Here is a 55265-nt window from a genome sequence, read left to right as displayed (position 1 = left end):
GCTCAAGCGTCAGCGCCGTGCTGATGCAGGTCGCACCGCTCATTGGAAAAAAGCTTACATCAAGCTTGCCAACGGTGAAACCCTTGACCTCGTTTAAAGCCCCCTACTAGGAAGGAAAGCTATCATGTCCCTCAAGTCATTCAAGCCAGTTACTCCCTCTAACCGCTACAAGGTGTGGCCGTCCTTTGACGAAATCACTACCTCTACCCCGGAAAAGAGTCTCTGCAGACCCCTCAAGAAATCCGGTGGCCGCAATAACAACGGCCGCATCACCACCCGCCACATCGGCGGTGGCCACAAGCGCAAGTATCGCCTGGTGGACTTCAAGCGCAACAAGTTTGACGTGCCCGCCACCGTGCTTACCATCGAATACGATCCCAACCGCACCTGCCGCATCGCCTTGATCGAATACAAGGACGGTGAAAAGTCCTACATCCTGGCTCCTACGGGCCTCCAGGTGGGCATGAAGGTGGAAAGCGGCCAGAAGGTTGCTCCCAAGGTCGGCAATGCGATGCCCCTGAAGAACGTTCCCCTGGGTACCTCCGTTCACAACATTGAAATCCGTCCGGGTTCCGGCGGCAAGGTTGCCCGTGCAGCCGGCCAGCAGGCCATTGTTTCCAACCGTGAAGCAGGCTATGCGCTGATCAAGATGCCCTCCGGCGAAATCCGCCGTTTCAATGAGGATTGCTACTGCACCATCGGTCAGGTTGGCAATACCCAGCACATGAACGAAATGTCCGGCAAGGCCGGCCGCACCCGCTGGATGGGCGTTCGTCCCACCGTGCGCGGTATGACGATGAACCCCGTCGACCACCCGAACGGTGGTGGTGAAGGCAAGTCCAAGTCCGGCGGTGGTCGTCAGCACCTCAAGTCTCCGTGGGGCCACGTCAAGGGCCAGAAGACCCGCCGTCTCCGCAAGCCCAGCGACTCCGTCATCGTACAGCGCCGCAACGCCAAGTAACCAATACACAATAACTTTAACTAGGATCATATAACATGGGACGTTCTCTCAAAAAAGGCCCTTTTGTCAGTCAAAAGCTTCTCGCCAAGATCGACGCTCAGCTTGAAACCGGTGACCGCAAGCCGATCAAGACCTGGAGCCGCGCATCCATGATTACGCCTGACTTCGTCGGTCTGACCTTCCTGGTGCACGCCGGCAAGAACTTTGCCACGGTGTACGTCACGGAAAACATGGTAGGCCACAAGCTTGGTGAATTTGCCCCGACTCGTGTCTTCAAACAGCACGGCGGTATCGGTAAGAAGTAATCAGTAAGTTAACAATCAACATGTCGAACTCTTCTTCCATCCTTGCCTATTCCCTTACCACCCTTGTAGGGCTGGGCGGGATACTGCAGGGAGCGGAAGAGGATACGGCGGCACTGACGCGCAGAATCGAGCGTCTCGAAAAGCAGAATGCGGCCCTCAAGGCATCCTATGTCCAGGCCCGCAGCGACGCCGACAAGGCGGCCGCCCAGCTGGTGGACATCCGTACCCGGCTGGAAGCTTTGGGAGGCGCAGCGCTAGGTAATAGTGAGGAACGCCTGATTCAGGCGGTGGCAGACATCGAAGCCTCCAATGACCGCATTCAGCGGCTGGAGCAGGCGTCCGTCAAGCTCTCCGGAGCCATCCTCGCCTACATGAAACAAGCCATATCCGAGGACGCAAATGCAAGGACGGCAGTGGAAAGCTCCCTGCGCCTGCTGGAGTCCGTTCTGGGATACAGGCAACAGCCCGTGCGAGATGGCGCGGGAACCCTGGCGGAAGCCAAGGTGCTCAGCATTGACTCCGAATCCGGAGTAGTGGTGCTGAACGCCGGCAGAACGGCAGGGATGCAAGTCGGGATGCCCGTACAGGTGACCCGGGGAGCGCAAACCATCGGAGAAGCCGTAGTCACGGACGTCCGCAAGGAAGTATGTGGCGCGCTTGTTCAGAAACTTGCGGCGCCCGCCGAGCCGGTGCGCGTCGGAGATTCTGCCTCAGTAAAAACCAACGACTAAATCATCTTCATCAATAACCTGCACTACGAGGAAAAACCCATGGAAGTGAAAGCTGTTTACAAATACGCCCGCATCTCTGCCAAGAAGATGCGCGATATTGCTCAAGAAATTCAAGGCTTGTCCGTCTCCCAGGCGACCGACATCCTGTCCTACACCCCCAAGAAGGGTGCCTACCTGCTGAATAAGACGCTCAAGTCCGCCTTGGCCAACGCCGAGAATAATGCGGAACTGTCCGTTGACACGCTGGTGGTCAAGTCCGTCATGGTCGATGAAGGCCCCACGATGCGCCCCACGATGCGCCGCACGATGCCCCGCGCCCGTGGATCCGCCAACATGATCCGCAAGCGCACATCCCATATCACCGTCGTACTGGCCGATCAAGAAGGCTAAGTCATTCCAATCTAACACACATATAGCTGAACTAATATCATGGGTCAGAAAGTAAATCCAATCGGGTTCCGCCTCGCCGTCAACAAGGACTGGCGTTCCAAGTGGTACGCCACGGGCCAGGATTACGCCACCAAGCTGCATGAAGACTTGGTGATGCGCAAGTACATCAAGGAACAGTTGATGTCCGCCGCCGTCTCCAGCATCGTGATTGAACGTGCCTGGAACAGCGTCCGCATTACCGTCCACACCGCCCGTCCGGGTCTTGTCATCGGCCGCAAGGGTGAAGAAATTGAAAAGATCCGCCAGTACCTCCAGGGCCTGTGCGGCGCTTCCACCCAGGTCAACATTGACATCGTGGAAATCCGTTCTCCTGAAACGGACGCCCAGCTCATCGCTGAAAACGTGGCCGTCCAGCTGGAACGCCGCGTTTCCTTCCGCCGCGCCATGAAGCGCGCCGTGCAGGTAGCCATGGAACGTGGCGCCGACGGCATCCGCATCCGCTGCGCCGGCCGTCTCGGCGGCGCCGATATCGCCCGTGCCGAATGGTACCGCGAAGGCAAAGTGCCGTTGCAGACGCTCCGCACCCCGATTGACTACGGTTTCGCCGAAGCCCGCACCCTGTACGGCATCATCGGCGTGAAGTGCTGGGTCAACAAGCGCGATGAAGTCGTCTCCCAGCAGACCTCACGCCCGTCCGGCCCCCGCGGTCCCCGTCGTCCGCGTGCCTAAGAAAGCCGCCATCACATTGTTCATCACACTTAACACAAGGAGGAATAAGATATGCCTTTAATGCCCAAAAGAGTGAAGCACCGCAAGATGCACCGCGGCAGCCGTTCCGGCAATGCCACCAGCGGTACCTATGTTGCCTTTGGTGACTTCGGCCTTCAGGTGCTCGACCGCGGTTGGATCACCAACAACCAGATTGAAGCCTGCCGTATTGCGATCAACCGTTACCTGAAACGTAAAGGTAAGGTGTTCATCCGCATTTTCCCGCAGAAGTCCTTTACGTCCCGTCCCCCGGATACTCGTATGGGTAAGGGCAAGGGCGCCGTGGAAGGCTGGGTGGCCGTTGTCCGTCCCGGCAACATTCTGTTTGAAGTAGGCGGCGTGACCGAATCCCAGGCCCGCGAAGCTCTTCGTCTGGCTTCCAACAAGCTGGGCGTGCCGACCCGCTTCGTCTATCGTCAAGGCGTTCAACACTAAAGCTACTCATCACCATGTCTGATAAGAATTCCCCCAAAGAACTTCGTGCTATGTCCGCCAAAGAGCTTTCCGCTCTGGTGCGCAGCCTTCGTGAAGAACTCTTCAATCTCCGTCTCCAGCAGGCCACCGGCCAGCTGGAAAACAACCAGAGAATCCGCACCGTCCGCAAGGACCTTGCCCGCGCCCTTACCATCAAGGGTGAAACCGGGGAAGCGTAAACTGAGGATTTCCGGTAACAACAGAATATTCTAACACTTTTAGAATCCAATGTCCGAACAAACCGAAACAACCAAGAAGCCCGGCCTTCGCAAGACGCGCGTCGGCGTGGTGACCTCCACCAAGATGGACAAGACCATCGTCGTGGAATACGTTGCCCGCGTTCCGCACCCCAAGTTCAAGAAGATCGTCAAGAAGAGCAAGAAGTTCTATGCCCATGACGAAAATTCCACGGCCAAGGTAGGCGATAAGGTACGTATCGTTGAAACCCGCCCGCTTTCCAAGCTCAAGTGCTGGGAACTGGTGGAAGTGCTTACCCACTAATCAGGAATCAACCATTAAATAAAGGAGATTTGATACCATGATCCAGATGGAATCCCTAGTCCAGGTGGCCGACAACACCGGCGCCCGCTCCGCCAAGATGATTGGCGTCATCGGCAAGCGCACCCGTCAGGCCCACATTGGCGACATTATTACCTGCCACATCCGCGAGTCCATTCCCACCGCTTCCGTGAAGAAAGGTACTGTGGTGAAGGCCGTAGTGGTGCGCACCGCCGCCCCGATCCGCCGTGATGACGGCTCCGTGCTCCGTTTTGACGGCAACGCCGTCGTCATTATCGACAAGGACAACAACCCGCGCGGCACCCGTATTTTCGGGCCGGTCGCCCGTGAACTCCGTGAAAAGAAGTTCATGAAGATTGTTTCCCTTGCTCCGGAAGTGCTCTAACCGAGACACCTCAGGATTTTGAACGCCGTTCTCTGAAGAGAGGACGGCGTTTTTTTGTTGCCCGTATTTTTCCGGTGAATGTGTGTTTGAGGCGTTTTTCATGAGAAACAATAAAGTCACCGGAACTACGAGTTTGCCGGGCGTCTGGGAAGAGAGTCCGGAATAGTTTATGGGGCAGGTTTTTTCCTGTTTTTGAAACGTCCCGATGGATTCCCGTGTTTCCGAGTTGGGAACGTGTTTTTACATCGCACGGCATGAAGATGTCGATACGGGTTTTTCAGGCGGAAGGGAGGCAAGGGCCTCAGGCGGTCTGTCTGAGAGAATGTCTTGGGGCGTGCCGGGAGCCAAGAGACTTGAGATGCGCCCGTTCCGCTTCCGGGCAGGGGATGACGGCGGAAGATGCGGGAACCGCTGATAGAAGGCCATTTCAGAGAATTCGGAGAGGGAAGGCTGTTTGTCCCGTCTGAATCCGGATTTGGGGCCCAGGGATAGGGCAAAGAGCGGGAAACGCGTTGTTCGGGATTGCTGTTCTTGCTGCCGCCGGACAGGAAAGGAGCCTTTTTCCGGGCGTTACGCGCAGGAGAAAGGCCGGGAGATCCCGGGGAGGCCAAGGCGGAGGGGGCCACGCGCACGCTAGTGTTTGTGCTGTTCCGCGCGGGTTTTTTCCAACTGCTGGGAGGAACCGCAGGCCGGGCACCGGAACCAGTGGAAGAGGAATATATGCAGAGCCGTGGCAAATACGTAGCCGAAGAGGGGGATGCGATGGGCCGCCTTGTTGCGGGTGTATTTTTTAAAGGAGAAGACGTGGGCGCGGCATACGCTACATTTCCGGGGCAACGCCAGGGAAAGATACAGGATCAGCGCCAGAAACCAGGGGCCGAAGCATAGGCTGATGATTAACCAGCCTCGTTCCCCGTTGAGAAGCACGAGGGTGATGATTGCGATGGAAAAGAGGGTGCAGACGAAGAGGAGGAGGACGGAGGCGGCTCCCAGCCATGTCCGGAAAGGAGTCATGTGCTTGACGCCCTTTTTGCGCAGGTAGGTTTTTGGCTCTTGCCGGACATGGACGCGCTTGGCGGGCTGGTAGCTTTGTTCTTCCTGGCGCCTTGCCTTGGTGGAGAGATGTTTCGCAGGGCCGTCGGCACGGGGGCGTGGCCGTTTTTCCCTGCCGGGTCCGGATGTCCGCGGAGTTGTCTGCACCGCCGGAGCCAGTTCCACCACGGGAGTGGCAAGCGGGAGGCTTCCGTCCGTGGAAGCGTGCAGTGCAGCCGGTTCCGGCGCTATGGGCATTGCAAGCGCCTGGTTCACCCATTCCCTGAAAACGGGAGCCGGAGGTATTTCCGTGCGCAGTTTCAGCATCCGTTTTGCCTGATGGAGTTCAGGCAAAACGGTGAAAGGGTCCGCGGAAGCGAATTGTTCAAGAGTACGTATGCCCACCGCTTCCAGCAATTCAATGAATTGCTCACGACCGGCAAAGTACTGTTGAAGGTCATTCATTCCCGGAAGAATAGATGATTAGGAAAGGGAATCAAGCATCCCTTTCAGTTGGGCCTGTTTTGCCTCCCAATCCGCCAGACGGGCTTTTTCCTGGTCCACGACTTCCGCCGGGGCTCTTTCTACAAAGCCCGCATTGCCCAGCTTGGAGGAGGATTTGGCGATTTCCCTGGCAATTTTGTCCAGCTCCTTGCCCAGTCGTTCCTTTTCCGCTTCCACGTCAATGAGTCCTTCCAGGGGAAGGAAGAGCTCTCCCAGCGGCGTGAGGGCCGCAGGCGTTCCCTTGGGGGCGGAGTAGGCAGCGTCCCGGGTGACGGATTTGGCGTTTGCCAGAATGGACAGCCGGGAGAGGATGTCCAGCGGGACGTCATGGGTGGTTTTCAGGATGAAGCTGACGTTTTTGTTGTTGGAGAGGTCGTATTCCGCCTTCAGGTTCCGGGCCTTGTTGGCCGTTTCATAGAGAGCCGCAGCCTGGGTGTTCGCCAGCGTGATGCGGGTTTCGTCCAGCCCTGCCAGAAGACCGTCCGCGGAGGGGAGCGGGGTGCGCATGAGCGGAAGGCCGCCGTTGGCGTCCGCAAAGCCCAGGGAAACCCAGAGTTCCTCCGTGATGTGCGGCATGACCGGATGCAGCAGGGCCAGGTAGTGCCTGAGCACCGTGTCCATGGTGGTTAGCGTGGCCGCCCGTGCCGCAGGGTCCGCTCCGTCCCTCAAATCTCCCTTGACGGCTTCCAGGAAGCGGTCGCAGTATTCGTTCCAGAAGAATTGGTACAGGTTCTGGATGAGGGCGTTGAATTCGTAGTCCGCCAGCGCTTTTTCCACATCTGCATGGAGCTGCTTGAGCTTGGAGATGATGGAGATGTGCACGGGGGAGTAGTGCGGCGCAGCGTCTTCCTCCGCCGCGCCCTGCATCAGGCGGAAGCGGGTGGCGTTGTAAAGTTTGTTGGCAAAGTTCCTGCCCTCGCCGATCTGGTTTTCGTCAAAGCGCACGTCCGTGCCCGTGGGGGCGATGCGCATGAGGCCGAAGCGGAGGCCGTCCGCGCCGTAGTTGGCGATCAGGTCCAGCGGGTCCGGGGAGTTGCCCAGGGATTTGCTCATTTTACGTCCTATTTTGTCGCGGATGATGGACGTGAAGAAGACGTTGCTGAACGGCTTGTCATGCTGGAAGCGGTAGCCGGCCATGATCATGCGGGCCACCCAGAAGAAGATGATGTCCGGTCCCGTGACGAGGTCCGTGGTGGGGTAGAATTTGGCGCGGGTTTCGTCATCCATGGTGGAGAAGGGCCACAGCCAGGAGGAGAACCATGTGTCCATCACGTCGCTGTCCTGAGTCCAGTTTTCCGGATCCGCGGGCGGCTCGGTTCCCACGTAGAGGAAGCCTTGCTCCAGGGCGGAGGCGTCCAGAGCAGGGGCGTTCCTGAGTTCTTCCGCCTTGTCCTTCCGGTACCAGACGGGGATGCGGTGCCCCCACCAGAGCTGGCGGGAGATGCACCAGTCCTGGATGTTTTCCAGCCAGTGGGCATAGGTTTTCGCCCAGCGCGCGGGGCGGAAGGTGATGTCCCCGCCGGCCACGGCGTCCGCCGCCTCCTTCACGCACGGGTATTTGAGGAACCATTGCATGGAGAGGCGCGGTTCGATCGGGACGTTGGCGCGTTCGGAGAAGCCCACCTTGTTGTCATAGTCTTCAATTTTGACCATGAGGCCCGCGGCTTCCAGCATTTCCACGGATTTCCGGCGCGCGTCAAAGCGGTCCATGCCGTGCAGTTCCGGCACTTCCGTGCAGTTGATATGGCCGTCGGGGGTGAGGATGTCTATGATTTCCAGATTGAATTTCCGGCCTATTTCAAAGTCGGCCTTGTCATGGGCCGGGGTGATTTTCAGAGCGCCCGTGCCGAATTCTATTTCCACGTATTCATCCCCGATGATGGGAATGGGGGCGGCGTTGAGCGGGCGCATGACGTTTTTGCCGATGAGGTGGGCGTACCGCGGGTCCTTCGGGTTGACGGCCACGGCCACGTCCGCCATGATGGTTTCCGGACGGGTGGTGGCTACGTGAAGGGCTCCGGAGCCGTCTTCCAGCTTGTAGAGGACGGTGTAAAGCTTGCTTTTTTGCTCCGTCATGATGACTTCCTCATCGGAGAGGGCGGTGAGGGAAACGGGGCACCAGTTGACCATGCGGCGGCCGCGGTAGATGAGGCCTTCCCGGAAGAGGTCAATGAATACCTGCCCGACGGCTTTGGTGTATTCCTCATCCATCGTGAAGCGTTCGCGGTCCCAGTCACAGGAGCAGCCCAGCTTGTGGAGCTGGTTGATGATGATGCCGCCGTGTTTTTCCTTCCATTCCCAGACTTTTTCCAGGAAGGCTTCACGGCCCAGGTCATGGCGGCTCTTTCCCGTCGTCTGCTTGAGGTCCTTTTCCACCCGTACCTGAGTGGCGATTCCGGCGTGGTCCGTGCCCGGCAGCCACAGGGCTTCATATCCTTTCTGGCGCGCGCGGCGCACCAGGATGTCCTGGATGGTGTTGTTCAGCACATGGCCCAGGTGGAGCACTCCCGTGACGTTGGGGGGAGGAATGACGACGGAGTAGGCAGGCTTTTCAGAAGCCGGGTCAGCCTTGAAACAACCTTCTTCAATCCAGCGGGATTGCCATTTTTCTTCCACTAGGGACGGATCATATGCTTTGGGCAGATCAGACATGGGCAAAAGGGTACCATAAAGTTTTTTTCTTTCAATCCCTACCTGCCCTGGGATGGGTGGAAAAACCGGCCCTTTCCGCCCCAGGGGCAGCAGTATGAAAAAGCCGCCGGCTCCCTGGCGGGAACCGGCGGCCTGAGCGGAGTTTTTTCAGGATTTATTTGACCGTCACGGTCGTCTGGGCCGGCTTGAGGCCGTTGGAGATGACCTGGAGCGTCACTTTTCCGGATTCACCCTTGCGGGAACGCAGAATGACCTGGGCAAGACCGTTGAAGGCCTTGATTTTCATGATGTTTTTGTTTTCCGGGTTCGCCATGGTGGTGAAGTCTGTGGGATCGCCGTTGCAGATGCCGGCAATGTCCGCGGGGCCGCTTACCTTGAAGGTGAGCTGGTTTTTGCTGCGGGGCACCATGCGGCCCTGCGCGTCGCGGACGGCCACGGTGACGTAGGAGAGGTCATAGCCGTCTCCCTTGATTTCACTGCGGTCCGGCTTGAGGGTGAGCGCCGCCGGTTTTCCGGTGGTGGTTACCGTGTCCGTAGCCCAGGGCTTGCCGTCTTTTTTGACGACGACTTTGAGGGTGCCGGGCGTGTATTTCACGTCTTCCCACACGAGGCGGTAGCGGTCTTTTTCACCGGTGCCCTTTTTGCGGACGCCCTGGGATTTCCCGTTGAGGAAGAGTTCCGCTTCATCCCCGCTGGTGTAGACATGCACGGGCGTTACCTGGCCCTTGCGTTCCGGCCAGTTCCAGTGCGGCAGGATGTGGGCCATTTTGACATCCGGCCTCCAGTGGGCCTGGTAGATGTAGAAGCGGTCTTTCTTGAAGCCGCACAGGTCCACGATGCCGAAGTAGGAACTGCGGGAGGGAGCGCGGTTGCCCAGCTTCTTGAGCTCGGCCATCAGTTTTTCACGTTCCGGACCTTCCGGCACGTTCAGGGCGTTGGTGGCGTCCAGGTTGTACGGGGTGGGTTCTCCCAGGTAGTCGAAGCCCGTCCACACGTATTCGCCCGCGCTGTTGGGGTTGTCGTCCTGGGCGGCGAATTCCACGTCCGGGCGGTAGGCCCAGCCGGGGGCGTAGAGGTCATAGGAGCTGACCTGGTAGAGGAAGAAGCCCTTGCTCTTGTTCCAGTCCACGGGGAAGAAGTATTCTCCGCGCGTGCTGACGCAGGAGGAGGTTTCACTGGCGTAGAAGGGCTGGTCCGGGCGGTCCTTGGAGAAGGCCTTGTACGCCCAGGGCTTGTAGTTGTAGCCATAGACGTCCATCGTGTCCGCGAAGCCGTTCCGGGCGGCCCCTGCGTCATTGCAGCCGGCCGTCACCTTGCGGGTGGGGTCTTCCCGGTGGAAGAGGTCCGTGAGGTTCTGGGAGACGCTATGCAGGTTTTTGTTGCCCTGTTCCGGCACTTCGTTGCCCGTGCTCCAGGCGATGACGCTGGGATGGTTGCGGTCCCGGTGGCAGAAGTTGACCAGGTCGCGTTCATGCCATTCGTCAAAGTAGTTGTGGTAGTCCTGCCCTTTTTTGGCGCTGTGCCACATGTCGAAGAGTTCGTCAATGACCAGGATGCCCATCTTGTCGCACAGGTCCAGCACTTCCGGCGCGGGAGGGTTGTGGGACGTACGGATGGAGTTGACGCCGAATTCCTTCAGGATTTCAATCTGGCGTTCATAGCCGCGCGTATGGGCGGCTCCGCCCAGGGGCCCCAGGTCATGGTGCTGGCAGACGCCCTTGAGCTGCACGCGCTCCCCGTTGAGGTAGAAGCCCGTGGGCTTCCATTCAATGGTGCGCACGCCAAAGTTCGTGAGTTTCTGGTCAATGACCTTGTCACCCAGCTTGACCGTGGTTTTCATCTTGTACAGATGGGGGGCCTCAAGCGTCCACAGGGTGGGGTTTTTAAGCGTCAGCGTGCTGGTGACCTTGCCTTTTTCCCCGGCGGGGATCGCTTCCCCCCTGGTGGTGGTTGTGGCCACTACCTTGTCACCGTCCAGAATTTCTTCCGTAACGGAGGGGGTGACGGCCTTGTCCGTGGTGTTTTTCACCGTGGTGTCCACTTCCACCTTGGCGGAGGATTTAGTGATTTCCGGGGTTTTGACGAAGACGCCCCAGTGTTCGATGTGCACGGGGTTGGATTCCGTGAGCCACACATGGCGGTGGATGCCGCCGCCCGGATACCAGCGGGAGGAGTTGGGGGGATTGTCCACCCTGACGGCGATGGTGTTTTTCTGGCCGAATTTCAGGAAGGGCGTGATGTCCACGCGGAAGGAGCCGTACCCGTATTTCCATTCGCCGGCCAGGTCTCCGTTTACATAGATTTTCGGGCGGGACATGATGCCGTCAAAGTCCAGATAGAATTGGTTGCCCTTGGCGTCCGCCGGTACTTCCAGCGTTTTGCGGTACCAGCCGATGCCGTCCCACGGGAGCTTGCCTGTTTCATTGGGAAGGTCCATGCGGTATGGCCCTTCCACACCCCAGTCATGCGGCAGGTTCAGAGAACGCCAGTTTTTGTCGTTGAAACCGGGGCTGGAGGGATGGTCCGTCTTGCTGGCTCCGGCGGCGGCCTGCGGGCGGATGATTTCCCCCTTGTCGTTTTTAAAGGTGATTTCACGGATGCTGGCCCAGTTGCTCTGGTTGTTGCCCGTGACGGTGACGCGGAAGTAGCGTGGCTTGCCGGTTTTGTTTTCCACCGTGTCTTCCTTGGAGTCGTTTTGTCCGGAAGTTTTGTCTTCAATGGTCGTCCAGCGTTTTCCGTCACCGGAGCCTTCCAGCTTGAAGAGATGGTTGTTTTGTTTTTCCCACAGGATGTTGACGGTTTTCACGTCCACGGGGCGTCCCATGTCCACAGTGATTTTCTCCCCGCTTTTGCCGCCGTCGGCACACCAGCGGGTGGACTTGTCCCCGTCCACGGCATTGTCCGCCGGATTGCCGGATTCCTCACTGGTGGCAGTGGCGAATCCCATGGCTTTTCCCGGTTCCGGCTGTGTGCTGCCATCCGGCATTTTTCCGAAACGGGCAAATTTCCAGTTCCAATCCAGGCTCTCCGTTTTGGTGGCGTCCAGGGGCGCCGCCATGAGGCTGGCGATGCTGAACGCAGTAATGCAGAGGGTCGTGCGTGTAATGTTGGTGAACATATCTGTGGTATTACGACTGGAAATCTGCAATCTTGCAAGATTTTTATTCAGCAGAATGCGGTTTCTGCACGGATTCCGTCAGCAGGGCTTCACGTATTCGGCGGGATGACTTGCAGCCGCCGTCCGGTTATGTATGGAGGCGTCTTCCGGAAATATGGTTGAGAGGAAGCTGCCCCCGGTCAAAGAAAGAGGACGAATGAATCGGTTGGATGGACTGGAACCGGGGGAATGAAAAAGAGAATGCCGGACCGGCCTTGTTGAATGGGCCGGTCCGGCAACGGGGGAAAGGGGAGAGGCGGGAGGAACTCAGATGTACACCTTGACGATGGCTTTTTTCCGGAGGCGTTCCACCCATTTTTTATAGCGTTCATTGCTGCGCTTGTTGCGCGCCATCATGTCGATCTGCTCCTTGATGGCGGAAAGTGGCGGAGGAGGGGCCAGTTCCTTTTTTTCCACCAGCACGATGGTGAAGCCGGTGGAGTCCACCAGCGGCCCGATGATTTCGCCGGGCTGCGCGCCAAAGATGATGGCGGCGGATTCCGGGGAGAGCGTGGAGCGCTCCGTGACGGGCCAATCGCCGCCTTTTTCCGCATAGAGGTCTTTGGAGTACCGCTTGGCCATGTCTTCAAAGGTGGCGTTTTTGGATTTGATTTCCTTGGCGATGAGTTCCGCCAGGTTGAGCTGCACTTCCGGCGTGGAGGCGGAGTCGTCCCCCAGCATGGGGATGAAGATTTTCTTGAATTTGATTTTGTCCTTGGTCAGGTCCCGGTATTGTTCCTTGGTTGCCTCGTATTCCTGCCGTATTTCTTCCGGGGTGGGCGGTATTTCCTGGTCGTATTTGGAGGCGCGCATGATCTGGACCTGGAGCTGTTTTTTCGTCATTTCCCGGAAGGCGCGGATGGTCATGCCGGAGAGGTTGAGGTTTTTCAGGAAAGCGGAGCGGTCACCGTTGAAGGTGGTCAGGATGGTGCGGTTGATTTCCTGGTCAATGAGGGAGTCGCGGATGACGCCGCCCATGCCTTCGAATTCGTTGCGGAGCAGTTCGCGCTCCACCAGGTCTTCAATGATGTTTTTTTTCGCCAGGGCGAGCTGTTTGTAGAATTCGGGACCCTGTTTGGGGTACTGGGCCGCGAGTTGCGCGCCGATGGGCATGAGCCGCACGCTGACTTCATTGGCCGTGATCGGGCGACCGTTGACGGTGGCCGCTATCCGGTTGACGATGCGCTGGGGCTGCATGCGGGAGGCCGGCGCTTCGTTCGGGGAGATGCGCTTGGATTCGTCCGGACGCACCGTTTCTCTTCCTTCATCCCCGTGGAGCTGAACGGCCCGGGGAAGGGAGGCCCGGGAATCCACGATGCTTTGCGCCTGTGCAGATAAGGCCATGGTACAGATGAGAAGCGCCTGGATGTGGGTTCTGATATTCATGGAGGGGAGAAAAAGAAGCTTTAATGTTTCCGGATGATAGGGAACAGCCCTGTAAAGACAATCTATTTCTGGGTATGTATGGATACCGCCCTGCATGGTAGGGAGGGCCGTCTCCACACTTTTGCTGACTGTGGATGTGCTTGGTAAATGCCGTTTTTCCCTATACAGTGTGCGTCGATGCATGATTGCCGTTTATTGAGGGGAGTGATCCGTTCCTCCCGTCCGGCCAATATTCCCACGCTGTTCACCAATGCGGCCGTGGCGTGGGCTGCCGTCCGGGGAGCGGAGCTGCCGCCTGCCGGCCTGTATGCGGGCGTGGTGCTGATGGGGCTGTGCTTTTATTTGTACGGCATGTGGGAGAATGACCGTGTGGATGCCAGGTGGGACGCTTCCCGTTATCCGGACCGTCCCGTGCCGTGCGGCGCGGTGAGCGTGTCCGTGCTGAGGCTGCTGTCCCTGGTGGCCGGGCTGTCCGGCCTGGTGCTGAATATGGCGCTGGGCGGGGAGTTTGCCGCGGGCGCTGTGCTGCTGATCGTGATTTCCCTGTACAATATGTTTCACAAGTTGTGGAGCGGCTCCGTTTTTCTGATGGGGCTGTGCCGCGGGCTGTGGGTGCTGGCCGCCGGGCTGGTGTTTGCCCATGCGGCCGGGGAACCCGTGCTGCCCGCGTCCCTGCTGTGGTATGCTTTCGGCCTGTTTGCGTTTACCTGCCTGATTTCCATGGTGGCCCGGCGTGAAGCGGGCAGGCCCCGGGTTCAGGCGGCCGTGGTGCTGCTGCTTTCCGGCATGTGCCTGTTTGATGCGGTATGGCTGTTGTGCCTGGGTTCCCTGCTGTGGATCGGCGCCGTTTTATTGTGGGCCGGAACGCGGCTGCTGCAGAAGCTCGGCTGCCGGGCTACATAGGTTTGGATTGAATTTACATGGAAAGTGTGCATCATCTGACGCGAGAAAGTGGGTTATGAATGAATTGATCATCAAGATAGGGCCGTTGTTCTGGGTTTTAAGCATTCTGGCCGTGTACGCGCTGGCGGTTGTTGCGGAGCGGATTTTATATTTCCACAGGATTCAGATTAATACCGGGGATTTTTTAAGGGGCATTTCCAAGCTGGTGAATGCCGGAAAGACGGATGAAGCCCGGCATGAGGCTTCCATTCTGCCTGGCCCGGCGGCCCGTGTGGTTGCCTCCGTGCTGGCGCATGCCGGATTGCGGCGTGAAGAGCTCCGGACCGTGGCGGAGGATTCCGTGCAGATGGAGGTGTTCCAGATTGAGAAGAATATCCGCGGCCTCCTGGTGGTGGCTACGGTGAGTCCGCTGATAGGCGTCCTGGGGACGATTCAGGGGCTGGTGGGTTTTTATTCCCAGCCGGGCCTCCTGGAAGGGAAGGCCCCCACCCTCGCCATGTCGGACGCCGTTTACCAGGCCCTGCTGAGCTCCGCCCTTGGGCTGAGCATTGCGATTCCCGCTTATTTGTTTTATTCCTACCTGGCTTCCCGCTCCCGCCAGATCGTGCATTCCCTGGAACGGGCCGGCACGGAGGCCGTGTGCCTGGTGTGCGACGCCCGCCAGAGGCGCGAGGAGGGGGAGAGCATGGCCGGACGGGGAGTGTAAGCGTAACAGGGAAGGAAAAAAGGCATGCAGATCAAGACGCGCTCAACGTTGCCCACCGGGGCGTTTTTCATGCAGGTGGTCGTCCTGCTGGATTTGGTCGTGCTTGTTTGCGTGCTGACGATCATGACTTCCCGCGTGGGGATGGCGTACGGGTATGAGGTGAAGGCCCCGTCCTCCCGTTTCCTGATGAATATTGTGGGGGATGTGGAGTTTATTTCCGTCACGGCCGGCGACCAGCCCGCTTTTTACATTGGGAACCGCCTGATTGAAGGCGGCCTTCCCGGCGTTTCCGCAGAATTGGACCGGATTTCCCGGGAGAACGAGGGGGATGGAGGGGGACGCGTGGGGATTGCCTTGCGGCTGGATTCCGCCGTTTCTCGGGCTCTGGAACAGCAGTTGGTGGATATGGTGCTTGCCAAGGGAATGACGTGCTATATTGCCGCCGAGCCTGCGGATTGATTTTTTTCCATTCTGCCGCATGAAGCTGAACAAAAAGAGCCGGGCCAAGATTTTCGACCTCCACGTGGGGTTGACGTTTGACTGGCGGGAGACCGGCATTTTGCGCTGGCGCATTTTGCTGTGGATGCTTTTGTTCGGCGTTTGCGCATCCGTGGCCGCCGTGTTTGTCCATGTGGAGGTGCCGGGAGTCCGCCGCCGTGGGGACCAGCCGGGCGCCGTGGTTCTGCTTCCTGCGGATAATCCGCGCCTGCACCAGTATGTGCTGCGCAATACTCCGCTGCCCGTGAGGGGCCCCGTCTGGGCTAATCCGGTGACAGCCGGCCCGATCGGGGAAACGGGCGTGACTCTGCCTTCCCTGCGCTCCGCCGATACGCCTCTGGCTCCTCTTCCCCCCGTGTCCGTCCCCACCGTGGCGGACCAGGTGTGGCGCATGTGGCAGCATCCGGATTTCCATATACGCGCCATGATGAATCCTTCCCTGGATGTTTCCGGCACGTGCATTCCCTACCTGTCTTTTTGTTCTCCGGGGCTGGACGGCCGGATTGTTACAGCCGGCTCCCTGTCCGGTTTTTCCAGGAGCGAGGACCATACGGGGCTGAGAAGCGAGTTTTTTGTGGTAGTGGACGTATGGGGCGTTCCCTCCCAGGTGCTGCTGCTGGAGTCTTCCGGCAGCAATGGAGCGGACGAGTCCGCCATGAGGTTTGCCCGCTCCCTGCGCTGGGTTCCGTCCCGGGAGCCGCGGAGCGGCACCATGTCCATTGAATGGAAGGAGGAAGAGCCGTGAGCATGACCCTTCACGATTTTTTGCTGCGCCTGTTTTTGCTGGCGTCCGGCGGTTTTTGCGCCGTAGTGTTCATTTGCCTGGCAATGGGGTGGGTACGGTCTTTCCTGGACCGGAGGCGCAAGGTGCGGTGCCGGATATGCGGGTTCCGGTTTTATGTGGAGGACGGGAATTCCCATGCGGAGTGCCCGCATTGCGGCGCGGCCAATAGAAAAGGCTGAAAAAAGCCCCGGGCGGGAGATCGCGCAGGGTAGTGGGGCCGGATTAATAAATCCGCAGGGATTCTTCATCAATGGGGAGCGAGTCCATGCCCAGGTCTTCCGCGCCGTGCGTTCCCATTTCCTCCCGCACATGGATGACGTCCACCCGGCTGCTCTTGCCTTCACCGGAACGGTAGCGGATGCGCGGTTCCCTGATGACGACGGTGTTGCCGCCCATGGCGGCAGCCTCCCTGGTGAAGTAGTCGATCAGTTCCTTGTCTTCCATGGAGACATGGACAATGCGCCCTTCAGGACCGTTAAAGTGCCCTACGTTGGTATATTCCCCCATGGGGTATTCATCAATGACCAGAACTTCGTTCTGAGGGATGGGCGCACGCGGTGGGCCGGAAGTGACCGGCGTCCACGCATTGGGTCCCGAGGGGGAGGAACAGGCTGCAATCAGACTTGTAATGAGGCAGAAGGCCAGACTGAAAAAAGGCGCTTTCATGGTTGTCCTGCCGTCAATAATCGGCAGGCGGCACAAAAATGCAACGGTAAACTTCGTTGCCGTCATGAAAGATTTGCACCATGACACGTTCCGGAGTTCTTTTAACGCAGTAGGAGTCGTGCTCTTCCGGAATGGGGGGTGCGTAACGGCGCGTGCCGCGGCGTGCAAAGACATGCTGGCGGAATACTCCCACGACGGCATGATTGCTCATTTTGACAATGGTATAGTAGTCGCTGGTAGGCAGGGTGATGGAAGGTGGAACGTCTTTGGCACTCACGGGCGGGATTATAGAGGGCGGCTGAAAACAATGTCGAACCTGAAATGTGGCATGGGATCACGTCCGGAACGTTGGCGCGCTAGTCCGTCCGCCCCATCATTTCCCGTGTTTCCTGGATGGTGCGGGCCTGGGCCTGGCGAGCGCTCATCATGGTGGGTTGTTCAAAGCTCTGCCGCTTGGCTTCAATGTCCCGGTTGACGGTGCGTCCGAGGTGTTTGTCCGCCTCCTTCCAGGAGCGGCCCTGAAGGTCGGATTGCTGCGTGGCGTATTGTTTGGAGGCATCTTGCCAGGACTGGGTATTCACGCCCTTGGCCCGGGCAATGAAGTCCGGTGTTTCCAGTTTTCCATCCGTGAAGGATTTGACGCCGTCCCATTTCCTGGTTTCAAACTGTGTGGCGGCTCCGTCAAATTTCTTTTTTTCAAAGGCGGTGGTTTCAAAGGCCTTTTTCTCAAATTGGGACATGTCGCCGTTGTACCGGAGTCCTTCAAAGGAGCTCCGTTTCTGGGAGACCATCTTGGTGTTGCCTTCCTTGTCCGTCTGCTGGCCGAAGCCGCCGGCGAATTTCGCCTCCAGGGCATCCATCAGCTCCGCGTCCGTTTTTGCCGAGTCCGGGCGCTGTTTGGGCTGAAGGCTGGTGGTCACCGTACGTTCGGTGGCGCAGGAGCAGAGCCCTGCGGCGGCGATCAGGAGAATGTGCTGTATCCGGAACATGCTCACGGTTCCCTATATTCCCGATTGCCGCGCAAATTGCAAACAAAAAGGCGCCTCCATCGCTGAATGGAGACGCCCGGTGTAATTTGTCTGGTCCCTGCGGGGATTACTTGGAGGCGGTCAGCTTGGCGACCTGGTCCTTCAGTTCCTTGCCGACCTTGAATTTGACGACGGAGCGGGCCGGAATCGGCACGTCCTGGTCAGGATTCTTGGGATTGCGGCCTACCTTGGGCTTCACTTCCTTCACCTGGAAGGTACCAAAGTTGCGAATCACCACACGGTCACCTTCCGCAAGTGTGCTGGAGATAATGTCCACGGCACGCTGTACGATGTCGAACACTTCAATCTGGGTGAAGTTGGTTTCGGCGCTGATCTTGTTAACGAGGTCTCGTTTTGTTAATGTTTTAGCCATATGGAGTGCAGAATGATATGAATGTATGAGTTTTATAGTTCAGCGTGCGTGATTTGTCTCCTAAAAAATCACATAATCCGTGGCATGCTTGATTTTTGCGTCCTCAACTGCGTGATGCGGGGATTTTGCTTGACCGGAACGGTTTGAATGCTTCCATTATTTCCCGCCGGGCGTTCCGGCGCCGGGAGGGAGCATATGCGCACCACGTTTACAACCATGCTGACTGACGCTCAGGCCGGAAGGCTTGAGTCCATTCTTGAGGGAAAGGGGTTTGAAAGAAGGGAGGTTCCCTACGCGCGCTTTTCCTTTGCCGGGCCTTCCCTGCTGGTGACGGTTTATGAGAAGAAGAACAAGCTTCTTTTACAGGGGAAGGGAACGGACGATTTTATAGAGTTTACGCTGGAGCCGCAGGTGACCGGCCTCCTGTCACTGCAGGAGGAAGCGGAAGAGGATGAGGGGGGTAAGGGAGCCCATTTCGGCATTGATGAGAGCGGCAAGGGGGATTATTTCGGCCCTCTGGTGGTGGCCGGTGTTTATGCGGACGGGCGCATAGGCGCCGCGTTGCGCAAGCTGGGCGTCTGTGACAGCAAGCTGGTGGGTTCTTCCTCCAGAATCCGTTCCCTGGCGGAAGGGATACGCAGGGTGCCCGGCATCCGGTTCCATCTGGTGAGCATCGGCCCGGAGAGGTACAACCAGCTTTATCCGGAGTTCAAGAATTTGAACCGTTTTCTGGCCTGGGGGCATGCCACGGTGATTGAGGGCCTGGCGGCCAAGGTGCCGGACTGCCCCATGGCGCTGAGCGACCAGTTTGCCAATCCGTTTGTACTGAAAAGGGCCCTGGCGGCCAAAAAGCTGTCCATCAGGCTGGAACAGCGCGTCCGGGCGGAAAGTGACGTGGCGGTGGCCGCGGCGTCCATTCTGGCGCGCGAACGTTTTGTGAACTGGATGGATGCGGCGGGAGAGGCCGCCGGCATGAAGCTGCCGCTGGGGGCTTCCGGCCAGGTGGTAAAGGCCGCTCGCCAGTTGGTGGCCCAGCATGGGGAGCAGATGCTTCCGAAGGTGGCCAAGATGCATTTCAAGACCACGCAGAACGTGCTGAAGTGAAGGGTCAGGCCGGCGTGGCGTAGGGCGGCGCTTCCCTTTTCCATTTCCCGTCTCCCACGGAGAGGACGGTGATTCTGACCCTGTCCAGTCCGTGGTGTTTCATGTCCAGCCGTTCTGCAGCTTTTTCACTAAGGTCAATGATGCGGTTTTTGATGAAGGGGCCCCGGTCGTTGACGCGCACTTTCACGGTTTTTCCCGTGCGGAGGGACTGGACGAGCACCTCGCACGGGAGGGGCAGGGTGGGATGCGCCGCGTGCAGGTGCCAGGGGCGCACGTTTTCCCCGATGGCCGTTTCTCCGCTGACGAGCCCCCACAGCGCGCATTCATTATAATGGGAGGCGATGCCCGTTTGTTCATAGGACAGCGCCTGTTCCACGCTCATGGGGTGGTAGCGGTGGCCCCGGATGGTGTAGGGGCGGGTCATGTAGCCCGTATAGTCCCGGCTTTTGGGTGAGGAGGAGCAGGAGGCCAGCCATAACAGCCCGGCCAGCATGGCCGCTCCCCTGATGATGCCCGTCTGCATACCTTATTATATGGCCGGGAAGATGGGGTAATGCAAGACGCCGATGCGTTTTCCCGCTCCGGAGAGGACGCCGCTGCCGGGAATGCTGGCGTGTCTGCGGCAGCCGGGCCGCAGGGACAGGGAGAGGGATGGAATGGCCTTTGCCGATCTTGTTTTGATTTTGGTTGACTTGACTGGGCCGCTTGCGTAGCGTTGGTGCGATTCTGGGAACTTACTACAAATAATAGATAACATAATGAGCAGACAGGCATTTTATCCGCATCTCTCAGTGGATTGTGTGTTGATCGGGTTCGATGAGGAAGGGCTGAAGGTCCTTCTGGTTGAAAAGACACATGTCGCACCCGGCCATACCGGCGCTATTTCCAAGCTGCCCGGTGATTTGATTTATGAGGAGGAGGAACTTGACGCCGCCGCACGCCGTATCCTGTTTGACATGACCGGCATGTCTTCCCCCCATTTGGAGCAGTTCCATACCTTCGGCGCGCCGTCGCGCATCAAGAATCCGGCGGACAGGGAGTGGGTGGAGGCCATCTCCGGCCAGAAGATAGGCCGCCTGGTGACGGTGGCTTACATGGCCATGCTGAGGATTTCCACCAAGCTGCGCAAGCTGATGGAGAGCCACAAAACCCGCTGGGTGCCCGTGGACGGCCTGCCGGAGCTGGCGTTTGACCACCGGGACATTATTGATCTGGCTCTGGAGAGGATACGTTCTTCCGTGAAGAAGGAGCCCGCGCTGATTTACGACATGCTGCCCGCCAAGTTTACGGCGCTTCAGCTCCGGCGGCTGAATGAGGAGATTCACGGCAAGCCCATGGACGTGCGCAATTTCCACAAGAAGATTGCCTCCCGTCCCTACATTGTGCCGCTGGATGAGAAGGAGGAGGGCGTGGCCCACCGCGCCGCGCGCTATTATCGTTTTGACCGCAAGATTTACAACCGCCTTTATTACCGGAGCTGATGCCGTCCGGCTGTCCGGGTGCGGCCGTTCCGCCTTGCCGGGCCTCTTCCCGCCATGTTTGCGGGGAGGGGCTCTTCTCATTTGACAGAGTCCGTTTTGTAACGCATCTTATCCGCACGTTGATTCCCATGACAGATCCGGCCTTCATTCCAGACGATTTTTTCAAGGTGCTGGCGCCTTCCGATATTTTTGGAACGGACGGCCCGTTTGAAGTGGATCTGGGCTGTGGAGACGGAGGGTTCCTGCTCCAGATGGCGGCCCATTATCCGGAACGCCGTTTTCTGGGCATTGAGCGGCTGTTGGGCCGCGTGCGGGGCGTTTGCTCCCGGGCAGCCGTCCGCGGCCTGGAAAACGTGAAGGTGCTCCGGGTGGAGAGCCGTTATTTCCTGGAATGGATGGTGCGGCCCGGCTGCGTTTCCCGGCTTCACTATTTGTGCCCGGACCCGTGGCCCAAGGAGAGGCACCACAAGAACCGCCTGGTGCAGGATGATTTTCTGCCCGTGCTGCACCGTTCCCTGGCGGACGGCGGGGAGTTCCTGTTTAAAACGGATCATGAGGAGTATTTCCTGTGGGTGCTGGACCATGTGGCGCGCAGCGGCCTGTTCAGCCGGTCCGGTTGGGAGGATGATGAGTTTTTTTATCCCCGGACGGATTTCCAGCTTCAATGGGAGTCCATGGGAAAACCGATTTACCGCGCCCGCTTCATTAAATTGCAGAAAGCCTGATTCCGATGCCTTTTACACTTCACCAGAAAGATTCCTCCACGGCTGCGCGCCTGGGCACGCTTGATTTGCCGCACGGCCGGGTTCCCACCCCCATCTTCATGCCGGTGGGAACGCAGGGTTCCGTGAAAACCATGCATCCGCAGGATTTGGAGACGCTGGGGGCCCGGATTATTCTGGGGAATACCTACCATTTGTCCCTGCGTCCCGGTTCCGCCCTGATCCGGGAAATGGGCGGCCTGCACCGGTTTTCCTCCTGGAACCGCCCCATTCTGACGGATTCCGGCGGTTTCCAGGTCTGGTCCCTTGCCAAGCTCCGCAAGATTACGGAGGAAGGGGTGCGCTTCCAGAACCATCTGGACGGCGCGTACATGATGCTGAGTCCGGAGCGTTCCATGGAGATCCAGGCGGACTTGGGCAGTGACATTGCCATGCTGTTTGACGAGTGCCCCCCTTATCCCTGCGACAGGAAGTACGCGGAAGCCTCCCTGGGCTATACGCTCCGGTGGGCGCGCCGCTGCAAGGACTGGGTGCAGGAGCACCGGCCCCGTTCCGGGGAAGGGCGTCAGCACCATTTCGGCATTGTGCAGGGGTCCGTGTATGCGGATTTGAGAAAGAGGTGCGCGGAGGAACTGGCCGCCATGGAGTTTGACGGTTATGCCATCGGGGGCGTTTCCGTGGGAGAGCCGGAGGAGGAGATGCTCCGGGCCATCGACCATTCCGCACCCTGGCTGCCGGAGGACAAGCCGCGGTATGCCATGGGGCTGGGCACGCCTCCCCAGCTATTGGAGATGATCGCCCGCGGCGTGGACATGTTTGACTGCGTGATGCCTACCCGCCTGGCGCGCCACGGCGTGGCCCTGACTCCGGACGGCCCCATGCATATCAAGAACCAGCGCTGGGCGGCGGATTCCCGCCCGATCGACCCGGAAGGGCATCCGCATGTCACACAATTCTCCCGCGCTTACGTGCGCCACCTATTCAAAGCCGGTGAAATACTCGCTTTAAGATTGCTTTCTTTCCAGAATCTGGAATTCTATCTCCGGCTAATGGCTCAGGCGCGTGAGGCCATAGCCGCCGGCACGTTCGGCTCCTTCAAGGATTCATTCATCGCGCGGTACAAAGCAAACGACATTTTATGAATATCTTCATGTTAGCACAGGCTCAGGATGCGGCGGCCGCCGCCGGACAGGAACCCTCCAATATGTTCCAGCAGATTCTCAGCAGCCCCATGTTCATGTTTGTGATCATCATCGTCCTGTTCTGGGTGATGCTGATCCGCCCCCAGAGAAAGGCCCAGAAGGAACAGCAGGCGCGCATCGCGGCCCTGCAGCGCGGGGACAAGGTGGTCACGAACGCCGGGCTGCACGGATTTGTGGAAAAGGTGAATGACCGCACCGTCTCCCTCAAGATTGCGGAAGGCGTGGTGGTTGAACTGGAAAAGAACGCCATCGTTCAAGTGGAGAAGTAAGGTTTTCCGCCTTCCGTACGTTTTCAGCATCCGCCCGTGTCGCCTGACGGCAAGGGCGGATGTTTATTTTTGAAACCGTCTTTTCCCGGCGGGGTTAATAAGAATGATCATGAGATTGCCTCACACGTTCATCCTGTCCTGTTCCGCGGCGCTGGCGTTCGGTTTTCTGCCGCCTGCGGCAGGTCAGACCGCGGCTTCCGTAGACCGCAGGGAAGGGGAGCCTGTTCCCAGGCCCGGACTGGAATGTCTTCAGGTAACCCTGTTGATCCGCCAGATGGTTCTGGGCCGGTATGACAGCACAGGAACGGGCATTTTGTCCGAACAGGACAAGGCCCGGCTGGTGGAGGATGCGCGCGCTGCGCAAAGGGAAGCCCGGAAGAAGTTCCTGATGCAGTTTGACAAGGATGGGGACGGAAAGCTTTCTCCGGAAGAGTACAAGGCCTTCCGGGAGCATGTGGAGAAACGCCGCGGTTCCCGCAGGCCGGACGCCGCCCCGGACAAGCGGGGCGAGCTGCCCCCTCCTCCCCCCCCTCCCGGCGAAGGGCGGGAAATGCCCATGGTGGAAATCCGGACGGCGGCCCGGAAGCGCTTCATGGTGGCTCCCGGCCTGTTCCTGCTGACCCGGAACATGCTGATGCAGAAGTATGACGCCAACGGAAACGGCCGCATTGATCCGGAGGAGCATGCCGCTGTCATGAAGGATGCGGCGGCTCTGTACTGGGCCAGAATGAAGGAGATGATGGACCTTTACGACCTGGACCAGGATGGCGTGCTCAGCCCGGTGGAGAAGGAGCAGGCTCTGGCGGACAGCCATAAGGACAGTCCCCTGTATGCCATGGAGGAACCGGACGACATTGACCTGTTCATCCGGGCGAATATCAGTGAAGTGCTGCTGAAGGAGGCTCCCGTGAACAGCGGGGAGGAAAAGGAGAAGGGCACGGAATAATTTTATTCTTCATGATGGAGAACCCTCTGGAACCGGAACAGGCCTTCCTGCAATATCTGGAGGTGGAAAAGCAGGCCTCCCCCCATACGGTGGAGGTATATGCCCGCGCGCTGCGCCAGTTCCGGGCCTGGGCGGACGGGATGTTCACGGGGTGGGAAAACTGTACTCCGGACCAGATGAGGGACTGGCTGTTCCAGGAACTGAAGGATGAGGCCGCTACCGCCTCCATCCGCCTGAGGTTTGCCGCCCTGCGCAGTTTTTACCGTTTCATGATGCGGCGGCGCAGCCTGGAAGCGAGCCCGATGACGGGCGTCTCCCTCCCCAGGAAAAAGAAAAACCTGCCCGTTTTCCTGACGCTTAACCAGATGCTGGAATTGCTGGAGCTGCCGTACAAGACGCCCGTTCCTGCGAATGCCCCCGCGTGGCTTCCCTACCGTGACGCGGCTATTCTGGAACTTTTTTATTCCTGCGGGATGCGCCTGAGTGAACTGGTGGGGCTGGACGTCAGCAGCGTGGACCACCGTTTCCGGGGGGTGCGGGTGATGGGAAAGGGGCGCAAGGAGCGCATTCTGCCTGTGGGCGCTCCTGCGCTGGCGGCTCTGGAGGCCTATGCCTCCATGGCCTGCCTGCCTAAGAATTCCCCCCTGTTTGTCTCCCGCATAGGAACCCGGCTCAGCGCGCGCGCCGTTCAGATGATGCTGGACAAGTACGTGAAGCTGTCTTCCATTCCTTTCACCATTTCCCCCCACAAGATCAGGCACACGTTTGCCACGCACATTCTGGATGCCGGGGCGGATCTTCGTTCCGTCCAGGAACTGCTGGGCCATGCCTCCCTGTCCACCACTCAGATTTATACGCATGTGACGCGGGCCAGAATGGCGGAAGTTTACAGGCAGGCGCATCCCAGGGCATAAGGCCGTTTTATCCCATGACGGAAGAACTCATATTCGCAGGAATCCTGCTGCTCTCCCAGGCGTCTCCGGGCCCTGACCAGGCTTTTGTCACCCGGAGCACCCTGGCTTACGGCTTTGGCGCCGGGGTGATGGCGGCTCTGGGCATTGGAACAGGGGTGGTCGCCCACGCGGCGCTGGCTTGCACGGTGGGGGCTTCCGTTTTTCACAGCTCCCTGGGGCTGGTGCTTTTCTGTGCCGCCTCCTGCTGGATGCTGTACCTGGCGTGGAAGATATGGCCGCGGGGGAGGAAGGGCAGCCTTGCCGGGAGCGGGGATATTCCCCCGGCTTCCGGCATTTACCGGGATGCCCTGGTGACCAACCTGATGAACCCCAAGGCCACGTTCTTCTTCGTGGCCCTCTCCGCCCCGCTGCTGGAAAAGAATCATGACCCTTCCTATGCCCTGTTCCTTGGCGCATTGATCGTGGTGACTGGGACGGCGGGGTGGATTCTGTGGGCTCTGGTTTTCCGCTGGCAGCCTATCCGGTCCTTTTATGACCGGCATGCCGGAGGGGTGGATGGAGTGCTGTCTCTTGTGCTGGCGGGGTTCGGCCTCAGCATGCTGTACTCCTTCGGGCGCATGGCGGTGGAAAGTTTTTCCTGATGCGGAGATGGGAGGGAACGGCTTTTTTCTCGGAAAAATAACTCTGGTATTGACAATGACTCCATTATATCGCATACATCTGCACCCGCTGTGGGGAGCTGAACGCGCACGCATGTGAGTGACAAGGCGCGCAAGTTCCCCATTAACACCTTTTACTTATAATTGATATGGCAGTAGCAATCAGACTCAACCGTCAGGGTTCCAAGGACCGTCCTTACTATAAAATCGTAGTTGTCGACAGCCGTGCTCGTCGCGACGGCCGTTACATCGAACAAGTGGGCTCCTATGATCCCATGAAGGAAGGCGTCAACTACACCATCAACCTGGAAAAGGTTGACAAGTGGCTTGCCAACGGCGCGCAGCCCTCTGAAACGGTCAATTCCATGATCCGCAAGGCCCGCAAGGCCTAAGCCCGGTTCTTCATCATCTTTCCTGAAGGCGTTCCTCTGACGGGGACCGCCTTTTGTTGTTTCTTGCGCTGATGCGGGAGAATTGTCAGGTGGCATCCCTGCGTCGGGAATCTCCCGTACATAGAAAAACGGCCCGGCGTCACTGCCGGCGGGACTGGAACACCCTGGCGGATTCCAGAATGCCGAACGCGATCTCATGAATGTGAAGATTGGCCGTGTCAATGGTCAGGTGCGCCGTTTCCCGGTAAAAATCATGCCGCTCTTTCATGAGGCGCCCCAGCACGGCTTTGGGATTGGGCTGCTGGAGCAGGGGGCGGTTGGTGCATCTGGAAATGCGCTGGTACAGGGTGTTCACATCCGTATGAAGCCAGACGACGAAGCCCAGCTTTTTCAGCAGGTCCCGGTTTTCCGGCCTGATAGTGATGCCGCCGCCTGTTGAAATAATGCGGCTTTGCCTGGCCGCCCCATGCAATTGGCGCAGAATTCCGGTTTCCAGGTCACGGAAATGTGATTCTCCATGAGCCTTGAAAATCTGCGGAATGCTCATTCCCGTCTGGTGCTCGATCATCTGGTCCGTATCCGTGAAACGAAGGCTCGTCTCCCGGTGCAATTCCTTCCCGATGGTCGTTTTGCCGCACCCCATCAGCCCGATCAGGATGATGTTTGGCAAGGATGTTGGCGCGGCCCCCTTCATGGCCTGATTGTACTCAATCCGGCGGCGTGAGAAAACAACTTTTTAGCCGTATGGCCTTTTCCGTCTCCCTCTTCCGCTCCGGGCGGAATGCCGCAATGGGAAGGGTCAAGGAGACCCGGTTTGGCAAATAGGGGAAGGCCAGGAACCTTCATGTCCGGCTGAGATGCCGCACTTCCGCGAATTTGACGGCTTCTCCCCTCCGGGGAAGGAGGTCTTACTTGACGCAGGAGCTTCCTTCAGGCAAGGATAAGGCCATGCAAACCGAAATGTTCGAGGTAGACCCCCTGTCAGACAACCGCAAGCTGTATGTCCGTGCGGCGGAAGCGCTGGCTGCGGGAGCGCTGGTGGGAATCCCCACGGAGACCGTGTATGGCCTGGGAGCGGATGCCTTGAATCCGGAAGCGGTAGCCAGAGTTTTTGAAGCCAAGGGAAGGCCCTCCTTCGATCCCCTGATTATCCATGTTCATCATGGAAAGGAGGTGGACAAATACACCGCCATTCCGGAGGAACTGAAGGAACTGGTGCATACGCTGGCCTCCAAATTCTGGCCGGGGCCGCTGACGATGGTATTGCCGAAGGCGGACATCATCCCGGACATCGTGACCAGCGGCCTGCCTACGGTGGCCGTGCGCGTAAGCGCGCATCCCGCCATGCGCGGGGTGGCGAAAGCGCTGGGCCGTCCCGTGGCTGCGCCCAGCGCCAACCGCTTCGGCCATATCAGCCCTACTTCCGCCTCCGCCGTGCAGAAGGAGCTGGATGGACGCATAGAAATGATTCTGGACGCCGGAGCCTGCTCCGAGGGGCTGGAAAGCACCATCGTGCGTCCCATGCTTGACGAGAAGGGAAAGCCCGCGCTGGAACTGCTGCGTGAAGGTCCGGTGACCCGGGAGCAGTTCCGGAACCTGGTGAAGGTGGTGCGCCGCAAGCCTGCTGTCCGTCCCGTTTCGGAAGAAGCTCCGGCGGATGCTCCGGGCCAGCTCGGCAGCCATTACGCTCCGCGCAAACCCATGACGCTGCTGGAAGCCGGGGAAGAATTCGTGCCCGTGGAAGGAGTGCGGTACGGTCTGCTCTCCTATGAGGGAACGTCTGATCTTGCCCAGGAGGGCAGGTGGACGGAAGTGGTGGCCATGAGCCCCGGCAGCGGACGGCTGGCGGAGGCTGCCGTGCGCCTGTTTGCCCTGATGAGGCAGATGGATGAAAATGAAGCCATTGACGTCATCGTGGCGGAACCCGTTCCGGAAGCCGGGCTGGGCCGGGCCATCATGGACCGCCTGCGCCGCGCCTCCGCCTCCAGGGAATGACTTGTCCACGGCTCCCCGGATATGCTACAGTCACCGCGAATCCCTTTTTGAACTTATGGCCGCTACGTTATTTGAAAAAATCTGTTCCGGGGAAATCCCTGCGGACATCGTGTACCAGGATGAACAATGCGTCTGCTTCCGGGACATCAGCCCCCAGGCTCCGGAACACCTGCTGCTGGTTCCTCGCAAACCCATTCCCCGCCTTTCCGGTGCAGGGGAGGAAGATGCCGCCCTGCTGGGCCATATGATGCTGGCCGCCGGACGGATTGCACGGACCCTCCACCTGGATGAAAGCGGCTTCCGCCTAGTCATCAACAACGGCCCGGACGCCGGAGAGGCGGTACCCCATCTGCACATGCACCTGCTGGCAGGCCGCAAGCTGGAATGGCCTCCCGGTTAGGCCGGAGCGGAATTAGTGCCGCCGGTGGGAGGGAGGGGATGTGTCATTCCTGCCCTTTTCCGGGGATGGTGCCGCCCTGTCTGCTTGTCAGGCGTGGAGTCTGCCTGTAAGATGCATTCATGAAAAGATTGCTGGTAGAGCTTGAAAACTTGCCGGAAGCGGGGAAAAAATACAGCGGTGAGCTGGATTCCGAAATCTTCGGCATCGATGATGAAGAGGTTACTTCCATTGGGCCTCTTGCTTTTGACTTGCAGGTGCAGAGATTTGAAAACGAATTATTCGTACGGGGCAATATTTCCGCTCCGTTCAAATTCCGTTGCGTGCGCTGCCTGGGCTACTTTGACTACGTGGTGGAGGTGAGCGATTTTGCCGCCTCTTTTGAAATTGACGCACAGAGTGTTGTGGACGTTTCAGACTCCATGAGGGAGGAAATAGTCCTGGATTTTCCTGCCTATCCGAAATGTGCGGACGGAGGCATGGAAAATGACTGTATGGCGAAAACTCCATATTTTGGAGTGGACAAAGAGGGGGGAACGGGTGTAAACAGTTCTGCCCCGAGCAAGAATAGCGGCGTGTGGGACGCCCTCAATGAGCTGGGGGATCATCATTAATCACCTTTTTACCAACTAAAATTATGGCAGCACCTAAGCGCAGAACGTCCAAGATGAAGCAGCGTACCCGCCTTGCCGCGCAGGCATGGCGTGCTCCGAAGCTCCGCAAGTGCCAGAATTGCGGCAGCAGCACCCCCGGTCATACCGCCTGCCCCAATTGCGGTACGTACACGACCCGCTCCGGCAAGGAAATCGTGGTGAAGGCGGAAGCGTAAGCTCCGCAGGCGCCGCATTTGCCTTGAAAGTTATCGCCGTACTGCGGCGCTACCATGTAGACCTCTCCAGCCGCTTTTGCTCCGCAAAGCGGCTGAACTTGCTTGAAGCAGGCTATTTTTTCTGCTAACACACTTCTTCAACAAATACTATGAAGATTGCACTGGATGTGATGGGCGGCGACAATGCGCCCGATATTAACATGGACGGGGCGAAGCGGGCCCTGCAGGATTTCCCTCTCATTGAAAAAATCTATCTTGTGGGGAGGGAAGAGGTGGTGCGCAGCTCCTGTGACCGCTGGGGGCTTTCCGGCCCGCGCGTGGAAATCGTTCCCGCCGCGGAAGTGGTGGAAATGAATGAATCCGGGCTGCTGGCGGTAAGGAAAAAGAAAAACTCTTCCATGTCCGTCTCCGTGGACTTGGTCAAGACCGGGGATGCGGACGCCGTGGTCAGCGCGGGCAACACGGGCGCGGCCGTAGCGGCCGCCACCATCAAGCTCAGGCTGCTCGACGGCGTGGAGCGCGCGGGCATCGTGACCCAGCTTCCGAATGAATTCGGAGTCTGCAATGTGACGGACACCGGAGCCAATCCGGACGCCAAGCCCCGTCATCTGGTGGGCTATGCCGTTATGGCCAGCATTCTGGCGCGTTCCGTATACGGCAAGCCGATGCCCAAGGTGGGCGTCATGAGCAATGGCTCCGAGGATGAAAAGGGAACGGACTTTACCAAGGGAACTTTTTGTCTGTTGAAGCATCTGGAGGAGCGCGGCGCGCTCCCTTTTAAATTTGTGGGCAATGTGGAAGGCCACGATCTCTTTGAACATGAAATAGACGTGGCGCTGACGGACGGCTTTACCGGGAACGTCCTGCTGAAAACCTGCGAGGCCACCGCCAAGGCGTTCGGCAAATGGCTGAAGGAGGAACTTCAGGCAAACCCGCTCCGCATGATGGGAGCCGCCTGCGCTTCCGGCGCATTCCGCGCCATGAAGGCGCGCCTCTCTGCAGACTCCGTGGGGGGAAGCCCCCTGCTGGGCGTCCGGGGCGTGACGATCATTGCGCATGGCAGCTCCACCCCCGTCGCTATCCGCAATGCCCTGAGAGTCTCCATGGAAATGGTGCAGCAGGGTGTCAATCCCCTCATTGAAGAGGAGATGGCCAGGCTGGGCACTATTCCGGAGGTTTCCGAAGTGTACCCCAAATAATCAATCATGTTTCATTTTCTGAAAAAACATGCCGCAGCAGCGGCAAAAGAAGGAAAAAAACCGGAAGAGGCGGCCTCCGTGCCCCGCTCCCCCGGTGACCGACTGGACTCCAGCCTGGCGGTATCCGTGGGCCTGTGCGTGCTGGTCTTCATCGTTCTTCAATGGATGGGCAGTTACAGTCCCCATTGGGGGAAATCCGTCTGGCACCATGTGTCGGAAGCCTTTCTGCTCTTCTCCGTGACGCTGGCGCTGATGCCCATGTACTGGCTCTGCGCCGGTTCCCTGCGCAGGAAAAACAAAACCTTTGTCGTCACGTGGGGGGCCATTCTGGTCCAGCTCCTGTTCTTTGGCCTTATCCGGCATGTGACGGCTGATATTACGTCCGACATCGGCAACGAACTCCTGTACCTGCCCTATATGATGGCACCGCTGATTGTAACGGTGCTGCTGGGGCCGCTGCTGGGCATGTTCGCCACCATCTCCATCTGCATGCTCGGTGGATTCTTCATCCTGCCGGAGCAGTACGTACCGGAAAAGCAGGTCCAATTCTGGATCTTGAGCTCCCTCTCCGGCATGCTCACCGTGCTGCTTACCCATAACCTGCGGAACCGTGCCCAGTTGCTGCGTGCGGGCTTCTTCGTGGGGCTGCTCGTCATGGTATTGTGCTGCATCATGGGCGTCATCAATCTCCAGGCGTGGGACTACAACCTGGTAGGCGTACTGGTATGCCTGGCCGTGGCGTTTGGCGTAAGCATGCTGACCAGCGTGCTGATCAGCGGCGTACTGCCTATTATAGAAGGGGTCTTTAAAATCATTACGCCCATTTCCTGGCTGGAAATGGCGGACATGAACCGCCCGCTGATGAAGAGGCTGCAAATGGAAGCTCCGGGTACCTTCCACCACTGCCTGATGGTCGCCCAGCTGGCGGAAGCGGCGGCGGAAGCCATCGGCGCCAACCCCATTGAATGCCGGGTAGCGGCCTATTACCATGACATCGGCAAAATGCAGAACCCCCTCTACTTCATTGAAAACATCATGGACGGCCCCAACCCCCATGATGAGCTCACGCCCAGCATGAGCGCCCGCATCATCATCGACCACGTTCAGGACGGGGTGGAGCTGGCCAGGGCGAACAACCTTCCGCGTCCTCTGGTGGACGTTATTGAGCAGCATCACGGCACCTCGCTGGCCTACTTCTTTTACCGGAAGGCCCTTCAATACCGGGATGAAATTCTGAGCCGGGTGGAAAGCGGGCTGGCCTCTCCGGACGATGTGCCGGAAGTGGTGGAATCCAACTTCCGCTACAAGGGCCCCAACCCCCAGAGCAAGGAAACGGGCATCGTCAGCCTGGCGGACATCGTGGAAAGCGCCACGCGCTCCATGGGAAAAATCTCCTGTGAGGAAATGCAGAAAAGGGTGGATGAACTCCTGAAGCAGAGGGTGGTGGACGGCCATTTGGACGATTGCGGCCTTACCTTCGGGGATCTCAAGAAAATCCGCAACAGCTTCATCAAGACGCTGAAAAGCATTCACCACAACCGCATTGCGTATCCTTCCCACAATCCGGAGGCAAAAATTGAAAAGCCTGTTCTTCCTGTGGTGACTGCCATGAAGGAAGAGGAAAAAGCGGAGAAAAAGGAAAAGGAAGGCAAAGCTGTTCCGGAAATCATGGAACTGCCCGATGCCGGTCAGCAGGAAAAGCCCGCAGAGGTGGAGCAGAAGGACGGGACGGATACGGAGAAAAATGAAACCGCGTCTTGAACTTTATAATCATCTGGAAGAAGGGCGTCTCAGTCCGTCCGTTGCGGATGCCCTGGCCCGCGCCCTGGATGCCTGCCTCCCCGCTGTGCTGGCATTGCCTGAAGGCCCTGTGCCCGTCCTCTCCGTATTGGACGAGGTGGAAATAAGCGTGGTGGACGATGACGTGATCCGGGACGTGCACGCCCGTTTTCTGAATGATCCCACGGTGACGGACGTCATCACCTTCCCGCATGGGGACGGAATGGGGGAAATCATCGTCAGTTATGATACCGCCATCCGGCAGGCGTCGGAATTCAATGAGCCGGTTTTCAGGGAGCTCTTCCGGTACATGGTGCATGGTCTCCTGCACCTGCACGGCTACATAGACACGGAGCCGGAAGAACGGGAACGCATGTTCTCCCGTCAGGAACCGCTGGTGCGGGAATTCGGGACTGCCCTGGCAGGCATCTCTTTCCCGGATAACTGCTGACCCGGCGGCTGAAAGCGCGCTTTTAAAAGATACGGGCTTGCCAAGCCGAGATGAACTCTGTTAATCTTTTTCCGCACCATGCGTCCATAGCTCAGTTGGATAGAGCAACTGCCTTCTAAGCAGTGGGTCACTGGTTCGAATCCAGTTGGACGTGCCATCTTTCGGAACCCCGTATTCTTTTTAAGAAAAACGGGGTTCTTTCATGTGAGGGAAAAGTTTCTTTCATCGGTGGAAGCATCCCTGCAAGAACGGTGGCACGGGGCCGGAAATGGTGCAAATACGGATGGGCGGCCTGAATAAAGCGGCATTATCCCGTGTGGCTGTCTTGCTCCGTTGTCGGAAGAAATAGCAGTTCCCGTTCTTATCTTGTGCACGGAAAAGGGGGCCTCCTGTTCTTCAATCAATCCTGTTGGGCGATGGAACTGATGGAATGGGGGCCGTAGTTAAAAAATCCTTCTGCCGTCATCACACCGGAAGGGGAGGGAAGGGCCTCCGAATGGGCGCCATACTGGATGGAAAGAAACGGTTCAGACTGGCGGGAATACTGAGGCGTTCCGGAGATGGTCCGCGCACGGGGCTAGTGCATTCAATAGCGCATGTATTCACAGAAAGGGAACCGGGAGGCTGAATATTTTTTATTCTGACTGCCGGGTGCAAATCTCTGGGGTTCTGATGAAACCGGAAGTTTGGAGCGGATTTGAATATTCATCCTGAACGAGTACATTTACGCACAACTCCAGAATTTTATGCATGCCGTACATGGGAAGGTCGATCTCCGGATGGCGTTCCTGAAACTTGTGGATAATGCTCATTTCCGTCTCTGAAAAAATCACGGGAATGGTATTTGATATTTGAATTTTCCAGGGTTCGCCCTCACTCATCAGCTTGCCGATGAAAAGGGACTGGGTGACGGGAATGCTGCCGCGAAAGGCAAACCAGGTGTGCACGGTGCGGACGGAAACCCGGCATTGTTCCGCCAGCCATTGGCGCGTTTTACCGTGTGTGCGGAGCCATTCCTTGATTTTAAGCTTTTCAGGATTGTTTTCTTTCTCAGAGGAAGAAGCGTTTAAATCCGCATCGGCAGCCAGCTCCGGAATGATTCGGGAAAGTGCTTTTTTCGTATTGGCCGATATTTTGCGAACGCTCATCTGTGCGTAAAACGTCTGGGGCCGGATTCCTATTTCCTCCGCCAATTGGTAGGACTTGCGTTTTTGGCATTGCAGCCATTCCTTGACCATGGTGCGTATATCGTCGTCAGACATGAATTGATGCAGGTTATGTGATGAAAGAAAAAATAGGATGGCAGCGTTTGAAACGCTATTTTCTCTTTCCTTGGAACTGTTCCGGGATAGTGAACCCTGCTTTTAACTTTTGCTCTTGATGCTGGAAAGAGCATCCAAAGCCTCACTGGCCCATTCCGGAACGGTCAAACCGTGGCGTTCCGCTTCATTTCTGAACTTCTCATACTTTTGAGGAGTAACGGGAACATAAATACTGTTCGGGTTCTTGGTCTGCACCAAACGTGCGTGTTTGGCGTACTCCTCTTTCATGATTCTGATGATGAGGCGTTGTCGTGCACGGGGAATAGGAACAGTAGAAAGCCATTTATCAACCTGGCTTTTGCTAACGCCGCAAAGATCGGCGAACTCGTCACGTGTCATCTTCGTAAGGGCAAGAAACTTTCTGATGCTGGACTTCATTTCATCCATGCGCGCATTTTTCGCATTCAGAAAAATCTGGCAAGCCATTTCTGGCATATTTTCTATTTTAGAAAATAATATTGTCTTTGTGTATCCGAAAAGGTAAATCGTTTTTCCTAAATCCAATGAAACTCAAAAAAATGTGAATCCTGGAAGCGCCTGTTTTCTTATTTTAGACGAAAAACTTCATGTTTAATATTCTTCCTTCTTCAAGGTATTTTTACCGCTGTTCCGGAAAAGGAGCGCCCGTTGGGAGGGATCCTTTCTGGTTCATCTTCTTCTATTGGCTTGACGAAGCCCGTTCCGGGAGTACCGTGTTATCATGTTAAATTCCTCTTTATTCGCCTTGGGGTGTTCCGCGGTTTTTATGATGTCTGCGGGAATGCCTTTACTGGCTGCCTCTCCTGAAAAAAAAGAAAATAAAACTGCCGCTTCTGCGGATGCTCTTCCCACCCTTTCCCTGGAGGGATTGCCGGAAGTATGGCTGCAGGGAACGCCTGTCAAGGAATGGGAAAAGGACAAGGTATACATCTTTGAATTCTGGGCCACCTGGTGCGGACCGTGCCTGGCCGCCATGCCCCATATGGAACAACTGCATCAGGCATTTAAAGACAACCCGGGCATGCAGATCATAGGAGTCAATGTCATGGACCGGAAATCTCCGGAGGCTCTGAAGGAATTTTTAAAAAATCGGCCGTCTCCCCTTACTTACACAATGGCGGTGGATGTGGATGGAAAGAGAACCAGGGAAAAATGGCTGGCTCCTATGGATGTGAACGGCATTCCGCATGCCTTTGCCGTAAAGAACGGTAAACTCATCTGGCGCGGACATCCCGTAAAACTCTCGGAAGAAATCATGCAGGCCATGTTGAAACCTGATTTTTCCGCCGCTTCCCTTCCGTCGGAAAATTCTGATGCGGGCGCCCGTGAGTGGAAGCGTTATCGGGAAGTCTCGAAAAAGCTGGGCGAGGTGGTCCGGAAAGAAGGAAAACAGGGAGCCATGGCGTTTTTAAAGCAAATCCAGGATTCAAGGGAATTTCAACAGGATCAGATGATTCAACTGAAGATGATCCCGTTCATCGTACTAGCGGAAAAAGGAGAATTCCAGGAAGCTCAGTCGGTACTTGACAGCTTGTGCAAGGAATATCCGGACAACTACCGCGTGCAGATCAATGTGGCTGGAACCTTGATGGAAGGAAAATCAGTTCCTGCCGGCAAGATGGATGCCGCTCTGGTGGAGCGGTGTCTGAACCGTTGCATTGAAATCTCAAGGAAAGGCAACAAGGAAGCTTCCCTTCCCTGGCGTCTGATGGGTGAACTCCGGGAGCGGCAGGGCAACATGAAGGAAGCGCTTCGGGATATGGAAAAGGCGCTTTCCCTGACCTCCATCAGCAAGGCGTGGACGAAGCTGCAGCAGCTTTCGGGCAATTCGGAGACGTTCCAATCCCTTGTGGACCAGGTAGCTGAGGAAATTAAGCCGGAGCCTCCTCGGAAAATGCAGGAAATGGGGCCTGTGCAGGAAGACAAGGAATACACGCCCCTTTTCAGCAAGCTGAATTGGTTCAATCATCCCGGGCTGACGGGCTTGCCTTCTGACAAAACCGTATTTATCAGCTTCTGGAGAGGAGCTGCGAGGAACAATGGCATGTGGAGTGATGGAGCTCCGGGGAAAACGCTTGATGTAGTCCTGAAAAAATATGGTCTTCTGGACAATCCCAAGGTGAAGGCTGTGGTATTGGGTGTCATTCCGATGGATCAAAAACAGATGCAGGAATATCTGTCTGGTCCGGAAGGATGGACTGCCTACCCTGTCGGTATTCCGTCGGACCATTCCGTGATGGAACTTTTTGATTCCCTGAAGCTTAATTCGTTCCCTGCCGCCGCCGTCGTTCGTGACGGAACATTGCTGTGGGCAGGGGAAATTAAAAGGATGCCCGCGTGGGTGGCGGAAACGGCCCTCTGGGACTCTTTTGACAAGAACCGGTTTGCTGAGGAGGATGCGAAGCGCAAAGCTCATCAGCAGGCCCTGCAGGCTGTCATCAAAAAATCTTTTGAACTGCGCAAGGAAAAGAAATTTGATGAATACAAAAAACTGATTGAGGAAAACGCCGAGCGATTTGCCGATGACGGATGGTTTGCCTCTACAGTGGCGGAAGTTCAGGCGGGGAAAGCCTGGAAGGAGAAGGACTACCAAAAGGTGGCGGACATCATAGACCAAGTGCTGAAGCGTTTTCCGAAGGAAGACTCCCTGGCTTCTTACCTCCTGAAAATCCTGAATGGGTCGGATGAAATGCGTGGATACAACTATCAAGCGGCCCGGCATGCCCTCCAGATCATGAAAGACTTCAATACGCGGGATGACGGTGGTTATAATGCGGCTTGCTATCAAGTCATGATGGAAATGGCCATGGAGAAAAAAGACTACGCCCAGGCGAAAAAAGACGCTGTGAATGCACTCCGGGAATTACCCCTCATGCACCAGTATGTAGCCATGAAGAAAAAACAGGCGGAAGCTTAAGAATTCTGAAACGTTTAGGCCCCTTTCGTGATGAAAGGGGCCTTTTTTGCGGGAAAAGAGAAAAATGTAATACGTTAAGAATCAGTAATATTTAGAATTCTAAAAAAATCTCCGCAAAAACATATCGAAAAAAATTGACAAGGGAGGTGAAAATGGTAGACTTCTCGGCACGCCAACACGGCGACGGGATGAAAAGCCCGGCGGCAGGAGGGACTCGAAAGAGGGCCTGAATGAAGCCGGGGCCGGCCACCCGGAAGAGCCTCATTAAAGGGGCCGATAAGAAGATTTCAAGGGAATGACTACCGAACCCGCCGAGGGTTTTCCCGAATGCGTCGAGAGACGTGTGAGGGAGAAAAAACCCAAAGGAGCGACCTAGCTCCGAGAGGGGCGGATTGGTAGAAGCAAGGGGAAAGAAAAAAGGTCGTGACGCGCGCCGTGCTTGGCAGAGCGAAGAGGACTTCAAGAGACACAACTTGAGGGAAGAGCTGACTGAAGCATGGCGCAGATGAAATCGAAAGATTCCATTTGGTCCAGCAATTTCAAAAATTATATTTGATGGAGAGTTTGATTCTGGCTCAGAACGAACGCTGGCGGCGTGGATAAGACATGCAAGTCGAACGAGAGAATTGCTAGCTTGCTAATAATTCTCTAGTGGCGCACGGGTGAGTAACACGTGAGTAACCTGCCCCCAAGAGTGGGATAGCCCCGGGAAACTGGGATTAATACCGCATAAAATCGCAAGATTAAAGCAGCAATGCGCTTGGGGATGGGCTCGCGTCCTATTAGTTAGTTGGTGAGGTAACGGCTCACCAAGGCGATGACGGGTAGCCGGTCTGAGAGGATGTCCGGCCACACTGGAACTGAGACACGGTCCAGACACCTACGGGTGGCAGCAGTCGAGAATCATTCACAATGGGGGAAACCCTGATGGTGCGACGCCGCGTGGGGGAATGAAGGTCTTCGGATTGTAAACCCCTGTCATGTGGGAGCAAATTAAAAAGATAGTACCACAAGAGGAAGAGACGGCTAACTCTGTGCCAGCAGCCGCGGTAATACAGAGGTCTCAAGCGTTGTTCGGAATCACTGGGCGTAAAGCGTGCGTAGGCGGTTTCGTAAGTCGTGTGTGAAAGGCGGGGGCTCAACCCCCGGACTGCACATGATACTGCGAGACTAGAGTAATGGAGGGGGAACCGGAATTCTCGGTGTAGCAGTGAAATGCGTAGATATCGAGAGGAACACTCGTGGCGAAGGCGGGTTCCTGGACATTAACTGACGCTGAGGCACGAAGGCCAGGGGAGCGAAAGGGATTAGATACCCCTGTAGTCCTGGCAGTAAACGGTGCACGCTTGGTGTGCGGGGAATCGACCCCCTGCGTGCCGGAGCTAACGCGTTAAGCGTGCCGCCTGGGGAGTACGGTCGCAAGATTAAAACTCAAAGAAATTGACGGGGACCCGCACAAGCGGTGGAGTATGTGGCTTAATTCGATGCAACGCGAAGAACCTTACCTGGGCTTGACATGTAATGAACAACATGTGAAAGCATGCGACTCTTCGGAGGCGTTACACAGGTGCTGCATGGCCGTCGTCAGCTCGTGTCGTGAGATGTTTGGTTAAGTCCAGCAACGAGCGCAACCCCTGTTGCCAGTTACCAGCACGTAAAGGTGGGGACTCTGGCGAGACTGCCCAGATCAACTGGGAGGAAGGTGGGGACGACGTCAGGTCAGTATGGCCCTTATGCCCAGGGCTGCACACGTACTACAATGCCCAGTACAGAGGGGGCCGAAGCCGCGAGGCGGAGGAAATCCTAAAAACTGGGCCCAGTTCGGACTGTAGGCTGCAACCCGCCTACACGAAGCCGGAATCGCTAGTAATGGCGCATCAGCTACGGCGCCGTGAATACGTTCCCGGGTCTTGTACACACCGCCCGTCACATCATGGAAGCCGGTCGCACCCGAAGTATCTGAAGCCAACCGCAAGGAGGCAGGGTCCTAAGGTGAGACTGGTAACTGGGATGAAGTCGTAACAAGGTAGCCGTAGGGGAACCTGCGGCTGGATCACCTCCTTTCTATGGAGAAAGTGCATGAAAAATGCACAGGTCGGATCTCTTCCCGAGGGAAGAGAGAGCGGAACCCGCGAGGGCCCGCAACGAACCAAAGATGTGTAAACAGCCAGTTCGCTTGGAGCGAAACTAGGCACGACGTGCGTGACGACCTTTTTTCAAAAAGAACCGCAACTGGGGGTATAGCTCAGTTGGTAGAGCGCCAGCTTTGCAAGCTGGATGTCCGGGGTTCGAGTCCCCGTGCCTCCACCAGTTTCGGTAAGAAGGCGGGAGCCGGAAAACTTTAGTAACTAAACTTTAGTATTTGGTAACTGTCTCTCAGAGACCCAAAGCCGGGCCTGTAGCTCAGTTGGTTAGAGCACGCGCTTGATAAGCGCGGGGTCACAGGTTCAAGTCCTGTCAGGCCCACCAAAAAAATCGATTATTGAGGGAAAGCGAAAATTGACATCTGCGTGGCAAAGAAAACAATTGCTGAGAAGCAATTGCTTTCCAACAAAGTGGGTAGTTGAAAAACAACTACAATACACAATTTAAAACATGCATACCAAGAAATAAGACAATACAGTAAGTCACGAAAGGGCTTTGTGGTATTGTGGAAGTGGTAAAAAACTTTTGCAATATGATGAAGTAAGTAAGGGCGTACGGTGAATGCCTTGGTGCCAACAGGCGAAGAAGGACGCGGCAAGCTGCGAAAATCCTCGGGAAGCTGCAAGCAAGCGATGATCCGGGGGTATCCGAATGGGGTAACCTGATCGAGGCAATACTCGATCGTTCATACCTGAATACATAGGGTATGAAACGCGAAACCCGCTGAAGTGAAACATCTCAGTAAGCGGAGGAAAAGAAAGAGAAATCGATTCCGTAAGTAGTGGCGAGCGAAAGCGGATGGAGCCCAAACCGAAGGTACTCCTTCGGGGTTGTAGGACCACGAGATATTCGACCATACTGGATAGTAGAACAGCCTGGAAAGGCTGGCCGTAGAAGGTGAAAGCCCTGTAGACGAAATCCAGCGTGGGAATTAGTGGAATCCTGAGTAATACATCACACGTGGAACGATGTATGAATCAGCGCGGACCACCGCGCAAGGCTAAATACTAGTTGGCGACCGATAGTGAACAAGTACCGCGAGGGAAAGGTGAAAAGAACCGCTGTGAGCGGAGTGAAATAGAACCTGAAACCGTATGTCTACAAAGTGTCAGAGCAGAGCAATCTGCGATGGCGTGCCTTTTGTTTAATGAGTCTGCGAGTCAGTGTTTGTGGCAAGACTAAGGGCTTCCGGCCCGGAGTCGCAGCGAAAGCAAGTCCGAATAGGGCGAATTAAGTCGCAGGTACTGGACCCGAAGCGGAGGTGACCTACCCTTGGCCAGGTTGAAGCATGGGTAAAACCATGTGGAGGACCGAACAGGTGAACGTTGAAAAGTTCTCTGATGAGCTGAGGGTAGGAGTGAAAGGCTAATCAAACCCCGTGATAGCTGGTTCTCTTCGAAATGCATTTAGGTGCAGCGTCACGTGCTGATGCGCGGGGGTAGAGCACTGACAAGGCTAGGGGGCACACCCGCTTACCAAACCTTATCAAACTCCGAATACCGTGCAATGGAACGTGGCAGTGAGACAGTGGGGGATAAGCTTCATTGTCGAGAGGGAAACAACCCAGACCAGCAGCTAAGGTGCCTAAATAACGCTCAGTGGAAAGGATGTGGGATTACACAGACAGTGAGGATGTTGGCTTAGAAGCAGCCACCATTTAAAAAATGCGTAATAGCTTACTCATCGAGTGATCCTGCGCCGAAAATGATTGGCGATCAAGCGTTATACCGAAGCTCTGGACTTTACCTTACGGTAGAGTGGTAGAAGAGCGTTGCATGCGCGTTGAAGGGTGATGGCGACTGACCCTGGAGCACATGCAAGTGAGTATGCAGACATGAGTAACGTAAAGCCGGGTGAAATCCCCGGCCGCCGTAAACCCGAGGTTTCCAGGGCAACGTGTTTCGTCCCTGGGTTAGCCGGGACCTAAGCCGAGGCCGAGAGGCGTAGGCGATGGATATCAGGTTAATAATCCTGAGCTCGCGACCCTTAAACTGGGGGGACGCATGAGAAAAGATGACTAGGTTATTGAATTCCGAGTTGAGTCCACGGACTCAGCGCATCATTGGATCGAGTGCCAAGAAAAGCCCCAGCGTATGCTAAGCGACCCGTACCGCAAACCGACACAGGTGGGTGGGTAGAATATACCAAGGCGTAAGAGTGAAACCTGGTTAAGGAACTCGGCAAATTAGCCCCGTAACTTCGGAAGAAGGGGTGCCTGCAGCGATGCAGGCCGCAGAGAAATGGCCCAACCGACTGTTTATCAAAAACACAGCACTCTGCAAAGACGCAAGTCGAAGTATAGGGTGTGACACGTGACCAATGCCGAAAGATTAAGGCAAGGGGTTAGCCGCAAGGCGAAGCTCTGAACCCAAGTCCCGGTGAATGTCGGCCGTAACTATAACGGTCCTAAGGTAGCGAAATTCCTTGTCGGGTAAGTTCCGACCTGCACGAATCGTGAAACGAGTTGGGCACTGTCTCAACCAGGCGCTCAGTGAAATTGTAGTGGCGGTGAAGATGCCGCCTACCCGCAGAAGGACGGAAAGACCCTATAGACCTTAACTGTAAGCTGTCATTGTTTCTTCGGTTTTAATGCTCAGAGTAAGTGGGAGACGCTGAAGACGCCCTTTAGGGGGCGTCGGAGTCATCAATGAGACACCACCCTTTGAAACTGGAGGATCTAACCCTGAGCCGTGAATCCGGCCAGAGGACCGTGTCAGCCGGTCAGTTTTACTGGGGCGGTATCCTCCCAAAGAGTAACGGAGGAGCGCGAAGGTGGGCTCAGCCCGGTTGGCAACCGGGTGTCGAGTGCATGGGCATAAGCCCGCCTAACTGTGAGACCAACAAGTCGAGCAGATGCGAAAGCAGGCCCAAGTGATCCGGCGGTAGAAAGTGGAATTGCCGTCGCTCAACGGATAAAAGGTACCTTAGGGATAACAGGCTGATCACGCCCAAGAGTTCATATCGACGGCGTGGTTTGGCACCTCGATGTCGGCTCGTCGCATCCTGGGGCTGGAGAAGGTCCCAAGGGTCCGGCTGTTCGCCGGTTAAAGCGGCACGCGAGCTGGGTTCAGAACGTCGCGAGACAGTTCGGTCCTCTATCCTCTGTGGGCGTTGGAAAATTGAGGGGTTCAGACCTTAGTACGAGAGGACCGGGTCTGACGCACCACTGGTGCATCGGTTGTACTGTCAAGTGCATGGCCGAGTAGCTAAGTGCGGACGGGATAAGCGCTGAAAGCATCTAAGCGCCAAGCCCATCCCAAGATGAGTTTTCCCTATAGGTTCGTGGAAGACCACCACGTTGATAGGTCGCAGGTGTAAGTGCAGCAATGTATTGAGCCAAGCGATACTAATCACCAATAGACTTCATCATATTACATCACTCCCGTTCGTGAATAACAACTTGCTGTTGTCTTGTTCATTGGATGTATGTTTAAAAGTAACACCACCAGCCACGCAGATGTCAGTTTACGCTGATTCCTTCCCCTCGTAACGAGAGGAAATCTTCTTAGCCACACACACAACAACCCTTAAAAAATCCCCCTCAAAGCCCCCCCAAGGGCTCCCGGGCAGGCAGGATGAAGAAAATGAAAAACTCTTCCCCCTGAAGCCCGGTGGCCAGAGCGCAGTGGTCCCACCCGGTCCCGTTCCGAACCCGGAAGTGAAACGCTGCCGCGCCAATGGTAGTCGGACGATAGGTCCCGCAAGAGTAGGTCGCCGCCGGGATTTTTTTTCATCAGGCCCCGCCAGTTCCTCAACTGGCGGGGCTTGTTCGTTTTCTTGATGGCGCGATCTTGAATCTCCTTCTCTTCCTATACTTTGCTAAAAGGAACTGAAGGAGGATGAGGCAAACAAGGAGGACGGCTATCCCTGTCGTAATAGAGTTCTTACCTTACGTAACATTTTCTTAACTATCACTCTTTCTTTATTAACGGTTTAAGAATATTCCTGCTATTGACGGCACCCGTTCTTCCATCAAAAATGGCGGCGTATGAAATCCCATATCATTCAGAAGCCCGTTGCGGTCATCCTGGGGAACGCCGGCAACATAGGATACCTCGCCGCCAAGGCGTTTGCGTGCCGGGGAACTGTGGTTGCCATGCTGCATGAAGCCGGTGAAGAGTCTTCCCGCGTGGTGGACTGTCTGCCAGGGGGCAATCACTTTGGCATGTCGGGCTGTCTGGGCCATCCTCCGGATCTGGCTTCCTTCGCAGGGCTGGTACATACCCTCTATGGACGAGTCGATTATTTGATCAACTGTGAGGATGCCGCGGTTGAGGTGCAGGGCCTGAATTGTTCCGCACGCAGTCGCCTGTCCATTCTGCTTGAGCACGCTTTTGTTTCCGGCGCCATGATTGTGAATATGGTCTCCCGTTCCGGAAGAAAGGTAAGATGGAGGGAACAATGTTGGAAGGAAGATGCCGCAGGGTTGGAGAATTGTCTGAATAGGAAGGACGTCAGGATAAACCAGGTTGTGATTCACCGTCCGGTATTTCGGCACGTCTCCCAGTCCAGGCTGGCTTCCTCCGCGTGTGCGGCGGCGTTATTTCTGTGCGGGAGGGAAGGGCGTCATATTCACCGTGAATACATCGTTGTCAATGGAAGAAAAGCCGCTTGGAAGCCCGGCATGAGGACGGAAGCATCTCTTTCCTTGTTCAACTCCTGTCTGGAATTTTGTTCCGTCTGTTCCCGAACGGTATTCCGGGATGCCTGACAGGCATGCCATATTTCTGTATTCTGTCGTGACAAAAAGTGTCTGTTAATATAGTATATTTCCAAGTAAGGTTATGAAGTTTCAAGGTCTTTATACAGCAATTGTGACTCCGTTTGTCGGCAATCGGGTCGATGAAGAGGCTTTTAGAATGCTTGTGGAAGCCCAGGTGGCTGCCGGCGTGGCCGGCATTGTGGCCGTCGGCACCACGGGTGAATCCCCCACCTTGACTGTAAAAGAACACTTGAGGGTGATTGAACTGGCCGTGGAGAGCGCGGCAGGCCGCATTCAGGTAGTTGCAGGTACGGGGGCCAATTCTACCGCGGAGGCCATCCATATGACCCAGGAGGCGGAGAAGATGGGCGTGGACGGTACGCTTCAGGTGTGCCCTTATTACAACAAGCCTTCCCAGGATGGCGTTTATGCCCATTTCAAGGCCATTGCGGACGCCACCCGCCTGCCGATCATGCTGTACAGCATCCCGGGCCGTTGCGGTATTGAAATCAGCGTGGAGACGGTGGGACGCCTGGCAAAGGACTGTCCCCACATTATTTGCGTGAAAGAGGCCGGCGGCAGCGTGGACCGCGTGAACCAGCTGATGCAGGTGGTTCCGGAAGATTTTACCGTCCTGTGCGGTGATGACGGCCTGACGGTTCCCTTTATGGCCTGTGGCGCCAGTGGCTTGGTTTCCGTAACGTCCAATCTGGTTCCCGGAATCATGAATTCCATCGTGAAAGCCGGCCTGGATCAGAATATGGGTGAAATGCTTTCCCTCCAGAAAACATTTTATCCACTGATGAAGGGCCTCATGACACTGGATTCCAACCCCGTCCCGATCAAGGCGGCGCTGGCGCTGAGGGGGGATATCCAGCCCGGCGTGCGGCTTCCGCTGGTTCCTTTGCCGGAAGAAAAGGAAGCCCAGCTTTCCGCGCTTCTTCAACGTTTCAACGTTCTTTGATATCTCAACTATATGATTTCCATTCTTGTTACAGGCATTTCGGGCCGCATGGGCCAGGCTGTCCAGGAGGCGGTGACGCAGAATCCGGACACCTGCGTGGGCGCCACGTACGACCAGGGGCAGGAGCTTTATCCGGCTCTCGCCAAATGCGACGTCGCCATTGATTTTTCCCACCATGCTTTCACCAGCACCCTGCTGGCGGAAGCCGTAGCCAATAACAAGCCCCTGGTGATAGGCACCACGGGGCATACGGAGCTGGAACGTCAGGAGATTATGGATGCAGCCGCATCCATCCCGATCGTATTCGCGTCCAACTATTCCGCAGGAGTAAACGCCCTGTTCTGGCTGACGCGCAAGGCGGCCCAGATCCTGGGCGGCAGCTGCGACATTGAGGTGATGGAAATGCATCACCGCCACAAGATTGACGCTCCTTCCGGCACGGCCCGGACGCTGGCGGAAATCCTGTCCGGCGCCATTGGCAGGAATTATGAAGACAGCGTGGTTTTTGGCCGCGAAGGCCTGGTGGGTCCCCGTCCCGCCAATGAAATAGGCATGCATTCCCTGCGCGGAGGGGATGTAGTAGGAGACCATACCGTGGTGTTCGCCTCTGACGGAGAACGTTTGGAGCTTACCCACAAGGCATCCAGCCGCATGACGTTTGCCTCCGGAGCGGTCCGTGCAGCTCTCTGGCTGCAGGGCAGGGAACCGGGGCTGTATACCATGGAAGACGTTCTGGGCCTTTCCCAATTATAATTTTTCCGCATCATGGTCGTCTCCCCTTCCCGGAACGGCCATGATGCCTTTTTTGCTGATGAAGAGAGCCGGCATCGCACTGGGATCCAATATGGGGGACAAAAACAGCCTGATGGTTCAGGCCAGGGACCATCTGCTGAAGATGAGCCTGTCCGACGATCCTTTCCTGCAATCCTCCCTGTATGCTACCAGTCCGCAGGGATGTCCGCATGGCGCGGATGATTATTTGAATGCCGTGGTGGAGTTCACCTGGCCCGGTACGGTGGAAGAACTGCTGGTGCATTGCCAGGGCATAGAACGCGCCCTGGGACGCATCCGCTCCGGAATCCGCTGCGAACCCCGTACGGCGGACGTGGACATCATTTACGCGGGGGACATGGTGGTCAACGATCCGCCCCGCCTGATTCTCCCCCATCCCAGGGCTCATTTGAGAAAATTTGTCTTGAAGCCTCTTTCCGACATCAGGCCGGACCTCATTCTGCCCCGCCAGGCTAAAACGGTTTCCTGCCTGCTGGCGGAACTGGATACGGATGAGGCTGACCCGCTCCTGGTATCGGAACGCTGGTAACTGCATGTTTATAGAACATCATGAATCAATCTCTTGAAAAAGCGGAACGCATCCGCGCCTGCAAGAACAGGCGGCACGTGACGCTGGTGACTGCTTATGACTACCCTACGGGCCGCCTTCTGGATGAGGCCGGCGTGGATATTGTGCTGGTAGGCGATTCCGTGGGAATGGTGCTTCTGGGGTTTCCGGATACCACCCATGTGACGCTGGACCACATGATTCACCATGTGGAAGCCACGGCGCGCGGCGTGAAGAATGCCCTGCTGGTGGGAGATATGCCCATTCATACCTATGATACGGTGGAGCAGGCCGTGCAGTCTGCAAGGAGGCTGTTCCAGGCCGGAGCGGACGCCGTCAAGCTGGAGGGGGGAGCCGCCCAGGCGGAAAAGATCCGTGCCATTGTGGATGCCGGCATTCCCGCGGTAGGGCATATCGGCCTCTTGCCGCAAAAGGTGCTGGAGGAAGGCGGATATAAAATCAAAGGGAAATCCTCCGCTGAGGAGGAAGCCCTGGTGAAGGATGTGGAAGCCGTGGCGGAGGCGGGTGCCTGCGCTGTGGTCGTGGAGGGCGTGACGCCTCATGCGGCCCGCCAGATTACCGTGCATTCCCCCATTCCCACGCTGGGCATCGGTTCCGGCGCGCATACGTGTGACGGGGACGTGGTGGTGATTCATGACCTGGTGGGGGCGTTCCCGTGGTTTGTCCCGGCCTTCGTCAAACCGCGAGCGGATGTGGCCGGCAGCATGACTGCCGCCGTCAGGGAATGGATGAAGGATTCCTATACGGACCCCGGCTCCATCAGTTCATAACAGTTGACCGTTGCCTATGCTGGTATTTTCTACATGCTGGAACTCCCACCGCCACCAGGACGGGGAAGAGATGATTGATGAAATCCTCTCCCTGGGATTTGACCATGTGGAACTTTCCCACGGCATCAAGCTTTCCCTTCTGCCCGGCATCATGAGGGCGGTGGAAGCCGGAAAGGTTCAGGTGGCCGGGGTCCATAATTATTTCCCGGCACCCATCGACGAGGTGGGGGACGCTCCGGACAGCAGGCCGTTTACCGCAGATTTGCCGCAGGTGCGCGCCAAGGCGATTGAGCTGACGAAAAAATCCATGGAGCAGGGGGCCGCCCTGGGCGCCGGATACATTGTGCTGCACATGGGGACGGTGGAACCTCTGGTGAAGCGTACGGATACGGCTCATTTGCAGAGCCTGGCGCGTCAGGGAATGGTGGAAACGGAGTCATTTGCCGGAACCAAGGGGGAGTTTGTGCGCCGCCGCAACCGGCTTGCTCCCGTTTATCTGGAACGTGCCCGTGAGGCCATCCGGCAGCTTCTGCCCCATGCTGCGGAACTTGGCGTAAAGCTGGGCATTGAAGGGCGCAGCCATTATGAACAGGTTCCCAGCGAGGATGAAATGGGCCTGCTGATGCAGGAATTTGGGGAAAATCCCTTCATCGGGTACTGGCATGACTTCGGTCATATTCAAAGGAAGCACAATCTCCTTATATTGAATCATGAACAATTTCTCCGCAGGATGTCTTCCCATTTGATAGGTGGGCATGTAAACGACGTCAAGTGGCCGTCGCGGGACCACCAGGTTCCCCTGCTGGGCGGCGGAGTGCCGTTTGAACGCCTGCTGCCTTTTTTCCCGCATGGAGTTCCGCTCGTCTGGGAACTCTCCGGACGCGCTTCCGCGGAGGACATCCGTGCGGCGCGCGAATTGTGGACGGAAAAGTTTCCGGAGACGCTGGTCTGACCATCTTGTGATTGTAAATACGGCTCATTGGATATAAAGTCGGCACGATGATAGACAAGACGACATCCCGCGTCATTCTGGGCCTTCTGGGAACGGCCTGCATCCTGATTACGGCGTTTGCCTGGTATAAAACCAGCCATGCCGCCTCTCCGGATGCCGGGATGCGCCATAATATTTATGATGAGGATGTTCCCCGGTCTGCTCCGGTGCCTGTGGATTACCGGATGATTTTGCTGACGCCCCAGGAGCTGGCAAAGGCTCCGCTGGCGGATGCGTTCACGTCCCCTCTCGGAGATGAAAACGGCGCCTTTACCTATGTTGCCCAGGGACTGGGTGATATGAATGCCGCCCGTGGAGGGCGGCATACCGGACAGGATTTGAATGGGATTGGTGGCGAGAACACGGATGAGGGTCTGCCCGTGAGGGCCGCTGGACGCGGGCTGTTGATTTACGCGGGAGAGCCTTCGCCGGACTGGGGCAATGTCGTCGTCCTGCTCCACCGCCTGCCGGACGGGCGTTTTGTGCAGAGCCTGTACGCTCATTTGAAAACCGTCAGCGACATTCCTTTGGGGGCGCTGGTGGGGCGCGGAGAGCAGATCGGCACGGTCGGAACGGCGCACGGCAACTATCTGGCGCATCTGCATTTTGAGATGATTGAATCCATCGCCCATGAAGCGGGAATGCCGGGCTATGGAAAAACGACGTTCAACCGGATCAATCCGGATGAAGTATTGAAACAATACGCTCCCTCCCCGGAAATGATGATGCCTGATCCCGTTATTGCCCTGAAACAGGTTCAAATGGCGGCGGGATGGGAAAAGCTGCTGGAGAACCTGTACAAGGACAATAGTATGGAAGCGCTGGATAAAATCCTTCCGGACGACCGTCCGGACACGGAGGAAAAGGGAGACCGCTGACCCCGGCGTTTTCCCCGTCAGGAGCGTGTGTCCGGATTTTTGGAAACCAGCTCCTGCTGCTTCCTGGTGATTTGCAGGACGCAGACCAGCCACAGAATGCTGGCCGCCGTCATCAGCGAGCCGATCACCAGAAATGCCGTCAGGTAATGTTCCGCCCCAAAGGGGAAGAGCGCGCACAGGGTCAAAGCCGTGGTAACGAGCAGATACAGCCGCAGCGACCGGGAGGGGGCTTGCAGCATCCATGCCGCCGGATTCTTTGAAGCCCGGTATAATTCCTGAAGGATCAGGGCATTGAGCACCATGCCGACTACCGGCATGCAGCTCAGGAGGACGCTCAGGAATGGCGTGAACCGCAGCCCCGGAATTTGGAAGCCCTGGACATTGGCGGATGCCCGGTACAGCCAGATCAACTGGATGAGCAGGGAAGGAATGAACAGGATGCTGAAAAGGAAAACCAGCGGAACCGCGAAGGACGGCAGGTGAGCCATGTTCTGCTGGATGAGCATCTGGATTTCCTCATAATTGGTGACGTTGTTGGAGAAAACAATCCAGCTGCTCCAGAGCATGAAAGGCAGCAGCACGAAGCACGCCAGGATGGATAATTTGGCAAGCCCGGCCAGAGGATAACGCAAACGGTATTCCTGTTCCGCTGGCTGGTTTTCCTCTTCTGCCTCCTGCAATTCTTTCCGGACGGGGGACATTGACGGCAGAACCTGGTCCACAGGCTGCCATCCATCCATGCCCTGTTTCCAGGTGAGCGTTGTTGAGTCGATCACGCCCTGTCCCAGAAATTCACGGACTTCATATTCGGAATAGGCTCTCGGCTGGGAATCGCCGGGGAGTTTCAGGAAGTATTCACTCATTACCTGTATTTTAGAAAAAGAAGCAGGCTCTGGGCAATGGGAATTTGACGGATGACTGATAAAGTCCCATGCCAGATGCCTGGCCTTGAATAAAAGCCATGTCGCAAGTCGTCAGAGCGCCGGGGGCTATTAAATTTCCGGAATGGATAGGCCGCTTTTCCTGTGCATATCTCTCCGTACGAACAAGATAATGCTGTTGTGCATGGAACCGCAGGAGAGAGGGCTCAAGCTGGTGTTCAAGTAAAAGTACGGGGGCAGGATAGTTTATCCACAAGGTCGCGGAATACACAAGTCGGAAAAGAGAAAGGCCTTGTAACGTGAATGGGTTACAAGGCCTTGCAATGGGGAAATATGGTCGAGCTGACAGGATTCGAACCTGCGACCTCTTCGTCCCGAATGAAGAGAATTCAATTTTTAACTATTGATAATCAATGGTTATACTTTTTGTACCCCTTTCATACCCTTTATTTTCCGCTTGATTATCGTGTCGTTTTAACCTTCCCCTACGTGGCGAATGAGGGGTGAACTGCGCGTTAAACGTATTGATATGTTCAATGGAACATCGGCAGGATACTAGAAGACTGATGGTTCAGTCTTTCCAAAAAATAAACAACACTCAATAAAATGAATAATTATATTCCTTTCAATAAGGCTATTGGTCCGAAGGTTCTCTGTGACGGTTACGAAGCCCTCATTCCGCAGAAACTAGGTGTCGATGAAATGACCTTCACTTTTGATGGAGGCTCGTGCGAACATGCCTCCTGTGCCGGAGCACCGGAAATGTTCATCAAGGTGGAAGAAGAGGCGCTGTATCATTTTGGCGTGGAAGCTGATGATATTGGTCAACTTTTCATTGGAGAGTTCTGCGTATGTGACAAACAGGCTCCTGAAAAACACGGACGTTTGGAATTGGCTACTGGAAAACAGTATTTGAAACCCGGATTCTACAAAGTCAGGATTTCATATACCAATAACGCCTATAAGCCTGTCAGCGGCAATGCCGTCGCCTTGAATGTGACGATGGATAAAGAACCCATTAAGGAAGGCGACTACTCTGCAGCATCAACCATGAAACGCTCTTTTTCTCCTTCGCCAAAAATCAAACTTTGGACGATTGAAAAGGAAGAAGGAATTACATGCGAACCTTCTCAAAATGTAGAGATTAAATGGGAGAAAAATTCCCTGACTCAAGATGAGGGGACCGGTGAGTGCCAGTGTATCCCTCTATTGGTGGATGTTCGTACGACTGCCTGCAAGGATACCCAGAACAATGTGTGGAGATTGCGCGTCCAGATGGTATCCAGCGGATGTGACATTGAAATTCATACAGGTTTCTATAGGGATACTCTTTTCAAGCCACCGGTTACCGAAGCCGAGGCTATTGAGGCTGTCAATTGCATGAACGGATACCAGTCTCGTCCGGGAGTTTGGAAGTGGCATACTCTTGCGGCGTCTTTGGCCCATGAGGAGCATCACAAGCAACAGTGGAAGGACACATGCAATTTTTACTGGACCAACTTGAAGGTGCAGGAAGAATTGGAAAAGATCCAGGTGTCCTGTGGGCAATTTCCTGAAATGGATGACGCCTTGAAAGAAATGAAAATGAAGATAGCAGCTACTATGGAGAAATTCCACGATGAAGCGGATAGATATTTCCTGAGTTTGCCGGATAAAGAAAATACCAGGCCCTATCACGCCGGGCAGAAAAAATTGAATGAAGCCACGGAGTTCGTCATCAATCTGGTGGATCGGAACGGCTGGAGCAACGTTCCGCGTCAAATTACCCAACCTGGAGTCATTGAGCCAGTGTGTTATCTGCCTCCGGTCAATGGGGAAAGTGCCAGGGGCTCCAGAATCAGGACTGTGGCTCCTCTGCGGCTGTTCATTGCGGATACTGCGGACTTGCTGAGAGGGAGAATAAGGGTCGGTTTAAAAAATATCAGCGGAGATGTGGTCAAACTTCCTGATGTGATTGACGATCGTACGTCGGATTTCTTTTTCTATACAAGTTTGCAGGCAGGGAGGACCTACCGATTGAATTCCAAGGTAGGGAAAATCACCTTCTCCCGGGAGTTGCCCTGTCTTGAGCTGTCTCCCGGAGAAGAATACAGGCTTGACATTCCCGTAGATAGTTCCCAAATTTCAGGAAAATTGATGGAAGTTCAATCCGGAGAACTGGAAATGCTCTTCTGCAACTGGCATGGAACAGGCTGTTTTCATGGAGTTTTGGAAACAACCGCGTCTGTACTTTTATGAAAAAAATTCTTCTTCCCTGCCTGATCCTGTTGACCTGCCTCCCGTCCCTGGGAGGCGAATTCAACTTTTGGCCGGAGAGCAAGGAGGTGGAATGTTCCGTTGTTCTGGCATCCGAACCTGTCGAGACGGGCAAGCCTTTTCCGGATTTTACGCTGATCTTTACCAATAAAAGCCGGAAAGAAGTGCGCCTGCTGGACAGCTTCTATCCTGCAAATAACGTAAAACCGGATATCATTCTGGAGATATGGGATGGAGAAGCTAAAAAAATGGCTTATTACTGGGCGCGTTACCGTGTTGAACGCAGTGTAGCGAACATGAAGTTCACCGCCTTGAAGCCCGGGATTCCTTTCCGGGTTCCCATCCGGAATTTTGCGAAACATGTCATCTACCTCCATCCCTTGGAAAGGGGGAAGAAGTATTTGATGAAAGTGACTTACCGGGACGATTACGGGACACCGAGCCATTCGGTAGGATACGTGGCAAGGAAAGAATTTGTGACAAAATAACTTTTCTGAAAAATCTACCCCGCTCATGAAATATGAGCGGGGCTTTTTTGTGGAGAAGGTTCATTCTCCTGCTTTGGGATTTTGGATGTCGTAGAGTGCTCCTGTGTCGGTATTGATTTTGCATTCCAGAGAGTTGAGGACTTTGGCTCCAAGGGCGTTTTTCCCTCTGAATTTGTAAATGGCTTTTATGTCTGTCCGGCCAGACTCAACTTTTAGAGGTTGCCCTGTAAAAGAGATGAACTCAAACATGTCAGGGTCATGCATGTTTTCTTTGATGGCAACTTCAATGATCGCAGAATATCCCTTTTTCAGTTTGGCAAAGATGTAATTGGCTTTTTCATCGGGAGTCATTCGTGAAAGCTTTTCTTCAAATGCTTTCTTATCCTCTTCTTTGTTTACACGCTTTTGTTCACATATGGCTTTTGCTTTTTCCTTTTCAGATTCGGTTTGCTTCAAGAGATTTAAGAGTTCTTGCCGCTCCTTTTCTGAAATCTTCAATTCCATAATTTTTTCTCTTGTGTAGATTCCTGATTTTGCCTGTTCCCTTCTGGCTTCCGCTCTGTCCCGAACGAAGAGAATTCAGTTTTTGGCTATTGATAGTCAATGGTTGTGTTCTTGTACCCCTTTCATACCCTTTATTTTCCGCTTGATTATCGTGTCGTTTTAACCTTCCCCTACGTGGCGAATGTGGGGTGAACTACGCGTTAAACGTGTTGATATGTTCAATGGAACATCGGCAGGATACTAGAAGACTGATGGTTCAGTCTTTCCAAAAAATAAACAGCAAACAATAGCAATGAATAATTACATACCAATCAACAAGGCAGTTAATCCCGTCTGCATTTATCAAGGGTATGAGCCTCTTATCAACAAGACGCTCGGTGTTGATGAAATGATATATGGCTTTGACGGAACTCCTTCGGATTATGCCACCTGTGCCGGAGCTCCCGAAATGTTCATCAAGGTGGAACATGACGGCTTGTATTATTTCGGTGTAGAAGCCGATGATGAGGGGTACCTCAGCCTTGCAGGAGAACTTCTCTGCGGGAAAAAAGGAGATCCGCCCAATGGGAAATTGTCTCTGGAAACGGGTTCAAGATATCTGAAAGCCGGGTATTACAAGGTTTCTTTGATATACAGCAATCACGCTTACAAGCCTGTCAGCAACAATGCCATTGCATTCAACGTTACCATGGATACCAAACCTATTATGGAAGGGAAGTACCAGGGAAACTCCACCATGAACCGTGAATTTTCAGCATCTCCCAAAATCAAGCTTTGGACGATTGAACGGGAGGCTTCCATTACATGTGAACCTTCTCAACAAGTCGAAATCCAATGGGACCACCCGGAATTTACGATTGACAACAGTCTGAATAGAAGTGAAACAACGGGCACGCCTCCAAATTTCTATGTTACCGCCTGCAAGGATGAGGCCGCCAATGTATGGAGGTTGCGCCTTCAGCTCGTTACTTGTGGTTCCAAGATTTCTCTGAAAACTGACTCTTACAGAGATGCTTTGGCCAACCCTCCCGTTTCAGAGGCTGAGGCCATCGAAGCGGTTGACTGCATGAACGGCTATCAATCTCGTGCAGGAGTGTGGAAGTGGCATACTCAGGCCGCCTCGCTCGCGCACGAACAACACCACCGCCGGCAATGGGAAGATGCTTACAAATACTACTGGAAGGAATTAAAAATACAGGAAGAATTGGAAAAGCAGAGTGTTTCCTGCACTGAAAAGCCGGAGATGGATGACGCCATAGAAGCTATGAATAAGGCTGTCCAAACGTGGAAAGATATTTTATGGCTCGAAGTTAAAGATTATGTGATGCGTTTGCCGGACGGCGCCAACGACCGCCCCTATTGTGCCGGACAACAAGTCCTGAATAATGCTACCCTTCAGGTTATAGAACAGGCGTTAACCAATGGATGGAACGTTTCTGCGGATATTACTCAACCCGGCACGATTGAGCCTCCTTGCTTCCTGCCGCCGGTCAACGAAGGGAAAACACGGAGCAGGGCAGTTGCGGAGGAATCAACATCCCTGAAGCTCTCCATTGCTGACACATCCAGGTTCATGCAGGGAGAAATTACAGTCTGTTTCCGCAACGAGGGAAGTCTGCCTGTCCGGATTCTGGACGAAATCGACGACGAAACGTCCGATTTCTTCTTCATGACGATTCTGGGAACCGAACGGGGAGACGTTCGTGTTCTTGAGCGTAAGATGGGAACAATGACGTTTCATCGTGCATTGAACTACCGGGAGCTTGCACCCGGAGAGGAATACCATGTGACAATTCCGGTTTGTCTGGATAACGTCGAGTTGGAAGACTGGAAACAATGTTCTTGTGAACTGGAAACGCGCTACTATAATCAGCAGGGTAAGAATTGTTTCCTGGGGACTCTCCGGGCGGCGACTAAACTCGTGCTGTAATGAAAAAAATCTTCCAGATTTTAGGACTTCTGGCCAGCCTGTCCCTCCATGCTTCTGCATGGGGGGACAAGGCGGACAATGGGATTGAATGTTCCGTGGTGATGGAAAAGACTTCGTTCGATCCAAGAGCCGCTTTTCCGGACTTCAAGCTTGTGTTTGCCAACAAGGGAGAAAAGGCTGTGCGTCTTTTCGACGACTTCTATCCTCTCAAGGAACGCGGGCCGAATATCATCATCAAGATATGGAGTCAGGGAAACGGAAAGAAGGGAGAAAGGCCAACGGCATGGTATCTTCCCTCCTATCAAATGGAACGTGTCGCGGATCTTATGCGCTTTATTACCTTGAACCCCGGAGAAAAATATGAAGTGCCCGTCAAGGATGCATACCTGCTGCTGACCTATTTACAACCTCTGGCCAGCGGAAAAATATACGAACTGGAAGTACGTTTCCGGGACGGATATGGAGATCCTGGTACCCGGAGGGAGTATGTGGGGAAAAAGGATTTTATCGTCATGGATCAAATCCCCAGGTGAATTTGAAAAATTGGGACAGCCCCGCTCATGAAATATGAGCGGGGCTTTTTATTGTGGATTTTCAACTTGGTGTCTTTGCACGTC

56 protein-coding genes, 3 tRNA genes and 3 rRNA genes (1 of these 62 only partly in view) are annotated in these 55265 nt (G+C 55.8%); 47 read left to right on the top strand and 15 right to left on the bottom strand.

All coding sequences use genetic code 11. From position 1 onward, the window contains the following. The 10 genes in view from rplW to rplN are tightly spaced (at most 51 nt apart) and all read left to right on the top strand, a layout consistent with a single transcriptional unit that may run on beyond the window. On the top strand, positions 1-97 hold the 3' portion of the coding sequence (gene rplW, locus M8N44_RS13575) for a 50S ribosomal protein L23 (protein WP_022397790.1). 188 nt of this gene lie to the left of the window's left edge; 97 of the gene's 285 nt are visible here — the last part of the coding sequence; its start codon lies off the left edge, out of view; the stop codon is at positions 95-97. A 27-nt stretch (positions 98-124) separates the two neighbouring features. Beyond that, positions 125-961, top strand: a complete 837-nt coding sequence (rplB, locus tag M8N44_RS13570) for a 50S ribosomal protein L2 (protein WP_012419358.1) — start codon at positions 125-127, stop codon at positions 959-961. A gap of 35 nt (positions 962-996) precedes the next feature. Continuing rightward, the gene (rpsS, locus tag M8N44_RS13565; protein ID WP_022397792.1) at positions 997-1266 is read left to right on the top strand and encodes a 30S ribosomal protein S19; all 270 of its coding nucleotides are present in this window, start codon (positions 997-999) and stop codon (positions 1264-1266) included. A gap of 20 nt (positions 1267-1286) precedes the next feature. Further along, on the top strand, positions 1287-1997 hold the full coding sequence (locus M8N44_RS13560; protein WP_022397793.1) for a hypothetical protein: 711 nt from the start codon (positions 1287-1289) through the stop codon (positions 1995-1997). 39 nt (positions 1998-2036) lie between these two features. Continuing rightward, positions 2037-2387, top strand: coding sequence for a 50S ribosomal protein L22 (gene rplV / locus M8N44_RS13555; protein WP_249853128.1), 351 nt, complete (start codon positions 2037-2039; stop codon positions 2385-2387). Positions 2388-2426: 39 nt separating this feature from the next. Further along, positions 2427-3116 carry a 30S ribosomal protein S3 gene (gene rpsC / locus M8N44_RS13550; protein ID WP_022397795.1) on the top strand — a complete coding sequence of 230 codons (690 nt, stop codon included), beginning with the start codon at positions 2427-2429 and terminating at the stop codon, positions 3114-3116. Between the two features lie 51 nt (positions 3117-3167). Further along, complete coding sequence (gene rplP, locus M8N44_RS13545) at positions 3168-3590, top strand: 50S ribosomal protein L16 (protein ID WP_022397796.1); 423 nt, start codon at positions 3168-3170, stop codon at positions 3588-3590. Positions 3591-3604: 14 nt separating this feature from the next. After that, entirely contained in the window at positions 3605-3808 is a 204-nt protein-coding gene (gene rpmC, locus M8N44_RS13540) for a 50S ribosomal protein L29 (RefSeq protein WP_022397797.1), read from the top strand. Between the two features lie 49 nt (positions 3809-3857). Continuing rightward, complete coding sequence (gene rpsQ, locus M8N44_RS13535; protein WP_012419351.1) at positions 3858-4130, top strand: 30S ribosomal protein S17; 273 nt, start codon at positions 3858-3860, stop codon at positions 4128-4130. A gap of 37 nt (positions 4131-4167) precedes the next feature. Then, positions 4168-4533, top strand: a complete 366-nt coding sequence (gene rplN, locus M8N44_RS13530) for a 50S ribosomal protein L14 (protein WP_012419350.1) — start codon at positions 4168-4170, stop codon at positions 4531-4533. Positions 4534-5166: 633 nt separating this feature from the next. On the opposite strand, the gene M8N44_RS13525 is transcribed toward rplN, so the two are convergent. From M8N44_RS13525 to M8N44_RS13510, 4 genes are all read right to left on the bottom strand, one after another. Beyond that, complete coding sequence (locus M8N44_RS13525) at positions 5167-6030, bottom strand: hypothetical protein (RefSeq protein WP_102728504.1); 864 nt, start codon at positions 6028-6030, stop codon at positions 5167-5169. Between the two features lie 18 nt (positions 6031-6048). Then, positions 6049-8721 carry a valine--tRNA ligase gene (locus tag M8N44_RS13520; RefSeq protein ID WP_102728505.1) on the bottom strand — a complete coding sequence of 891 codons (2673 nt, stop codon included), beginning with the start codon at positions 8719-8721 and terminating at the stop codon, positions 6049-6051. Between the two features lie 154 nt (positions 8722-8875). Then, positions 8876-11839 (bottom strand): beta-galactosidase GalB, encoded by a 2964-nt coding sequence (gene galB / locus M8N44_RS13515; RefSeq protein ID WP_102728506.1) that lies wholly within the window; start codon positions 11837-11839, stop codon positions 8876-8878. Positions 11840-12145: 306 nt separating this feature from the next. Continuing rightward, positions 12146-13264 (bottom strand): peptidylprolyl isomerase, encoded by a 1119-nt coding sequence (locus tag M8N44_RS13510; RefSeq protein ID WP_022397801.1) that lies wholly within the window; start codon positions 13262-13264, stop codon positions 12146-12148. Positions 13265-13468: 204 nt separating this feature from the next. Here M8N44_RS13510 and M8N44_RS13505 point away from each other — a divergent pair, with 204 nt between their 5' ends. From M8N44_RS13505 to M8N44_RS13490, 4 genes are read left to right on the top strand one after another with little or no spacing between them, the layout of a single operon-like run. Then, positions 13469-14167: a UbiA family prenyltransferase gene (locus tag M8N44_RS13505; protein ID WP_180971075.1), complete on the top strand. Its 699-nt coding sequence runs from the start codon at positions 13469-13471 to the stop codon at positions 14165-14167. A 55-nt stretch (positions 14168-14222) separates the two neighbouring features. Further along, entirely contained in the window at positions 14223-14873 is a 651-nt protein-coding gene (locus tag M8N44_RS13500; RefSeq protein ID WP_022397803.1) for a MotA/TolQ/ExbB proton channel family protein, read from the top strand. Between the two features lie 24 nt (positions 14874-14897). Then, entirely contained in the window at positions 14898-15332 is a 435-nt protein-coding gene (locus tag M8N44_RS13495) for a hypothetical protein (protein WP_022397804.1), read from the top strand. A gap of 19 nt (positions 15333-15351) precedes the next feature. Beyond that, complete coding sequence (locus tag M8N44_RS13490; protein WP_102749453.1) at positions 15352-16116, top strand: energy transducer TonB; 765 nt, start codon at positions 15352-15354, stop codon at positions 16114-16116. Positions 16117-16377: 261 nt separating this feature from the next. Here M8N44_RS13490 and M8N44_RS13485 read toward each other — a convergent pair whose 3' ends face one another. From M8N44_RS13485 to M8N44_RS13470, 4 genes are all read right to left on the bottom strand, one after another. Beyond that, on the bottom strand, positions 16378-16821 hold the full coding sequence (locus tag M8N44_RS13485) for a hypothetical protein (protein WP_102721853.1): 444 nt from the start codon (positions 16819-16821) through the stop codon (positions 16378-16380). Positions 16822-16834: 13 nt separating this feature from the next. After that, entirely contained in the window at positions 16835-17098 is a 264-nt protein-coding gene (locus tag M8N44_RS13480; RefSeq protein WP_102721852.1) for a hypothetical protein, read from the bottom strand. 79 nt (positions 17099-17177) lie between these two features. Continuing rightward, on the bottom strand, positions 17178-17810 hold the full coding sequence (locus tag M8N44_RS13475; protein WP_022397808.1) for a hypothetical protein: 633 nt from the start codon (positions 17808-17810) through the stop codon (positions 17178-17180). 106 nt (positions 17811-17916) lie between these two features. Continuing rightward, positions 17917-18249, bottom strand: coding sequence for an HU family DNA-binding protein (locus tag M8N44_RS13470; protein ID WP_256150996.1), 333 nt, complete (start codon positions 18247-18249; stop codon positions 17917-17919). A gap of 189 nt (positions 18250-18438) precedes the next feature. Between M8N44_RS13470 and rnhC the strand changes: the two genes are divergently transcribed. Next, positions 18439-19326 (top strand): ribonuclease HIII, encoded by an 888-nt coding sequence (rnhC, locus tag M8N44_RS13465; protein WP_215832632.1) that lies wholly within the window; start codon positions 18439-18441, stop codon positions 19324-19326. A 4-nt stretch (positions 19327-19330) separates the two neighbouring features. Here rnhC and M8N44_RS13460 read toward each other — a convergent pair whose 3' ends face one another. Next, complete coding sequence (locus M8N44_RS13460) at positions 19331-19849, bottom strand: septal ring lytic transglycosylase RlpA family protein (RefSeq protein WP_022397810.1); 519 nt, start codon at positions 19847-19849, stop codon at positions 19331-19333. 235 nt (positions 19850-20084) lie between these two features. On the opposite strand from M8N44_RS13460, the gene M8N44_RS13455 reads away from it, so the two are divergent. The 8 genes from M8N44_RS13455 (at position 20085) to rpsP (ending at position 25911) form a co-directional block, all read left to right on the top strand. After that, positions 20085-20807: an NUDIX hydrolase gene (locus M8N44_RS13455; protein ID WP_102721851.1), complete on the top strand. Its 723-nt coding sequence runs from the start codon at positions 20085-20087 to the stop codon at positions 20805-20807. 128 nt (positions 20808-20935) lie between these two features. After that, positions 20936-21532, top strand: coding sequence for a tRNA (guanosine(46)-N7)-methyltransferase TrmB (trmB, locus tag M8N44_RS13450; protein WP_022397812.1), 597 nt, complete (start codon positions 20936-20938; stop codon positions 21530-21532). A gap of 5 nt (positions 21533-21537) precedes the next feature. Continuing rightward, positions 21538-22671 (top strand): tRNA guanosine(34) transglycosylase Tgt, encoded by a 1134-nt coding sequence (gene tgt, locus M8N44_RS13445; RefSeq protein ID WP_022397813.1) that lies wholly within the window; start codon positions 21538-21540, stop codon positions 22669-22671. Positions 22672-22679: 8 nt separating this feature from the next. Further along, positions 22680-23000 carry a preprotein translocase subunit YajC gene (gene yajC, locus M8N44_RS13440; RefSeq protein WP_240454344.1) on the top strand — a complete coding sequence of 107 codons (321 nt, stop codon included), beginning with the start codon at positions 22680-22682 and terminating at the stop codon, positions 22998-23000. Positions 23001-23109: 109 nt separating this feature from the next. Then, positions 23110-23946: an EF-hand domain-containing protein gene (locus M8N44_RS13435; RefSeq protein ID WP_180973691.1), complete on the top strand. Its 837-nt coding sequence runs from the start codon at positions 23110-23112 to the stop codon at positions 23944-23946. An 11-nt stretch (positions 23947-23957) separates the two neighbouring features. Next, the gene (locus M8N44_RS13430) at positions 23958-24860 is read left to right on the top strand and encodes a tyrosine recombinase XerC (protein WP_102721849.1); all 903 of its coding nucleotides are present in this window, start codon (positions 23958-23960) and stop codon (positions 24858-24860) included. A 14-nt stretch (positions 24861-24874) separates the two neighbouring features. Next, on the top strand, positions 24875-25501 hold the full coding sequence (locus tag M8N44_RS13425; RefSeq protein ID WP_022397817.1) for a LysE family translocator: 627 nt from the start codon (positions 24875-24877) through the stop codon (positions 25499-25501). A gap of 167 nt (positions 25502-25668) precedes the next feature. Then, positions 25669-25911 (top strand): 30S ribosomal protein S16, encoded by a 243-nt coding sequence (gene rpsP / locus M8N44_RS13420; protein WP_012419329.1) that lies wholly within the window; start codon positions 25669-25671, stop codon positions 25909-25911. A 139-nt stretch (positions 25912-26050) separates the two neighbouring features. Here rpsP and M8N44_RS13415 read toward each other — a convergent pair whose 3' ends face one another. Continuing rightward, positions 26051-26581: a shikimate kinase gene (locus M8N44_RS13415; protein WP_180971073.1), complete on the bottom strand. Its 531-nt coding sequence runs from the start codon at positions 26579-26581 to the stop codon at positions 26051-26053. Between the two features lie 278 nt (positions 26582-26859). On the opposite strand from M8N44_RS13415, the gene M8N44_RS13410 reads away from it, so the two are divergent. The 8 genes from M8N44_RS13410 (at position 26860) to M8N44_RS13375 (ending at position 32718) form a co-directional block, all read left to right on the top strand. Then, entirely contained in the window at positions 26860-27906 is a 1047-nt protein-coding gene (locus M8N44_RS13410) for an L-threonylcarbamoyladenylate synthase (protein WP_102728567.1), read from the top strand. Between the two features lie 55 nt (positions 27907-27961). After that, entirely contained in the window at positions 27962-28306 is a 345-nt protein-coding gene (locus M8N44_RS13405) for a histidine triad nucleotide-binding protein (RefSeq protein WP_022397820.1), read from the top strand. Positions 28307-28425: 119 nt separating this feature from the next. Beyond that, positions 28426-28917 carry a YceD family protein gene (locus tag M8N44_RS13400; RefSeq protein ID WP_022397821.1) on the top strand — a complete coding sequence of 164 codons (492 nt, stop codon included), beginning with the start codon at positions 28426-28428 and terminating at the stop codon, positions 28915-28917. 23 nt (positions 28918-28940) lie between these two features. Then, positions 28941-29132 carry a 50S ribosomal protein L32 gene (gene rpmF, locus M8N44_RS13395; protein ID WP_012419324.1) on the top strand — a complete coding sequence of 64 codons (192 nt, stop codon included), beginning with the start codon at positions 28941-28943 and terminating at the stop codon, positions 29130-29132. A 149-nt stretch (positions 29133-29281) separates the two neighbouring features. Then, positions 29282-30331, top strand: a complete 1050-nt coding sequence (gene plsX, locus M8N44_RS13390; protein WP_022397822.1) for a phosphate acyltransferase PlsX — start codon at positions 29282-29284, stop codon at positions 30329-30331. A gap of 6 nt (positions 30332-30337) precedes the next feature. Continuing rightward, entirely contained in the window at positions 30338-32092 is a 1755-nt protein-coding gene (locus M8N44_RS13385; RefSeq protein ID WP_102728512.1) for an HD family phosphohydrolase, read from the top strand. After that, entirely contained in the window at positions 32076-32561 is a 486-nt protein-coding gene (ybeY, locus tag M8N44_RS13380) for an rRNA maturation RNase YbeY (protein ID WP_180975201.1), read from the top strand. The genes M8N44_RS13385 and ybeY overlap by 17 nt, the downstream gene beginning before the upstream one ends. 80 nt (positions 32562-32641) lie before the next feature. Next, positions 32642-32718, top strand: a tRNA-Arg gene (locus tag M8N44_RS13375). Positions 32719-33196: 478 nt separating this feature from the next. On the opposite strand, the gene M8N44_RS13370 is transcribed toward M8N44_RS13375, so the two are convergent. Continuing rightward, entirely contained in the window at positions 33197-33823 is a 627-nt protein-coding gene (locus tag M8N44_RS13370; RefSeq protein ID WP_146020157.1) for a hypothetical protein, read from the bottom strand. Between the two features lie 102 nt (positions 33824-33925). After that, positions 33926-34318 (bottom strand): helix-turn-helix domain-containing protein, encoded by a 393-nt coding sequence (locus M8N44_RS13365; RefSeq protein ID WP_022395910.1) that lies wholly within the window; start codon positions 34316-34318, stop codon positions 33926-33928. Between the two features lie 325 nt (positions 34319-34643). On the opposite strand from M8N44_RS13365, the gene M8N44_RS13360 reads away from it, so the two are divergent. The 6 genes from M8N44_RS13360 (at position 34644) to rrf (ending at position 42647) form a co-directional block, all read left to right on the top strand. Next, positions 34644-36779 (top strand): TlpA disulfide reductase family protein, encoded by a 2136-nt coding sequence (locus tag M8N44_RS13360; RefSeq protein ID WP_180973693.1) that lies wholly within the window; start codon positions 34644-34646, stop codon positions 36777-36779. Positions 36780-37331: 552 nt separating this feature from the next. Further along, a 16S ribosomal RNA gene (locus tag M8N44_RS13355) occupies positions 37332-38843 on the top strand. Between the two features lie 170 nt (positions 38844-39013). After that, a tRNA-Ala gene (locus M8N44_RS13350) sits at positions 39014-39089 on the top strand. Between the two features lie 82 nt (positions 39090-39171). After that, positions 39172-39248 (top strand) — tRNA-Ile (locus M8N44_RS13345). Positions 39249-39458: 210 nt separating this feature from the next. Beyond that, positions 39459-42294 (top strand): 23S ribosomal RNA (locus M8N44_RS13340). Positions 42295-42531: 237 nt separating this feature from the next. Next, positions 42532-42647 (top strand): 5S ribosomal RNA (rrf, locus tag M8N44_RS13335). Together the 16S, 23S and 5S rRNA genes with 2 tRNA genes alongside form the textbook arrangement of a ribosomal RNA operon. 202 nt (positions 42648-42849) lie before the next feature. On the opposite strand, the gene M8N44_RS13330 is transcribed toward rrf, so the two are convergent. Continuing rightward, complete coding sequence (locus M8N44_RS13330; RefSeq protein WP_146021202.1) at positions 42850-43404, bottom strand: hypothetical protein; 555 nt, start codon at positions 43402-43404, stop codon at positions 42850-42852. Positions 43405-43708: 304 nt separating this feature from the next. Between M8N44_RS13330 and dapA the strand changes: the two genes are divergently transcribed. Genes dapA through M8N44_RS13300 form a run of 6 tightly spaced genes read left to right on the top strand, consistent with a single transcriptional unit; the run spans position 43709 to position 48589 of the window. Continuing rightward, the gene (gene dapA / locus M8N44_RS13325) at positions 43709-44590 is read left to right on the top strand and encodes a 4-hydroxy-tetrahydrodipicolinate synthase (protein WP_022396966.1); all 882 of its coding nucleotides are present in this window, start codon (positions 43709-43711) and stop codon (positions 44588-44590) included. Between the two features lie 12 nt (positions 44591-44602). Beyond that, complete coding sequence (gene dapB, locus M8N44_RS13320; protein WP_102722906.1) at positions 44603-45343, top strand: 4-hydroxy-tetrahydrodipicolinate reductase; 741 nt, start codon at positions 44603-44605, stop codon at positions 45341-45343. Positions 45344-45383: 40 nt separating this feature from the next. Beyond that, positions 45384-45911: a 2-amino-4-hydroxy-6-hydroxymethyldihydropteridine diphosphokinase gene (gene folK, locus M8N44_RS13315; RefSeq protein WP_022396964.1), complete on the top strand. Its 528-nt coding sequence runs from the start codon at positions 45384-45386 to the stop codon at positions 45909-45911. Between the two features lie 20 nt (positions 45912-45931). After that, a complete protein-coding gene (panB, locus tag M8N44_RS13310; protein ID WP_102729116.1) occupies positions 45932-46720 on the top strand; it encodes a 3-methyl-2-oxobutanoate hydroxymethyltransferase in 789 nt (262 codons plus the stop codon). 16 nt (positions 46721-46736) lie between these two features. Then, a complete protein-coding gene (locus tag M8N44_RS13305) occupies positions 46737-47672 on the top strand; it encodes a sugar phosphate isomerase/epimerase family protein (protein ID WP_102729115.1) in 936 nt (311 codons plus the stop codon). Between the two features lie 47 nt (positions 47673-47719). Then, positions 47720-48589, top strand: a complete 870-nt coding sequence (locus M8N44_RS13300) for a M23 family metallopeptidase (RefSeq protein WP_102729114.1) — start codon at positions 47720-47722, stop codon at positions 48587-48589. A 17-nt stretch (positions 48590-48606) separates the two neighbouring features. Here the strand turns inward: M8N44_RS13300 and M8N44_RS13295 are convergent, their stop codons facing one another. After that, on the bottom strand, positions 48607-49452 hold the full coding sequence (locus M8N44_RS13295; protein WP_022396960.1) for a GYF domain-containing protein: 846 nt from the start codon (positions 49450-49452) through the stop codon (positions 48607-48609). A gap of 624 nt (positions 49453-50076) precedes the next feature. Between M8N44_RS13295 and M8N44_RS13290 the strand changes: the two genes are divergently transcribed. Together M8N44_RS13290 and M8N44_RS13285 are read left to right on the top strand one after the other, a co-directional pair. After that, positions 50077-51708: a hypothetical protein gene (locus M8N44_RS13290; protein ID WP_102729112.1), complete on the top strand. Its 1632-nt coding sequence runs from the start codon at positions 50077-50079 to the stop codon at positions 51706-51708. Beyond that, positions 51705-52214, top strand: coding sequence for a hypothetical protein (locus M8N44_RS13285; protein ID WP_102729111.1), 510 nt, complete (start codon positions 51705-51707; stop codon positions 52212-52214). The genes M8N44_RS13290 and M8N44_RS13285 overlap by 4 nt, the downstream gene beginning before the upstream one ends. A gap of 60 nt (positions 52215-52274) precedes the next feature. Here the strand turns inward: M8N44_RS13285 and M8N44_RS13280 are convergent, their stop codons facing one another. Continuing rightward, on the bottom strand, positions 52275-52718 hold the full coding sequence (locus M8N44_RS13280) for a hypothetical protein (RefSeq protein ID WP_102729110.1): 444 nt from the start codon (positions 52716-52718) through the stop codon (positions 52275-52277). 292 nt (positions 52719-53010) lie between these two features. Between M8N44_RS13280 and M8N44_RS13275 the strand changes: the two genes are divergently transcribed. After that, positions 53011-54648, top strand: coding sequence for a PA14 domain-containing protein (locus tag M8N44_RS13275; RefSeq protein ID WP_102729109.1), 1638 nt, complete (start codon positions 53011-53013; stop codon positions 54646-54648). A 101-nt stretch (positions 54649-54749) separates the two neighbouring features. Further along, the gene (locus M8N44_RS13270; protein WP_249853135.1) at positions 54750-55181 is read left to right on the top strand and encodes a hypothetical protein; all 432 of its coding nucleotides are present in this window, start codon (positions 54750-54752) and stop codon (positions 55179-55181) included. Positions 55182-55265: the final 84 nt, after the last annotated feature.

The sequence above is a fragment of the Akkermansia massiliensis genome (assembly GCF_023516715.1).
Taxonomy (GTDB): domain Bacteria; phylum Verrucomicrobiota; class Verrucomicrobiia; order Verrucomicrobiales; family Akkermansiaceae; genus Akkermansia; species Akkermansia massiliensis.
The sequence above is the reverse complement of the archived record's forward strand: the minus strand, read 5'-3'. Positions and strand labels throughout refer to the sequence as shown.

Excerpts from the sequence above, each read along its gene's own strand:
- ybeY (WP_180975201.1), top strand. The coding sequence starts at position 32,076 with ATGAAACCGCGTCTTGAACTTTATAATCATCTGGAAGAAGGGCGTCTC.
- M8N44_RS13385 (WP_102728512.1), top strand. The coding sequence starts at position 30,338 with ATGTTTCATTTTCTGAAAAAACATGCCGCAGCAGCGGCAAAAGAAGGA.
- M8N44_RS13360 (WP_180973693.1), top strand. The coding sequence starts at position 34,644 with ATGCCTTTACTGGCTGCCTCTCCTGAAAAAAAAGAAAATAAAACTGCC.
- plsX (WP_022397822.1), top strand. The coding sequence starts at position 29,282 with ATGAAGATTGCACTGGATGTGATGGGCGGCGACAATGCGCCCGATATT.
- rpmF (WP_012419324.1), top strand. The coding sequence starts at position 28,941 with ATGGCAGCACCTAAGCGCAGAACGTCCAAGATGAAGCAGCGTACCCGC.
- M8N44_RS13500 (WP_022397803.1), top strand. The coding sequence starts at position 14,223 with ATGAATGAATTGATCATCAAGATAGGGCCGTTGTTCTGGGTTTTAAGC.
- rpsC (WP_022397795.1), top strand. The coding sequence starts at position 2,427 with ATGGGTCAGAAAGTAAATCCAATCGGGTTCCGCCTCGCCGTCAACAAG.
- M8N44_RS13475 (WP_022397808.1), bottom strand. The coding sequence starts at position 17,810 with ATGTTCCGGATACAGCACATTCTCCTGATCGCCGCCGCAGGGCTCTGC.
- M8N44_RS13275 (WP_102729109.1), top strand. The coding sequence starts at position 53,011 with ATGAATAATTACATACCAATCAACAAGGCAGTTAATCCCGTCTGCATT.
- M8N44_RS13290 (WP_102729112.1), top strand. The coding sequence starts at position 50,077 with ATGAATAATTATATTCCTTTCAATAAGGCTATTGGTCCGAAGGTTCTC.
- M8N44_RS13405 (WP_022397820.1), top strand. The coding sequence starts at position 27,962 with ATGGCCGCTACGTTATTTGAAAAAATCTGTTCCGGGGAAATCCCTGCG.
- tgt (WP_022397813.1), top strand. The coding sequence starts at position 21,538 with ATGCCTTTTACACTTCACCAGAAAGATTCCTCCACGGCTGCGCGCCTG.
- M8N44_RS13490 (WP_102749453.1), top strand. The coding sequence starts at position 15,352 with ATGAAGCTGAACAAAAAGAGCCGGGCCAAGATTTTCGACCTCCACGTG.
- dapA (WP_022396966.1), top strand. The coding sequence starts at position 43,709 with ATGAAGTTTCAAGGTCTTTATACAGCAATTGTGACTCCGTTTGTCGGC.
- M8N44_RS13370 (WP_146020157.1), bottom strand. The coding sequence starts at position 33,823 with ATGTCTGACGACGATATACGCACCATGGTCAAGGAATGGCTGCAATGC.
- folK (WP_022396964.1), top strand. The coding sequence starts at position 45,384 with ATGATGCCTTTTTTGCTGATGAAGAGAGCCGGCATCGCACTGGGATCC.
- rplP (WP_022397796.1), top strand. The coding sequence starts at position 3,168 with ATGCCTTTAATGCCCAAAAGAGTGAAGCACCGCAAGATGCACCGCGGC.
- M8N44_RS13460 (WP_022397810.1), bottom strand. The coding sequence starts at position 19,849 with ATGCAGACGGGCATCATCAGGGGAGCGGCCATGCTGGCCGGGCTGTTA.
- M8N44_RS13365 (WP_022395910.1), bottom strand. The coding sequence starts at position 34,318 with ATGCCAGAAATGGCTTGCCAGATTTTTCTGAATGCGAAAAATGCGCGC.
- M8N44_RS13270 (WP_249853135.1), top strand. The coding sequence starts at position 54,750 with ATGGAAAAGACTTCGTTCGATCCAAGAGCCGCTTTTCCGGACTTCAAG.
- rpsQ (WP_012419351.1), top strand. The coding sequence starts at position 3,858 with ATGTCCGAACAAACCGAAACAACCAAGAAGCCCGGCCTTCGCAAGACG.
- M8N44_RS13430 (WP_102721849.1), top strand. The coding sequence starts at position 23,958 with ATGATGGAGAACCCTCTGGAACCGGAACAGGCCTTCCTGCAATATCTG.
- rplN (WP_012419350.1), top strand. The coding sequence starts at position 4,168 with ATGATCCAGATGGAATCCCTAGTCCAGGTGGCCGACAACACCGGCGCC.
- galB (WP_102728506.1), bottom strand. The coding sequence starts at position 11,839 with ATGTTCACCAACATTACACGCACGACCCTCTGCATTACTGCGTTCAGC.
- rpsP (WP_012419329.1), top strand. The coding sequence starts at position 25,669 with ATGGCAGTAGCAATCAGACTCAACCGTCAGGGTTCCAAGGACCGTCCT.
- dapB (WP_102722906.1), top strand. The coding sequence starts at position 44,603 with ATGATTTCCATTCTTGTTACAGGCATTTCGGGCCGCATGGGCCAGGCT.
- M8N44_RS13435 (WP_180973691.1), top strand. The coding sequence starts at position 23,110 with ATGAGATTGCCTCACACGTTCATCCTGTCCTGTTCCGCGGCGCTGGCG.
- rpsS (WP_022397792.1), top strand. The coding sequence starts at position 997 with ATGGGACGTTCTCTCAAAAAAGGCCCTTTTGTCAGTCAAAAGCTTCTC.
- M8N44_RS13280 (WP_102729110.1), bottom strand. The coding sequence starts at position 52,718 with ATGGAATTGAAGATTTCAGAAAAGGAGCGGCAAGAACTCTTAAATCTC.
- M8N44_RS13400 (WP_022397821.1), top strand. The coding sequence starts at position 28,426 with ATGAAAAGATTGCTGGTAGAGCTTGAAAACTTGCCGGAAGCGGGGAAA.
- M8N44_RS13485 (WP_102721853.1), bottom strand. The coding sequence starts at position 16,821 with ATGAAAGCGCCTTTTTTCAGTCTGGCCTTCTGCCTCATTACAAGTCTG.
- rpmC (WP_022397797.1), top strand. The coding sequence starts at position 3,605 with ATGTCTGATAAGAATTCCCCCAAAGAACTTCGTGCTATGTCCGCCAAA.
- M8N44_RS13295 (WP_022396960.1), bottom strand. The coding sequence starts at position 49,452 with ATGAGTGAATACTTCCTGAAACTCCCCGGCGATTCCCAGCCGAGAGCC.
- M8N44_RS13455 (WP_102721851.1), top strand. The coding sequence starts at position 20,085 with ATGAGCAGACAGGCATTTTATCCGCATCTCTCAGTGGATTGTGTGTTG.
- M8N44_RS13495 (WP_022397804.1), top strand. The coding sequence starts at position 14,898 with ATGCAGATCAAGACGCGCTCAACGTTGCCCACCGGGGCGTTTTTCATG.
- rplV (WP_249853128.1), top strand. The coding sequence starts at position 2,037 with ATGGAAGTGAAAGCTGTTTACAAATACGCCCGCATCTCTGCCAAGAAG.
- M8N44_RS13305 (WP_102729115.1), top strand. The coding sequence starts at position 46,737 with ATGCTGGTATTTTCTACATGCTGGAACTCCCACCGCCACCAGGACGGG.
- M8N44_RS13300 (WP_102729114.1), top strand. The coding sequence starts at position 47,720 with ATGATAGACAAGACGACATCCCGCGTCATTCTGGGCCTTCTGGGAACG.
- rplB (WP_012419358.1), top strand. The coding sequence starts at position 125 with ATGTCCCTCAAGTCATTCAAGCCAGTTACTCCCTCTAACCGCTACAAG.
- rnhC (WP_215832632.1), top strand. The coding sequence starts at position 18,439 with ATGCTGACTGACGCTCAGGCCGGAAGGCTTGAGTCCATTCTTGAGGGA.
- M8N44_RS13510 (WP_022397801.1), bottom strand. The coding sequence starts at position 13,264 with ATGAATATCAGAACCCACATCCAGGCGCTTCTCATCTGTACCATGGCC.
- M8N44_RS13525 (WP_102728504.1), bottom strand. The coding sequence starts at position 6,030 with ATGAATGACCTTCAACAGTACTTTGCCGGTCGTGAGCAATTCATTGAA.
- panB (WP_102729116.1), top strand. The coding sequence starts at position 45,932 with ATGAATCAATCTCTTGAAAAAGCGGAACGCATCCGCGCCTGCAAGAAC.
- M8N44_RS13410 (WP_102728567.1), top strand. The coding sequence starts at position 26,860 with ATGCAAACCGAAATGTTCGAGGTAGACCCCCTGTCAGACAACCGCAAG.
- trmB (WP_022397812.1), top strand. The coding sequence starts at position 20,936 with ATGACAGATCCGGCCTTCATTCCAGACGATTTTTTCAAGGTGCTGGCG.
- yajC (WP_240454344.1), top strand. The coding sequence starts at position 22,680 with ATGTTAGCACAGGCTCAGGATGCGGCGGCCGCCGCCGGACAGGAACCC.
- M8N44_RS13560 (WP_022397793.1), top strand. The coding sequence starts at position 1,287 with ATGTCGAACTCTTCTTCCATCCTTGCCTATTCCCTTACCACCCTTGTA.
- M8N44_RS13520 (WP_102728505.1), bottom strand. The coding sequence starts at position 8,721 with ATGTCTGATCTGCCCAAAGCATATGATCCGTCCCTAGTGGAAGAAAAA.
- M8N44_RS13285 (WP_102729111.1), top strand. The coding sequence starts at position 51,705 with ATGAAAAAAATTCTTCTTCCCTGCCTGATCCTGTTGACCTGCCTCCCG.
- M8N44_RS13425 (WP_022397817.1), top strand. The coding sequence starts at position 24,875 with ATGACGGAAGAACTCATATTCGCAGGAATCCTGCTGCTCTCCCAGGCG.